The 57671-nt window shown below is 62.2% G+C and carries 51 protein-coding genes, 1 tRNA gene and 1 pseudogene (1 of these 53 running past the window's edge); 32 read left to right on the top strand and 21 right to left on the bottom strand.

Annotation, left to right across the window (positions count from 1 at the left end):
* Positions 1-837, bottom strand: partial view of a sodium:calcium antiporter gene (locus QHC67_RS10130; protein WP_319293916.1) — the 5' portion only. The gene continues 156 nt to the left of window position 1, outside the view; only the first 837 of its 993 coding nucleotides appear in the window; the start codon lies at positions 835-837; its stop codon lies off the left edge, out of view.
* A gap of 322 nt (positions 838-1159) precedes the next feature.
* Here QHC67_RS10130 and QHC67_RS10125 point away from each other — a divergent pair, with 322 nt between their 5' ends.
* The 8 genes from QHC67_RS10125 to QHC67_RS10090 all read left to right on the top strand — a co-directional run bounded on the left by QHC67_RS10125 (position 1160) and on the right by QHC67_RS10090 (position 8156).
* A complete protein-coding gene (locus QHC67_RS10125) occupies positions 1160-2164 on the top strand; it encodes an SDR family oxidoreductase (protein WP_319293914.1) in 1005 nt (334 codons plus the stop codon).
* Positions 2161-3744, top strand: coding sequence for an alpha-amylase family glycosyl hydrolase (locus tag QHC67_RS10120; RefSeq protein ID WP_319293912.1), 1584 nt, complete (start codon positions 2161-2163; stop codon positions 3742-3744). The genes QHC67_RS10125 and QHC67_RS10120 overlap by 4 nt, the downstream gene beginning before the upstream one ends.
* Complete coding sequence (locus tag QHC67_RS10115; protein WP_319293910.1) at positions 3741-5408, top strand: alpha-amylase family protein; 1668 nt, start codon at positions 3741-3743, stop codon at positions 5406-5408. The genes QHC67_RS10120 and QHC67_RS10115 overlap by 4 nt, the downstream gene beginning before the upstream one ends.
* 72 nt (positions 5409-5480) lie before the next feature.
* Positions 5481-5660, top strand: coding sequence for a hypothetical protein (locus tag QHC67_RS10110; protein ID WP_319293908.1), 180 nt, complete (start codon positions 5481-5483; stop codon positions 5658-5660).
* Positions 5661-5844: 184 nt separating this feature from the next.
* Positions 5845-6822 (top strand): mechanosensitive ion channel family protein, encoded by a 978-nt coding sequence (locus QHC67_RS10105; RefSeq protein ID WP_319293906.1) that lies wholly within the window; start codon positions 5845-5847, stop codon positions 6820-6822.
* The gene (locus QHC67_RS10100; protein ID WP_319293904.1) at positions 6819-7586 is read left to right on the top strand and encodes a DUF2254 family protein; all 768 of its coding nucleotides are present in this window, start codon (positions 6819-6821) and stop codon (positions 7584-7586) included. Before QHC67_RS10105 ends, QHC67_RS10100 begins: the two co-directional genes overlap by 4 nt.
* A complete protein-coding gene (locus tag QHC67_RS10095; protein ID WP_319293902.1) occupies positions 7468-7923 on the top strand; it encodes a DUF2254 family protein in 456 nt (151 codons plus the stop codon). The genes QHC67_RS10100 and QHC67_RS10095 overlap by 119 nt, the downstream gene beginning before the upstream one ends.
* Positions 7920-8156, top strand: a complete 237-nt coding sequence (locus QHC67_RS10090; RefSeq protein ID WP_319293900.1) for a hypothetical protein — start codon at positions 7920-7922, stop codon at positions 8154-8156. Before QHC67_RS10095 ends, QHC67_RS10090 begins: the two co-directional genes overlap by 4 nt.
* A gap of 4 nt (positions 8157-8160) precedes the next feature.
* On the opposite strand, the gene QHC67_RS10085 is transcribed toward QHC67_RS10090, so the two are convergent.
* The gene (locus QHC67_RS10085) at positions 8161-8781 is read right to left on the bottom strand and encodes a TIGR02281 family clan AA aspartic protease (RefSeq protein ID WP_319293898.1); all 621 of its coding nucleotides are present in this window, start codon (positions 8779-8781) and stop codon (positions 8161-8163) included.
* Between the two features lie 193 nt (positions 8782-8974).
* Between QHC67_RS10085 and QHC67_RS10080 the strand changes: the two genes are divergently transcribed.
* The gene (locus QHC67_RS10080) at positions 8975-10774 is read left to right on the top strand and encodes a YbhB/YbcL family Raf kinase inhibitor-like protein (RefSeq protein ID WP_319293896.1); all 1800 of its coding nucleotides are present in this window, start codon (positions 8975-8977) and stop codon (positions 10772-10774) included.
* A gap of 171 nt (positions 10775-10945) precedes the next feature.
* On the opposite strand, the gene QHC67_RS10075 is transcribed toward QHC67_RS10080, so the two are convergent.
* Together QHC67_RS10075 and QHC67_RS10070 are read right to left on the bottom strand one after the other, a co-directional pair.
* A complete protein-coding gene (locus QHC67_RS10075; RefSeq protein ID WP_319293894.1) occupies positions 10946-15082 on the bottom strand; it encodes a PAS domain S-box protein in 4137 nt (1378 codons plus the stop codon).
* Positions 15075-15263 carry a type II toxin-antitoxin system ParD family antitoxin gene (locus tag QHC67_RS10070; protein ID WP_319293892.1) on the bottom strand — a complete coding sequence of 63 codons (189 nt, stop codon included), beginning with the start codon at positions 15261-15263 and terminating at the stop codon, positions 15075-15077. Before QHC67_RS10070 ends, QHC67_RS10075 begins: the two co-directional genes overlap by 8 nt.
* Before the next feature lie 219 nt (positions 15264-15482).
* Between QHC67_RS10070 and QHC67_RS10065 the strand changes: the two genes are divergently transcribed.
* Both QHC67_RS10065 and QHC67_RS10060 read left to right on the top strand, forming a co-directional pair.
* Positions 15483-15620, top strand: coding sequence for a DUF2945 domain-containing protein (locus QHC67_RS10065; RefSeq protein WP_319293890.1), 138 nt, complete (start codon positions 15483-15485; stop codon positions 15618-15620).
* 7 nt (positions 15621-15627) lie between these two features.
* The gene (locus QHC67_RS10060) at positions 15628-17028 is read left to right on the top strand and encodes a dihydrolipoyl dehydrogenase (RefSeq protein ID WP_319293888.1); all 1401 of its coding nucleotides are present in this window, start codon (positions 15628-15630) and stop codon (positions 17026-17028) included.
* Between the two features lie 2 nt (positions 17029-17030).
* Here QHC67_RS10060 and QHC67_RS10055 read toward each other — a convergent pair whose 3' ends face one another.
* Entirely contained in the window at positions 17031-17624 is a 594-nt protein-coding gene (locus QHC67_RS10055; RefSeq protein WP_319293886.1) for a glutathione binding-like protein, read from the bottom strand.
* 12 nt (positions 17625-17636) lie between these two features.
* Complete coding sequence (locus QHC67_RS10050; protein WP_319293884.1) at positions 17637-18086, bottom strand: hypothetical protein; 450 nt, start codon at positions 18084-18086, stop codon at positions 17637-17639.
* 224 nt (positions 18087-18310) lie between these two features.
* On the opposite strand from QHC67_RS10050, the gene QHC67_RS10045 reads away from it, so the two are divergent.
* Positions 18311-18538, top strand: a complete 228-nt coding sequence (locus tag QHC67_RS10045) for a DUF3072 domain-containing protein (protein ID WP_319293882.1) — start codon at positions 18311-18313, stop codon at positions 18536-18538.
* Positions 18539-19016: 478 nt separating this feature from the next.
* Here the strand turns inward: QHC67_RS10045 and QHC67_RS10040 are convergent, their stop codons facing one another.
* Both QHC67_RS10040 and nhaA read right to left on the bottom strand, forming a co-directional pair.
* Complete coding sequence (locus QHC67_RS10040) at positions 19017-20324, bottom strand: mechanosensitive ion channel family protein (RefSeq protein WP_319293879.1); 1308 nt, start codon at positions 20322-20324, stop codon at positions 19017-19019.
* Positions 20325-20782: 458 nt separating this feature from the next.
* Positions 20783-22018, bottom strand: a complete 1236-nt coding sequence (gene nhaA, locus QHC67_RS10035; protein ID WP_319293877.1) for a Na+/H+ antiporter NhaA — start codon at positions 22016-22018, stop codon at positions 20783-20785.
* Between the two features lie 142 nt (positions 22019-22160).
* On the opposite strand from nhaA, the gene QHC67_RS10030 reads away from it, so the two are divergent.
* The 3 genes from QHC67_RS10030 (at position 22161) to QHC67_RS10020 (ending at position 26761) form a co-directional block, all read left to right on the top strand.
* The gene (locus tag QHC67_RS10030) at positions 22161-23723 is read left to right on the top strand and encodes a DUF389 domain-containing protein (RefSeq protein WP_319293875.1); all 1563 of its coding nucleotides are present in this window, start codon (positions 22161-22163) and stop codon (positions 23721-23723) included.
* A complete protein-coding gene (locus QHC67_RS10025) occupies positions 23720-25009 on the top strand; it encodes a sodium:proton antiporter (RefSeq protein WP_319293873.1) in 1290 nt (429 codons plus the stop codon). Before QHC67_RS10030 ends, QHC67_RS10025 begins: the two co-directional genes overlap by 4 nt.
* Before the next feature lie 219 nt (positions 25010-25228).
* Positions 25229-26761 (top strand): hypothetical protein, encoded by a 1533-nt coding sequence (locus tag QHC67_RS10020; RefSeq protein ID WP_319293872.1) that lies wholly within the window; start codon positions 25229-25231, stop codon positions 26759-26761.
* A gap of 106 nt (positions 26762-26867) precedes the next feature.
* Here QHC67_RS10020 and QHC67_RS10015 read toward each other — a convergent pair whose 3' ends face one another.
* Genes QHC67_RS10015 through QHC67_RS10005 form a run of 3 tightly spaced genes read right to left on the bottom strand, consistent with a single transcriptional unit; the run spans position 26868 to position 30274 of the window.
* Positions 26868-28658 (bottom strand): SLC13 family permease, encoded by a 1791-nt coding sequence (locus QHC67_RS10015; RefSeq protein WP_319293871.1) that lies wholly within the window; start codon positions 28656-28658, stop codon positions 26868-26870.
* Positions 28659-28665: 7 nt separating this feature from the next.
* A complete protein-coding gene (locus QHC67_RS10010) occupies positions 28666-29730 on the bottom strand; it encodes a potassium channel family protein (protein WP_319293869.1) in 1065 nt (354 codons plus the stop codon).
* A gap of 43 nt (positions 29731-29773) precedes the next feature.
* On the bottom strand, positions 29774-30274 hold the full coding sequence (locus QHC67_RS10005) for an MgtC/SapB family protein (RefSeq protein ID WP_319293867.1): 501 nt from the start codon (positions 30272-30274) through the stop codon (positions 29774-29776).
* A 557-nt stretch (positions 30275-30831) separates the two neighbouring features.
* On the opposite strand from QHC67_RS10005, the gene QHC67_RS10000 reads away from it, so the two are divergent.
* Both QHC67_RS10000 and QHC67_RS09995 read left to right on the top strand, forming a co-directional pair.
* Positions 30832-31755 carry a mechanosensitive ion channel gene (locus tag QHC67_RS10000; RefSeq protein ID WP_319293865.1) on the top strand — a complete coding sequence of 308 codons (924 nt, stop codon included), beginning with the start codon at positions 30832-30834 and terminating at the stop codon, positions 31753-31755.
* The gene (locus QHC67_RS09995; protein WP_319293863.1) at positions 31742-33013 is read left to right on the top strand and encodes a DUF2254 domain-containing protein; all 1272 of its coding nucleotides are present in this window, start codon (positions 31742-31744) and stop codon (positions 33011-33013) included. The genes QHC67_RS10000 and QHC67_RS09995 overlap by 14 nt, the downstream gene beginning before the upstream one ends.
* Here the strand turns inward: QHC67_RS09995 and tnpB are convergent.
* The gene (gene tnpB / locus QHC67_RS19195) at positions 33010-33183 is read right to left on the bottom strand and encodes an IS66 family insertion sequence element accessory protein TnpB (protein WP_413818522.1); all 174 of its coding nucleotides are present in this window, start codon (positions 33181-33183) and stop codon (positions 33010-33012) included. The two genes, QHC67_RS09995 and tnpB, sit on opposite strands and share 4 nt — an antisense overlap.
* Positions 33184-33803: 620 nt before the next feature.
* Between tnpB and QHC67_RS09990 the strand changes: the two genes are divergently transcribed.
* Together QHC67_RS09990 and QHC67_RS19190 are read left to right on the top strand one after the other, a co-directional pair.
* Positions 33804-35030 (top strand): hypothetical protein, encoded by a 1227-nt coding sequence (locus tag QHC67_RS09990; protein WP_319293861.1) that lies wholly within the window; start codon positions 33804-33806, stop codon positions 35028-35030.
* A 348-nt stretch (positions 35031-35378) separates the two neighbouring features.
* Positions 35379-36461, top strand: a pseudogene (locus tag QHC67_RS19190) (recombinase family protein); the annotation flags it as partial.
* A 519-nt stretch (positions 36462-36980) separates the two neighbouring features.
* Here the strand turns inward: QHC67_RS19190 and QHC67_RS09985 are convergent.
* Positions 36981-37067, bottom strand: a tRNA-Leu gene (locus QHC67_RS09985).
* 155 nt (positions 37068-37222) lie between these two features.
* Here QHC67_RS09985 and QHC67_RS09980 point away from each other — a divergent pair.
* The 5 genes from QHC67_RS09980 to gltB all read left to right on the top strand — a co-directional run bounded on the left by QHC67_RS09980 (position 37223) and on the right by gltB (position 45843).
* Positions 37223-38149 (top strand): complex I NDUFA9 subunit family protein, encoded by a 927-nt coding sequence (locus QHC67_RS09980; RefSeq protein WP_319293859.1) that lies wholly within the window; start codon positions 37223-37225, stop codon positions 38147-38149.
* A gap of 25 nt (positions 38150-38174) precedes the next feature.
* On the top strand, positions 38175-38984 hold the full coding sequence (locus tag QHC67_RS09975) for an undecaprenyl-diphosphate phosphatase (RefSeq protein WP_319293857.1): 810 nt from the start codon (positions 38175-38177) through the stop codon (positions 38982-38984).
* A gap of 171 nt (positions 38985-39155) precedes the next feature.
* The gene (locus QHC67_RS09970) at positions 39156-40607 is read left to right on the top strand and encodes an NAD(P)-dependent oxidoreductase (RefSeq protein ID WP_319293855.1); all 1452 of its coding nucleotides are present in this window, start codon (positions 39156-39158) and stop codon (positions 40605-40607) included.
* Complete coding sequence (locus QHC67_RS09965; RefSeq protein ID WP_319293853.1) at positions 40607-41326, top strand: DUF2059 domain-containing protein; 720 nt, start codon at positions 40607-40609, stop codon at positions 41324-41326. Before QHC67_RS09970 ends, QHC67_RS09965 begins: the two co-directional genes overlap by 1 nt.
* On the top strand, positions 41326-45843 hold the full coding sequence (gene gltB / locus QHC67_RS09960; protein ID WP_319293961.1) for a glutamate synthase large subunit: 4518 nt from the start codon (positions 41326-41328) through the stop codon (positions 45841-45843). Before QHC67_RS09965 ends, gltB begins: the two co-directional genes overlap by 1 nt.
* 128 nt (positions 45844-45971) lie before the next feature.
* Here gltB and QHC67_RS09955 read toward each other — a convergent pair whose 3' ends face one another.
* Positions 45972-47192 carry a phospholipase D-like domain-containing protein gene (locus QHC67_RS09955; protein WP_413818521.1) on the bottom strand — a complete coding sequence of 407 codons (1221 nt, stop codon included), beginning with the start codon at positions 47190-47192 and terminating at the stop codon, positions 45972-45974.
* Positions 47193-47290: 98 nt separating this feature from the next.
* Here QHC67_RS09955 and rpoZ point away from each other — a divergent pair, with 98 nt between their 5' ends.
* A complete protein-coding gene (gene rpoZ, locus QHC67_RS09950; RefSeq protein ID WP_319293849.1) occupies positions 47291-47635 on the top strand; it encodes a DNA-directed RNA polymerase subunit omega in 345 nt (114 codons plus the stop codon).
* 121 nt (positions 47636-47756) lie between these two features.
* Here rpoZ and QHC67_RS09945 read toward each other — a convergent pair whose 3' ends face one another.
* Positions 47757-48074: a 2Fe-2S iron-sulfur cluster-binding protein gene (locus QHC67_RS09945; RefSeq protein WP_319293847.1), complete on the bottom strand. Its 318-nt coding sequence runs from the start codon at positions 48072-48074 to the stop codon at positions 47757-47759.
* 101 nt (positions 48075-48175) lie between these two features.
* Here QHC67_RS09945 and QHC67_RS09940 point away from each other — a divergent pair, with 101 nt between their 5' ends.
* Both QHC67_RS09940 and QHC67_RS09935 read left to right on the top strand, forming a co-directional pair.
* Positions 48176-48802 carry a DNA-3-methyladenine glycosylase 2 family protein gene (locus QHC67_RS09940; RefSeq protein ID WP_319293845.1) on the top strand — a complete coding sequence of 209 codons (627 nt, stop codon included), beginning with the start codon at positions 48176-48178 and terminating at the stop codon, positions 48800-48802.
* A gap of 66 nt (positions 48803-48868) precedes the next feature.
* Complete coding sequence (locus QHC67_RS09935) at positions 48869-49108, top strand: DUF2188 domain-containing protein (RefSeq protein ID WP_319293843.1); 240 nt, start codon at positions 48869-48871, stop codon at positions 49106-49108.
* Here QHC67_RS09935 and QHC67_RS09930 read toward each other — a convergent pair.
* Positions 49105-49395 (bottom strand): 4a-hydroxytetrahydrobiopterin dehydratase, encoded by a 291-nt coding sequence (locus QHC67_RS09930; protein ID WP_319293841.1) that lies wholly within the window; start codon positions 49393-49395, stop codon positions 49105-49107. The genes QHC67_RS09935 and QHC67_RS09930 overlap by 4 nt on opposite strands.
* A gap of 67 nt (positions 49396-49462) precedes the next feature.
* Here QHC67_RS09930 and QHC67_RS09925 point away from each other — a divergent pair, with 67 nt between their 5' ends.
* Genes QHC67_RS09925 through QHC67_RS09915 form a run of 3 tightly spaced genes read left to right on the top strand, consistent with a single transcriptional unit; the run spans position 49463 to position 51116 of the window.
* The gene (locus QHC67_RS09925) at positions 49463-49870 is read left to right on the top strand and encodes a metallopeptidase family protein (RefSeq protein ID WP_319293839.1); all 408 of its coding nucleotides are present in this window, start codon (positions 49463-49465) and stop codon (positions 49868-49870) included.
* The gene (gene ccmA, locus QHC67_RS09920; protein ID WP_319293837.1) at positions 49867-50472 is read left to right on the top strand and encodes a heme ABC exporter ATP-binding protein CcmA; all 606 of its coding nucleotides are present in this window, start codon (positions 49867-49869) and stop codon (positions 50470-50472) included. The genes QHC67_RS09925 and ccmA overlap by 4 nt, the downstream gene beginning before the upstream one ends.
* Positions 50469-51116, top strand: a complete 648-nt coding sequence (locus tag QHC67_RS09915) for a heme exporter protein CcmB (protein ID WP_319293835.1) — start codon at positions 50469-50471, stop codon at positions 51114-51116. Before ccmA ends, QHC67_RS09915 begins: the two co-directional genes overlap by 4 nt.
* A 662-nt stretch (positions 51117-51778) precedes the next feature.
* On the opposite strand, the gene QHC67_RS09910 is transcribed toward QHC67_RS09915, so the two are convergent.
* The 4 genes from QHC67_RS09910 to QHC67_RS09895 form a co-directional block, all read right to left on the bottom strand.
* Positions 51779-53584, bottom strand: a complete 1806-nt coding sequence (locus QHC67_RS09910; protein WP_319293833.1) for an acyl-CoA dehydrogenase C-terminal domain-containing protein — start codon at positions 53582-53584, stop codon at positions 51779-51781.
* 68 nt (positions 53585-53652) lie between these two features.
* Positions 53653-54078, bottom strand: coding sequence for a MerR family DNA-binding transcriptional regulator (locus QHC67_RS09905; RefSeq protein ID WP_319293959.1), 426 nt, complete (start codon positions 54076-54078; stop codon positions 53653-53655).
* A 45-nt stretch (positions 54079-54123) separates the two neighbouring features.
* A complete protein-coding gene (locus tag QHC67_RS09900) occupies positions 54124-54462 on the bottom strand; it encodes a VOC family protein (RefSeq protein ID WP_319293831.1) in 339 nt (112 codons plus the stop codon).
* A 65-nt stretch (positions 54463-54527) separates the two neighbouring features.
* Positions 54528-54923 carry a DUF6456 domain-containing protein gene (locus QHC67_RS09895; protein WP_319293957.1) on the bottom strand — a complete coding sequence of 132 codons (396 nt, stop codon included), beginning with the start codon at positions 54921-54923 and terminating at the stop codon, positions 54528-54530.
* Between the two features lie 169 nt (positions 54924-55092).
* Between QHC67_RS09895 and QHC67_RS09890 the strand changes: the two genes are divergently transcribed.
* Together QHC67_RS09890 and QHC67_RS09885 are read left to right on the top strand one after the other, a co-directional pair.
* Complete coding sequence (locus tag QHC67_RS09890; RefSeq protein ID WP_319293829.1) at positions 55093-55656, top strand: helix-turn-helix transcriptional regulator; 564 nt, start codon at positions 55093-55095, stop codon at positions 55654-55656.
* A gap of 45 nt (positions 55657-55701) precedes the next feature.
* Positions 55702-56874 carry a glycosyltransferase gene (locus QHC67_RS09885; protein WP_319293827.1) on the top strand — a complete coding sequence of 391 codons (1173 nt, stop codon included), beginning with the start codon at positions 55702-55704 and terminating at the stop codon, positions 56872-56874.
* A 531-nt stretch (positions 56875-57405) separates the two neighbouring features.
* Here QHC67_RS09885 and QHC67_RS09880 read toward each other — a convergent pair.
* On the bottom strand, positions 57406-57671 hold a 266-nt coding region (locus tag QHC67_RS09880), incomplete at its 5' end, for a hypothetical protein (protein ID WP_319293826.1).

Below are 57671 nucleotides of genomic sequence, written 5' to 3'. Positions count from 1 at the left end.
AGCCTCGAAGGTACCGGCGCTGCCAAGCACCGGCCCGCCTGATGCCACCGCATCGGCCACCAAAAGCAGGATGAGATTAAAGAGATTGGTTCCGAAGATGTCGCCCACCGCCAGTTCATATCGTTTTTCGCGAACGGCTGTGATGATTGAGCTGAGTTCAGGCAGCGAGGTCGCGAAGGAGACCAGAACGAAACCGACCATTCCTGACGAAATGCCCGTCTTGGTGGCGATCGCATCAGCCGATTGCGACAGTGCGATACCCGCAACAAGGATGAGAAGGCCCAGTCCGGAAGTGATAAGCACGAGACGACGTAAAGAGCGTGGATCCTTTCTTTCCTCGCCCTCGCCGTCACTCTGCCCTTCGGCATCCTCGGCGGGCTGCCAGACTTCACGCTGCTCAAAGCTGGCAGCGATGCGGATCGCCAGTAATGCGCCCACCGCAACGATGATGCTCCCCACGCCGACGCCGAAAAGCGGGTAATCGCCGCTTATGATGATCATTGACACCATGCCAAGCAGCATCATGCCCAGCACGCCCTGCATCAGCGTCGCAGGCTTGGCGACAACACTGGTCAGCGCACCCCGGCCAAAAACAATGTCTGCGGCCGCGAGCAACAGGACATTGACCGCCACGCTGCCAAGCAGATTGTTGATCGCGAGCGACGCATTGCCGGTGATCGATGATGTCGTGACGGTCGCCAGTTCAGGCAGGGAGGTGATGCCACCGAGCAGCAGCATCCCGGCAAAGGCCGGGCCGATTCGCAACTTTCGGGCGATCGCATCGACACTCATGGCCAAGCGGCTTCCGGCTGCCCAGACGGCAGCCGCGGCGCACATAAAAATCGCTCCGACAGTCCACAGCGGCATTTGGGACAGGTCAAAAGGCATGTTGGAAAATGCTCCAAAGCGCGCCGATGTTCCTTGCGCTCGCTGTTAGGCGGAACCGATAAGAGTTTCGGGCGCTAGCAAGGCAGGCATGCCCCACACCAGCGAAAATGGCGTTCGCCCGTTGACGGGCGCGCGACGCTTTACCGACCCAATTGAACCGGGCGCCCGAATCGCGCGGGCTATGCCGGTATTCGCTGCCCGACGGCGAAGCCAACGAGTCTGCAACGGTTCTATGCTTTAACGGTGTAGCCAAGTGCGAGAGAAGAGAGAGATGAACCACAAGAAGGCACTTGTCATAGTCGTCACGGGCGCCTCCGCCGGAGTCGGACGCGCCGTCGTGCGCCGCTTCGCTCGCGATGGCGCCCGCATCGCCCTTATCGCCCGTGGCATGGACGGGCTGGAAGCCGCCGCGCGCGAAGTGGAGCAAGCTGGCGGCGAGGCGCTGGTGCTCCCTCTCGACGTAGCGGACGCGGCCGCCGTCGAGGCCGCCGCCGAAGCGACGGAGGCGCATTTCGGCCCGATCGACATCTGGATCAACGTGGCCTTTGCCGGTGTGATGTCCCAATTTCTTGACATGAATCTGGACGACTATCGCCGTGTCACCGACGTGACCTATCATGGGCAGGTGCATGGCACGATGGCCGCGCTCAAGCGCATGGTGCCCCGCGACCGGGGCAGCATTGTGCTGGTCGGCTCGGCGCTGGCCTATCGCGGGATCCCGCTTCAATCAGCCTATTGCGGCGCCAAACATGCCGTTCAGGGATTTCAGGACTCCATCCGCGCCGAGTTGCTGCATGCCAAGAGCCATGTTCATGTCTCCATGGTGCAATTGCCGGGCGTCAACACGCCGCAGTTCGACTGGATGCGAACCACGCTGCCGAAAAAGGCCCGGCCCGCAAGCCCGCCTTACCAGCCGGAAGTGGCGGCCGATGCCATCCATTTCGCCGCGCATCACAGGCGCAAGCAGGTCATCGTCGGCTTTCCGGCGCTCGAAGCCATATGGGGTGACCGTTTCGCCTCGTCCGCGCTCGATCACTATCTCGGTGCGACAGGCGTCGACAGCCAGCAGGATAAGGAGTTGATCGAACCCGGCTATCGCGACAATCTCTACGAGCCCGTGCCCGGCGATCATGGCGCTCACGGACGTTTCGACGCGATCGCCCGCGCGCGCAGTCCGCAATGGTGGATGTCCAAGCATCGGATGGCGCTGGGAACTGCGGGCGCATTGCTTGCGGCTGTGGGAGGCGCGCTATTATTCGGAAGGAAATCGCGATGAGCAGCTGGTGGCGCGAGGCCGCTCTTTATCAAATCTATCCCCGATCCTTTCAGGACAGCGAGGGTGACGGCGTGGGAGATATCGAGGGCATAGGCAGTCGGCTCGATTATATCTCCGACCTGGGCGTCGGCGCGGTCTGGCTGTCGCCCATCTTCCGCTCACCGATGGCCGACTTCGGCTATGACGTATCGGACTATTGCGACATCGATCCGCTGTTCGGCGACATGGCGGCCTTTGACAGGCTGCTTGAGGAAACGCACAGCCGAGGGCTCAAGCTCCTGCTCGACTTCGTGCCCAATCACAGTTCCGATCAGCACCCCTGGTTCAAGGAGAGCCGGTCGAGCCGCGATAATCCACGGCGCGACTGGTATATCTGGCGCGATCCGGCACCGGATGGCGGCCCCCCCAACAACTGGATGAGCAATTTCGGCGGAAGTGCGTGGACGTGGGACGAGGCGACTGGACAATATTATTATCATGCCTTTCTCGCCGCGCAGCCCGACCTCAACTGGCGCAACTCCGCCGTGCGGGAGGCGATGCAGGACGTACTGCGTTTCTGGCTCGACAAAGGAGTGGACGGGTTTCGGGTCGATGTAATCTGGCACCTGATCAAGGACGACCGGTTCCGCGACAACCCGCCCAACCCCGGCTATGCGCCGGACCGACCCGAAATCGACCGATATCTCCAGGTCCATTCCGCCGACCAGCCGGAAGTGCATGATGTCATCACGGAACTGCGCGCGGTAATCGAAAGCTATCCCGACCGCCTGCTGATCGGAGAGATCTACCTGCCGATCGATCGGCTGATGACCTATTATGGCAAGGACAACCAAGGCGTCCATCTGCCCTTCAATTTCCAGCTTATCCATTGCCCTTGGCATGCAGAAGCGATCGGTGGGCTGATTGATGAGTATGAAGCCGCGCTGCCGCGAGGCGGCTGGCCCAATTGGGTGCTTAGCAACCACGATCAGCCGCGCATCGCGGCGCGGGTCGGCGATACGCAGGCGCGAATTGCCGCGATGCTGTTGCTGACATTGCGCGGCACCCCGACGCTCTATTATGGCGATGAGATCGGCATAGGCGATGTCGATATGACGGGTGTAACGGTGCTTGACCCCGCAGCGATCAACGAGCCGGGAATCAGCTTCAATCGCGATCGTTCACGGTCTCCCATGCAATGGTCGGACATTGATTTCGCGGGCTTTTCGGACGTCAAGCCCTGGCTGCCGCTGACGAACGACTGGCCGGAGCGCAATAGGGCGATGCAGAGCGCTCAGCCGACATCCATGCTCAACCTCTATCGCGCGCTCCTGCGTCTGCGGTCGATTGAAGCTGACTTGTTGAACGGCGCTTATCGGCGGGTGGCAACGGACGCCCCGATCCTCGCCTATCAACGTGGACAAGGCGTCGGCGTCGTCCTCAATCTGTCGGCGGACGATGTACCGCTCGCGCTTCCACCCGAATGGCGCGCGGCGCACGTCATGCTTTCCGCACGTGAAGCCCGGTCACTGCCCAACCTGCCCGGGACGCTCGCCGCCGGCGAAGGGCTGATCCTGCGCATCAGCGGAGGCCCGGCATGATACCCGACCTGTGGTACAAGAATGCAATCATCTATAGCCTGTCGCTCGATGCCTTCCTCGACACCGACGGCGACGGAATAGGCGACTTTCGGGGCGCCATGCGGCGGCTCGACTATCTCCAGGGCCTGGGCGTCACCGCAGTTTGGCTCGCGCCATTCCAGCCCTCGCCTCACCGCGATCACGGCTACGACATCGCCGATTATTATGGCGTCGATCCGCGCTACGGTTCTCCGGGCGATTTCGCGGAGTTCGTCAATGCCTGCCATCAGCGCGGCATGCGCGTCATCATGGATCTTGTGGTCAACCACTGTTCCGATCAGCATCCATGGTTCCAGTCAGCACTGTCAAATCCCAAATGCCGCTATCGTGACTATTTCATCTGGGCGGACAAGAAGCCCAATAATGCCGACAAGGGTGTCGTCTTCCCCGGCGTTCAGAAATCGACATGGACTTACAGCCGGACCGCGAAAGCCTGGTATTTCCACCGCTTCTTCAAGTTTCAGCCCGACCTCAACATCGCCAATCCCGATGTGCAGGCCGAAATCATGAAGATCGTCGGATTCTGGTTGCAACTGGGCGTCTCTGGCTTCCGCATGGATGCGGTGCCTTTCCTGATCGCGTCCGACGGCATCAATGTGGAAGACCCTGAACCCGCTTATGCCCTGCTGCGGGACATTCGCGCAATGGCGCAATGGCGCAAGGGCGACGCCGTGCTGCTGGCCGAAGCGAACATTCCCGCCGACGAGGCGATGGAGTATTTCGGAGAGGATGGCGACCGGATCCACATGATCTTCAACTTTCCCGTCAATCAGGCGCTATTTCACGCGCTCGCGACCGCGGATACCACTCTCCTCAAGCAGGCAATCGCACAATCTGGGGAACTGCCCGAGACGGCTCAATGGGCAAATTTTTTGCGCAATCACGACGAACTGGATCTGGGCCGCCTGACCGAGGAGCAGCGCTCGTCCGTCTTCGCGGCTTTCGGGCCGGAACCGGAGATGCAGCTTTATGACCGCGGCATCCGCCGTCGGCTTGCGCCGATGCTGGGCGGCGACCGCGCACGCCTCGAACTGGCGTATAGCCTTATGCTCACGCTGCCCGGCACGCCAGTACTGCGCTACGGCGACGAGATCGGGATGGGCGACGACCTGAACCTGCCCGAGCGCGACGCGGCCCGCACACCGATGCAATGGTCAGGCGCTACCAATGGCGGCTTCACCACGTCGGATTCATCGGTGCGACCACCCATCGATACCGGGCCCTATGGTTTTAGCGAGATCAATGTATCGAGCCAGCGCAGCGATCATGCTTCGCTCCTCAACTGGACCGAGCGATCCATTCGCCTGCGCAAGGAACTGCCTGAACTTGGCCGAGGCCTATGCATCGTCCTCGATAGCCCCACCAGCGTTCTTGCCCTTCGCTACGATTGGCAAGGCGAGGCGTCGATCTACGTCCACAATTTCGCTGGGCAGGCGACCGAACTCGAGCTTGATAGCCTTGAAGATGACACCGAACGCCGGGCCCTGATCTGCCTGCAGACTGCACATCGCAGCAAAGCCGACGAGAATGGGCGGCACCACATCATGATCGAGCCTCACGGTTATCGCTGGTTCCGTTTTGGTGGACTGGACGAGCTGACGCAGTCGCACGGCGCTCAGCACTGAGCCCGGCTTTAGCTGGAACGACCTTCAGATCCGTGAGTTAATAATGAGAAATCCAAATCAAAGGAGAACCTCATGAGCATCGAAGGTAAAGCCAAGGAAGCTGCTGGCTACGTGAAGGAAGAGATGAACGAGCACGGCAAGTCGCCCGAGAGCCAGAAGAAGGCGGAGGAAGGCCGCGATCTTCGCAATGAAGGTCGGGTCGAAGACGGTAAGGCACGCAAGACCACCGAACCGGGTGTCGGCGCCAAGTAACGACTCGGCCTTGGCAAAGGGCGTCGCTCTGCGAGCGGCGCCTTTTTGCTGTGCGCATCCTCTCGTCTGAAAAGTTCGCCCTTCATGAAGGGCATTCCAAAAACGCCGCCCACCTGCCGCTCGACGGTATCAGGCCAGCAAGGGATGAAAGGGAACCGGGCGGTGCGGCCCTTGTTCGAAAAAGATGCAGCCCGTCACGCCACCGCCGGTGAAAAACCCGCTCGATCTGATCCTCGCCAAGCTGCACACCGCCAGCAACGACTTTTTCCTGCAGCTTCCAAATATCGTCGGCGGGATCCTCTTCGTTCTCCTGATGTGGTTCGTAGGCAAGCTCGTCGCCCGCGGGATAAGAAAAGGCTTTCACCACAAAGGGCTGATCGATCTTGGCGGCGTAATCGCTTCGCTCGCCTTTGGGCTGATCATTGCGGCCGCGATCCTGATTGCCTCGGTCATTATCTTCCCGAGCGTCAAACCCGCTACGATCATCTCTTCCCTCGGCATCGGCTCGGTCGCGATCGGCTTTGCCTTCAAGGACATTCTGCAGAATTTGCTGGCGGGCATTCTCCTGCTCATCAATCGTCCATTCCGCCGTGGCGACCAGATCGTCGTAAAGGATTTCGAAGGGACGGTCGAACATATCCAGAGCCGCGCAACGCTGATCAAAACCTATGACGGGCGGCGGGTGATCATTCCCAATTCCGATATCTATACCTCTCCCGTAACCGTCAATACCGCCTTCCCTGTACGCCGCTCCCAGTTCGACGTTGGCATCGGCTATGGCGATGATCCCGCCAAGGCCTGCCGACTGTTTGCGGCGGCCTCCGCAGCCGTCGAAGGTGTCGAGCAGGAGCCGGCAGCAGAGGCGCTGCAATGGGGGCTCGACGACAGCTATGTGACCGTTCGCGTTCGCTGGTGGACCGACTCCAAGCGCACGAACGTCGTCCATGTTCAGGCCAGGGTGATCCAGGCCATCTACGAAGCGGCCAAGGCCAATGCGATCGATCTCCCCTTCCCTACCACGGTCATGCTGTTCCACGACCAGACCGAGGAGATCGACGGCGACCGTTCCAAACAGCGCGAAGGCTGGCCCTCTGGTGCCAATACGCCCGGCAAGCGCCGGATCGCGCGCCGCGACACCGGAACAGCGAGCCAGGAGGCGTGAAGGCGCGCTTCGTTCGCTTCGTCGACAACCTGCGCGAGAGCTACTGGTTCGTGCCGTCGCTGATGACCGGCGCTGCGCTGCTGCTCGCGCTCGCGATGGTGTTCATCGACAGTCATTTCGGCTCGACCTGGATGGATCGCTTGCCCTGGCTCTATGCCGCGCGCCCCGACGGGGCCCGAAGTCTGCTCTCCTCCGTCGGCGGGTCGATGATCGGTGTCGCCGGCACGACATTCTCCGTCACCATTGCCGCTGTCGTCTTTGCCTCGGGACAATATGGGCAGCGCCTGCTCAGCAACTTCATGGCCGATCGCGGCAATCAGGTGACGCTTGGCACCTTCATCGCCACCTTCCTCTATTCGATGGTGGTACTGCGCACGATCCGCTCGCCGGGCGAAAGCGGCGCAGGCGCGGCCGCATTCGTGCCGCAGCGGATCCATATCAACAGCGTGATCAAGGAAGTCGGCGAGCGGCTGTTGGCAGAGATCGACAATCGCTTTCCAACCTTCGTCGGGCAGCCGCTCGACACAGAAGCGGCTGACGAGGAGACCCAGGTGCCGGCTGCATTACGCGACAGCGATGAGATAGACCTCGCCCAGCAACGCGTAGCGATCCGCGCGAAGACCACCGGCTATATCCAAGTGGTCGATGATGGATATCGCCCGGCGCGACGATCTCGTCGTGCGACTGCGCTATCAGCCTGGAGACTTCGCGCATTGCGGCAGCGTGCTGGCCGAGGTCTGGCCAGCAGAGCGCTGCAGCGATGAGGCGACCAGGTGCCTGCGCGCCGCTTACGCGATGGGATCACGGCGCACGCCGCTGCAGGACCTGCGCTTCCTGATCGACGAACTTGTCGAGATCGCAGCGCGGGCGCTTTCCCCTGGCGTCAACGACCCCTTCACTGCCAATTCTTGCCTCGACTGGCTGGCCGCAGCCTTCTCCGATCTTGTCCAGCGCGAACTTCCCTCTCGCCTGCGCGCCGACGACAAGGACACTCTAAGTGTCACGGCGAGTCTGACGTCGCCCCCTGCCTTGCTGAGCCTTCTCGACAGCGCCATGGGTGGTCGCTCCGGCGTTGAACCGGCCGGCCGCGACAGATCGTGATCGCCGAACAGGAGACTGTCATTCCGATATTCATCGTAAACGATGAAGCTGAACTGCGGGTTCGATTACAGAACCGGTCGGGCCACTTCATGCCCGCGAGCATGCTGGACAGCCAGCTTGCAGCAATGGAACCGCCGACTGTCTCGGAGCACGCGATTGCCGTCGATGGAATGCTCGATGTAGGTGATCAGTTACGGATGGTGTTGGGGAAGCTAGGCTCCAGGCGGCTGTGAGCGCTTAGCTTTGTTGTCCGAGCGGCTGCGGCACCAGGATGAGTGTGCGCCCCTCGACGCGCCAGGATGCCAACTGCGACAGAAAATTCATGCCGAGCACGTCGATCCCCCGCAACGCTGGTGAGACCACCACCTTGAGATCGCGCGCCTCGATGTCGCCAACCGTCAGTCGCGCGATGGTCCCGGTTTGCGCCGGCACCGCCCCGTTCGCGGTTTGCATGACGACCGGCAGGAGGCTGCTTCCGCGCTCCACCGATGCTGCGGTCGCGGTTTGCTCGGACAACGCCGTGATGGTGGCACCGCTGTCGATCAACATCCGGCGTTCATAGCCATTGAGGCTGACCTGGGCCCAGAAGTGCCCGTCGCGCGCCATGCGGATCCGCACCTCTCCGCCAGAGACCGTCTGGCTATCGAGACCGATATGGGCGGCGATCCGCCCCAAGGTGGGATCGAACGGCGCCTGCTGAAGAAGCAGGAACAGGCATAGGCCGAGCAAGGCAAGCGAGAAGAGCGCGCGCAGTATCCGGCCAACAAAGGGAATGTTGAACAAGATCGCAAGTAGGATAGCCCCACCTGCTGCGTACATCGTCAATTGCTGCCACTGCGGATTCGCGCTGATTTCCATGTAACGCTCAATCGCGACGGCTCGAAATCGATCCCTCGCTGCCGACCTGACCGGGCCATCTTATTCGCCACCCTTCGATCCGGTGATCACAATGCGGATGTGAACGAAGATGATCGTTTAAGTACCTTCCCGCCAAACATGAGGGAGCAGAAACCGGATTCAAACATTTCCTGCAAGACCAGGAGACCTGTTTATGAAAATCGCACTGCTTTTGTTCGCCCTGTTGGTGACGGTGTCCCCCGCGTTTGGACAGAGCAGCCCGGAGGATAACGACAAGCGTCCGGCGAATGCGCATTTCTTCGAGTTGACGCCCCGCAAGCCGGGTCCCGATTTCGTAGGCCAGCTTAAACTGCCACGGGGCTATCGGGTGTCGGTCTGGGCCAGCGATCTGGGCAATACGCGCATGATCGCCGTCGCGGCCAACGGTGACGTCTTCGTCAGCCGGCGCTCGGAAGCCGACATCATCCGCCTGGTCGATCGCAATGGCGATGGGCGCGCCGATGGACCGCCACAGGTGGTCGTCAACCGGCCAGGCCTTCACGGTCTCACCATCCACGACAGCACGCTCTATTTCATGACCGCACGCGAGGTGTTCAGCGCCCCGATCCGGCCCGACGGCGGACTCGGCGAAATCAAGACGCTGATCGACGATCTTCCCGATGCCGGTCAGCATCTCAACCGGACCTTGTCGGTCGGACCCGACAACATGCTCTACATCAGTTCTGGCTCGACCTGTAATGCGTGCGATGAGTCCAGCCAGGAGAATGCAACGATCCAGCGCGCCAGCCTCGACGGCAAGAAGCGCGAAATCTGGGCTTCGGGCCTTCGGAACACGATCGGCTTTGGCTGGCACCCGCGCACGGGCGAACTGTGGGGTTGGGATCAGGGGATCGACTGGCTCGGCAACGATCTGCAGAAAGAAGAGCTAAACCGCATCGAGCGCGGCAAGCGCTACGGCTGGCCCTATGTCTTCGAGAACGGCCAGCGCAATCCCCAGGACGAGCCGCCCGGCGGACTGAGTGCGGCCCAATGGGCGGCCGCATCGACAAACCCGGCGCTGATGCATGTCGCACACAGCGCCGGCATGCAACTGGCCTTCCATCCGGGCGGTGGTTTTGGACGGGATGCGGCCGGAGATGCCTTCGTTGCGCTGCATGGAAGCTGGAATCGCAAGCCGGCCTCCGGATACGAGCTCGCCCGAATTCGCTTCGACGCGCGAGGACAACCCGTTCGCATCGAGACGTTCCTTTCGGGCTTCATGGCGAGCGACGGTGGCAGCCAGTTCGGCCGCCCGTGCGGCGTAGCGGTGATGCGCGACGGATCGCTGCTTTTATCGGACGATGCCAATGGGGTTCTCTACCGCATCACCTATGATGGCGCGCCAGCGGGCGTTGCACCCTATGCGCCGCCCGCCGAACCGATGATGGAGCAAGCGGGCCGCGGTTCGAATGTGCCGCTCGCGCTTCAGCGCCCAGAGACACGCACGTTCACGAACACGCGGCTACAGGTGAGCGCGACGGGATTTGGGCACAATGGCGCAATCCCGCGCGAACATAGCGAATATGGTCTTGGCATATCGCCCGCCCTGAGCTGGACCGCCGTGCCGCACGCGCAATCCTATGCGATCATCATGGAAGACCCTGACGCAGCAAGTCCCAACCCAGTCGTGCATTGGGTCGCCTGGAATATTCCACCGGCCACGATGCGCCTCCCCGCCGGGCTGCAGGAACGCGATCGGCTTACGGGACAGATGCTGGAAGGCCTCCTGCAAGGGTCGACGTCGCACGGATCGATTGGCTGGTATGGTCCCCGCCCACCGAAGGGCGACCGTTCACATCACTATCATTTCCAGATGCTAGCGCTCGATCGGATGCTCGATCTGCCGCTCGGCGCCACCCGCGACCAGTTGCTCAGCGCCGCACAAGGCCATGTTCTGGCCACCGGCGAACTCATCGGGACCTATGCCGAACCGGCAAGCGCGCCTGAAAAATGACAATTTGCCCGCGACCCCACCCGTTCGGGCTCAGGGCCGCTAATTCGATTTCCGCGAGCAGCGTAGCTTCGTCGCTGACATAGCGCGGCAAGTGGACGGGCTCGATACGGAGCGCGCCGACCTCCCGCGCGATCTCAGCTGTGGCGCGGAAGGGAATTCGTTCGCCTTCGACTATTGGCCCCCATCTTTGTTCAGAATGACCAACTGCAATGCTCGGGAGAGATCGGTGACTGAGTAGGGCTTATGCAGCAGACTGAACCCATGGGCACCTTCCTCCGCGAGGACGCTGCTATATCCGCTGGTCAGCAGGATTGGGATACCAGGATAAAGGCGCGCTACCTCTCGAGCGAAATCCACTCCATTCATGCCGGGCATGACAACGTCAGAAAATATCGCGTCGAACGACGATGCGCCAGCCGAGAGTTTCGCCAAAGCCTCCTCGGCGCCGCTTGCCAGCACGGTAAAATGACCCAGTTCCGCGAGGGCCGTCGTTGCAAATGTTCCAACATCGGCATTGTCTTCAACGACAAGAATGCAGGCACCGGTGGTGGCTACCGGGCCCGCGTCGCGCGTTGCTGACACATCATGTTTGCTGGCGTCGGCCCGCGGCAGATAGAGAGTGAATGTCGAGCCTTCGCCCAGCTTGCTTGCAACCAGGACCTCGCCGCCCGATTGCTTGGCAAAGCCGAACACCTGCGAAAGCCCAAGGCCCGTGCCTTCGCCAACCGCCTTTGACGTGAAGAAGGGCTCGAAGATCTGGTCAATCTTGTCGGGCGCGATGCCCGATCCCTCATCAGCGATAGACACGGCCACGAACTCGCCGATCAATTTCTCATGAACACGCGATGCGGGAATGGTGTCCACCACGCGCACCGCTATGTTGATCCGGCCCTGCCGGTCCATGGCGTCTCGCGCATTGACAGCCATGTTCACCATGGCTGTTTCGAACTGGCTCCGATCCGCCTTGATGAAGAGTGCTTCTTCCGGAAGATCAATCGCTACGTCGATCATCGAACCCGTCAGCGTTCCCATCATGTCGTGAAGCCCGCGAACCGCACTGCCGGCATCGAAAACCTCTGGCTTCAAGGACGACCGCCGGGCGAAGGCGAGGAGTTGGCTCGTGAGTTTGGTCGCGCGGTCGGCGGTGACCGCTATTGCCTCCACGTAGCGCTTGCGCTTCTCATCGGAGACATTGTCGCGCGCCAGCAGGTCCGCCGATCCTCTGATGACGGTCAGGAGATTGTTGAAGTCGTGCGCGACGCCGCCAGTCAATTGGCCAATCGCCTCCACCTTCTGCGCCTGCCGGAGCTGGTCTTCAGCTGCGCGCAGGGCGGCCTCAGCCTCCTTCTCAGCTGTGACGTGACGCCCAGTCGCGTAAATGGCATGCTCCGTTGGCGCAGCTACCCACGACATCCAGCGGATCGAGCCATCCTTGTGGAAATAGCGGTTCTCGACAGTTGGCAGCGGCCCCCCTGCAGCGTCAGCCAGTGCCTGCTCGGTGATGCTGACATCGTCTGGACAGACAAAGTCGTTGATATAGTGACCGAGCAACTCTTCCGGCGAATAACCCAGCACCGTCGACCAGGCAGGATTGACGCGCTGTACGGCCCCCTCGAAATCCAGCACGACGAGCAAATCCGGCGAGCTTTCCCACAGGCGGTTGAGTTCCTCGGTTCGTTCGTTGACGTCGATCTCGAGCGTGGCGTTGAGAGCCTGAAGGTTTCGCTCGATCGTCTTGCGGTCGGTCTGATCGAGCAGCGCGCCCAGCATGCGGATCGCATTGCCGTCGCTATCCCGGATGACATAACCACGATCGCGCACATCCGCGTAGCTGCCGTCCGCTCGTTGGAAGCGGTATTCGTCAGCCCAATCTGAATCCGCGCCATTGATGACGGCGTGAATGCTATTGCTCACGCGCTCCCGGTCATCGGCGTGAATGTGATCCAGCCACCAGGCGCCAACTGGCGCAACACTGCTAAGCCCATGCCCATAACTGCGCTCAAGCGCGTCGTTCCACTGGACATGATCGCGGCGTAGATCCCAATCCCAGATCGCATCATTGGTTGCCCGGATAGCCAGCCTGAACCGTTCCTCCGTCTCGGCCAGCAGGGCTCGCGACCGGTGGTCGGCGGTTACGTCCTGCACTGTCCCGAGCAGACGGATCGGCACACCTTCGGCGAACACGGCCAGGCCCTTGGCGAGGATGAAACGCTCCTTGCCGTCCTTTATCCCAATGGTTCGATAGTTGATGTCGAATCGGCCAGATCCGGCCGGATCCAACGCCTTGCGGACCGCTGCGTCCGCCCTGTCGCGATCCTCCGGGTGAAGACCGGCAAGATAGCTTCCCTCGTACGATATCGGCGCGCCGGGCGAGATCCCGAACAAAGCCCGACAGCGATTGTCCCAGTGCAGCAAGTCTTGCTGCGGCAGATAGTCAAAGCTGCCCAGTTCGGCCGCGCGTGTCGCGAGCTCCAATCTTTCCCGGCTGAGCTGCAGGTGCTCTTCCGCTTCGCGCTGCTCGGTGACATCGACGGATGTGCCCACATATCGGAGTGGACGACCATTTTCCTGTTCAACACACCGTCCCCGAACCAGCATCCAGCGGGTGCCACCGTCATCGCGAAGGACGCGGTAGCTGTGCGAATAATCCACGCAGGATGCAAAAATTTTCGGCAGTTCCGCTTCGAGCGCGGGCAGGTCCGCTGGAAAGATACGGCCGAATGCAGCTCGCATCGGCATGCCTTCCGCTAATCGATCCGCATCTAGACCATAAAACTCCGCGAAACGGGAATCGCCGCGCACGCGATCGTTTTGAATGTCCCAATTGAAAAAGCCGATGAGACCGGTTTCCAAAGCGGTGTCGAGCTGAAGACGGCTCGCGTCGAGTTCCGTCCGCGTTGCATGCTCCTCGGTGACGTCGCGCAAGCTTTTCACATAGCCTTTTCCCGAACCCAGCAGCGGGGTGACCGCGCCATGGGCATAGAAAAGGCTGCCATCCTTGCGGATATGCCAGCGCTCATCGGAAGCGCGCCCATCGCGCGCCGCGCGCTCCAACTCTCTTGTCGGACGGTTCGACGCAAGATCTTCGGGCGTGAAGATGACGCCGAGATGCTTGCCCAGCACCTCCTCCTCTGCCCACCCCATGATGGTTTCGGCGCCCTTGCTCCAGCTTGTGATCAGCCCGTCTTCGTCCGTGCTGATGATAGCGCTGTCGATCGCGGAATCGACGATGTGCCGATAGCTCTCCGACGCTTCGGTCACCGACCGCAGCGCGGCGATCTCGGCGCTTTCCGTGAAGCTGGTGGAAATGAGGCCTGCGAGCATCTGGCAGATGAGGATGTCCCGTGACCGAAAAGCGTCGCGTTGGGCCGAACGCAGCTTTAGAACGCCAAAAGGCTCGCCATGGCGGGTGAGCGGCACCACGACCATCGAACCAATGTTCAGGCGAGCCGCCATTTCCCTGTCCACCCGATCATCATCGGCGGCGTTGGCCGTGACGAGAGTCACCTCTTCGGTCAGGCAGCGGCCAGAAAAAGAGTCCGCGATCGACAAGGTTGTGCCGACCTCCTCCAACGAGCCGAAATTGGTCGCGCGATAGACCAGGCACTCGCCATCACGGACTGCGACCACGACGCCATCGGCGGGTTCTACGGCATTCAGGGCGGCGTCTACCAGTGCCTGAAGGCTCGCGTCGAAGTCGCCCCCAACGTTCAAAACCTCTTGCTGCGCACGAAGCATCGTCCGCAGGACGGCTGAATCCCGCGCCGCTTGCGCCTGCCGGCGCTCCTGCGTGACGATGGTTCGATCCCGCGTGCTGATCGCGCCGCGCATTTCGATTTGGGCTACAACCTGCCGCGCAAGGGCCTTGAGCGCCTGTTCCTGCTCGTCATTTAGCCCCTCAGGTCTCGGCTCGATGTCGATTGCGCAGAGACTGCCTAACGAAAATCCCTGAGATGTTGTCAAAGGCATGCCGGCGTAAAAACGAATTTCCGGGTCGCCAGTGACCAACGACATATGCGCGGTTCGAGGATCGCTCGAGAGATCCTCGATGACAAACAGCTCGTCCTGCCGGATCGCGAGCGCACAAACCGAGGTGTCGAGGTCGGTTTGCTCGGCATCGACACCAGCCTTGGCCTTAAACCATTGTCGGCAGTCATCGACGAGGCTGACTAGGGCGATAGGCGTTCCGCAAATTGTTCTGACCAACGCTACAGCGTCGTCGAACTCCGGCTCTGCCGGCGTATCCAAAATGTCATATTTGCGAAGCGCTGCGAGGCGCTCGTCTTCCGACCAGTGCGGCTCAGTCATCTATCGCATCGATCTTTGGAAAAGGGGCCACCGGTCGTTCGGTGGCGGCTTTCGCATGAAGCTCGATCGCCGCCCGCACGACCTGGCTGGCATTGGAGTATTGGCCGTCCAACACTTGGCTGCGAACATATTCGACAAGCGGACGTGTCAGGACAACGTGAAGCGTATGGTGAGCAGGCATTATAGCTATCTATGTTAGGATCGAACGGGTGTCACCCTCGATGCGTTCATCTTGCCGCGTTTGAACAACGGGCAACTCGGTCAAGCCCTTCTGTATTTCCGGGAGAACTGATTGCGCCATCGTGAGTTGTCTTGAGCGCAGGAGAGACACGATGACGAAGGCACTACGAAAGGGCGAAGAGGTTAGCTGGAAAGCCACGGCGGCGAAGCGCATGGAGAAGTGCTGAGGAAGCTCACCAGCTCGACCACCATCAAGGGCCACAAGGTTGCCGCCTCCAAGGACAATCCCGAATATCTGGTCGAAACCGAAGAAGGCAAACGCGCCGCGCACAAGCCCGGCGCGCTGTCGAAGGACTGACGCATAGATGTCGAAATTCAGCTGTGATGTCGCCATCATCGGCGCGGGCACCGCAGGCCTCGGAGCCGAGCGCGCTGCGCGCGCCAAGGGCGCAAAGACCCTTTTAATTGACGAGGCTTTCGCCGGCACGACCTGCACGACGGTCGGTTGCATGCCCTCCAAATTGCTGATCGCCGCCGGCAATGCCGCCCATGATGCGCGCGGTGCAGAGATATTCGGGGTCAAAGGCACGGCCGAGATCGATGGTGCCGCAGTGATGACAAGGCTGCGCGGCGTGCGCGACGGGTTTGTCTCAGGGGTCAAGGACCAGTTCGCCAAATTGCTCGATGGCTCGAAGCACAAGGCACGCGCGCGTTTCGATGGCCCGAACCGCCTAATCCTCGATGATGGCAACGCGGTGATGGCCAAGGCAATCGTCATCGCGACTGGTGCCCGGCCGTCGATCCCCGACTTTCTTGCCAACGTCAGCCATGCCGTGCTGACGAACGAAACGCTATTTGAACTTGATGATCTGCCCCAATCGGTGGGCGTGATCGGCGCGGGGCCCCTCGGGCTCGAGCTCGCGCAGGCGCTCGCCCGCCTTGGCGTCGATGTGGCGGTGTTTGACAAAGGCGGCGGCCTCGCCGGCCTCGAAGACGATGAGATTGCAGAGCCGCTGCGCCAATGCCTGGAAGCCGAGTTTCTCATCCATCTGGGCGTGAAGCTGACCGCAGCCACCGACGGCAAAGCCGTCGCCTTCGCATGGACCGGTAAGAGCAAGGGCAAAGCGACATTCAGTTATATTCTTGCTGCCGCCGGCCGGCCGGCCCAGCTCGACATCGGTCTTGAAACCACCGGTCTCAGGCTCGACAAGCATGGCGCGCCGGAAGTCGATCCGGCTACAATGCAATGCGAGGACGCGCCGATCTTCATGGCCGGCGACGCCGACCATAGTCGACCGGTACTGCACGAGGCGCAGGCTGAAGGCGCGATCGCCGGGCATAACGCTGCCTGTTATCCGAACGTGAAGCCAGGCGAACGGATGACGCCGATGGCGATCATGTTCACCTCGCCGGCGATGGCGCAGGTCGGCGAGGTCCCGAAAGGCGCGAAGACTGTGTCTGGCTCGGCCTCCTATTCCGATCAGGGCCGTGCGAAGGTATTTGCGACGAACGCGGGCTGTGTGAAGATCGTGGCCGATGCCGAAAAGGGCAAGCTGCTTGCGGCGCACATGGTCGGACCGGCGGTCGAGCACAGTGCGCATCTTCTGGCATGGGCGATCCAGCAGGGCCTGACCGCCGACGCGCTGCTCAAGATGCCCTTCTATCATCCAACTTATGAGGAAGGCCTTCAGCCGGCGCTCCGCGCGATCTGCGTTGCGGTTGGTACCGATTACGCCGACCGCGACGGATTTGTCCCAGGCAGCTGATCTCAGCCAATCTCCTCGTCCGCCAATGCCTTGCGTATACTGTCTCTGGCGTTCAGCCGCTCATAATAGGCCGTGAGACGCGGCGGCACGGGGACATCGGCCTTCGTCTTCGACCAGAAGAGCATGACAAAGAGGTAGCAGTCGGCGACGGTGAAGCTGTCGCCCAGAACAAATTGCTGGTCGGCGAGCTGTCCCTCGAACAGGGAGAAGCGCTTGCCGAGTGTCTCCTTCGCCTGTTCCTTCTCGGCATCGGACGACCCGGGCGAGAAAAATGGCTTGAAACCCTTGTGCAGCTCGGTCGAAATGTAGGCGAGAGCCTCCAGACCTCGGAAGCGGCCGAGATCACCGCCCGGCATCAGCTTGCCCGCCTTTGCGGCGATGTAGCTCAGGATTGCGATATTCTCGGTAAGCACGCCGCCTTCGTCGAGGCCTAGGGCCGGCACATAGGCCTTGGGATTGATCGCGGTATAGTCTTCGCCACTGACGGTGGCTTTGGCCTTCAGGTCGACCTTCACCGCCTCGAATGGCAAGTTGGCTTCGATGAGCGCTATATGGTCGGCGAGGCTGCACGCGCCCGGTGAATAATACAGCTTCAAGGGTTTTCTCCTTCAGTTATCGAGGCTCTTGGCCTTGCGGTCAGCCCAGACCTTGCCGGCGTCCCCGCCCCACAGCAGCCAGGCGATGAAACCGGCGGACGGGTCGCTGTCGGAGTTCCACTTGTGGGTCTTCGTATCCTTATCAACCGCGTGTCGCGCGAAGAAGCTGTGCATCGATTTCACATCGGCTTCCGAAAGGTCGCGGCCCTCCGTGAGCTGATGCGCCCGATCCATGCCGACCTGCGTCCCGCCGCGATCGAACTTTTCCCGCAAATGCAGACCGCGCCGCGCGGCCGACGCCATCTTTTGGGTGGGTTTGAAGCTCCGGGCAGCCATCATGTCGATCCTCTCGCGCAATTCCCAAGAAACCCGTCCCCGGACGCTGCGTTCCCATAGCGAGATGACCAGGCATGCCAGACAGGCGAAGCGCGCGGCGCTTACGACCGACGACGGACGTGTCATTGTGATGCGTGGCCAGCTGTGGCGCGTCGAATCCCGCGCTCCGCGAATAGGAGCGACAGCGTCTGGTTGACGTGCTGGTGAACCGACGGCGCGCCGGACCTCACCCGCCATATGGCCCCCACCACGCATTACACCGAATGGTTTGCCAGGCAGCACTGACGAGCGGGAACCGCTGACCTGCGCGCCGTTATGAAAGGAACATTGCAAGAACAAGGAGCGCGGCCATGGCCGACCAGATGCATAACCCCAAGCTTGATGAACATCCTGGCTCCAATACCGAGAAGGCGCCCGACAACTGGATCTCCGGCGACGATCCCATGACCGGCGCGCAGGCCTCTTATCTTGCGACGCTGTGCGAAGAGGCGGGCGAAGCGCTCCCGCCCGAGCACCTCAGCAAGGCCGATGCTTCCAAGCGGATCGATACGCTAAAGGCCAAGCTCAAGCTCGATTAGCCGGAGTGGACCATTTCATCGGCTTTCCCGTGACTGGATCATGGGGTGGCACCGCAAGGCTGGCCATTTGCTCGCGCATCGTGGCGGAAGGTCGTCTGTGCAGATGTCCCAGCGTTGACCATCGGGATAGGCGCCGACCACGAGGAAATCGCCGCTCGCCCTGACGCGCCGATGGCCGGCACCGACCGGAAGGATCAGCGCGTCTCCAGCTTCCACGAGGACCTCGCGGTTGGGCCCGCCAAGCATCATGAGCGGCAAAGCCTCGGACCTAACCGCAGCAAGCGACCAACTTCCGGCGTCCGACCTACAGCCTACGAGCGTCAGCTCCAGACAGAAGCAGTCGTCGGGACGGCAAAGTTCACTTATTGGCACTCGACCATAACTTGATGCAGATTGGACAACGTCAGCGCAAGAAGAGGATTTCCAATGATGCGCGCATGCTCGTCCGCGTGCGCCGCGTTGCATAATCTCCACCGAGCTATCGGGTCGGTCCCGGGACATCAGCCTGCTGCGGCTTTGATGTCGTCACCTGCTCCACAAGCGGCGGGCGAAAGCGTAGATCACGCTGAGGCACGGGCATGGTGACGCCATGTTCTTTGAACAGATCCCAGATGCGAAAGAACACGTCGCTTGTGACGTTACCCACCCCTGACTCGGGACTGTCGATCCAGATCCGCAGATCGAATTCGACCCCGTTGTCGCCGAACGCCTTTATCCAGCATACGGGTGCCGGCTCTTTAAGCACGCGTGGCGAAATGGACGCCGCGTCGACCGCGAGCCGCTGCGCGAGCCGTAGATCGCAGTCGAACGAGACATGAAAACCGACATGAACCCTGACGTCTCGGCTTGAGAACGACCAGTTCTCGACCTCCTCGGTCATCAGCAGTTCGTTCGGGATCAGGTGCTCCTTGCCGTCACGGGTCAGGACCGAGACGGCCCGGACCCCAATCTTGTTGACCCACCCGAAAGTGTCTCCAACTGCGATGACGTCACCTGGTTTAATCGATCGATCAAGCAGCAGGATGAGGCCAGCAATGAGATTACCCAGCGTCTTCTGCAGCCCGAAGCCGACAGCGAGACCGAACGCACCCGAGAACACCGCCAGCGCCGTCAGGTCGATGCCGAGAAGGTCAATGCCGAGGAAAATGGCGAGCGTGACAACCGCGATCTGAGCGACCTTCTGGAACAGCACGCGTTGCGCGGCATCTAGTAGACTGACCTGTCCGATCCAGCGCAGGACCCAGCGCAGGAGTGCGCGTGCTGCCACGAACAGCAAGAGAGACAACCCCACGGTATTGACGATGTCGAGCAGCGAGATACGCCGCGCGCCGATCCCGATGCTGGCTCCGTCCAATCCCTCAATGAGCGGAGCCAGACCACCCAGTCGGCTCGCCAGCACGATGAACAGCGCTGTAGTGGCAATCAGGATGCCAGGTCCGCTTCGCACTCCCAACAACCGGAAAATTCCGTACGCCAGCGCGGCAACTGCAATCCCAAGGCCAGCGGCAAGCAGAAGATCGGCACCCGGTCCCATCCCACCGATGCCGAGGAAAGCCGTCAGAACAAGCGCGGCGACCCCGGCTCGCGTCAGCGCTGCCAGCCGAGCTGAGATGCCTGACGCATGCTTGGGAGTAAGGGCTGGGAGGACATATTGGCAAGCAAGGCGGGCTGCGATTAATCCCAGCAACAGCGCGGTGCCAAGGATCGCTGCCGCAGCTATCAGATCATGGAACGGCATTGCCGACCATCGATCCATGTAGGTTTGCCACCACTCGCTATGATCCAACACAATCTCCAATGGATGTAATGCACCGCCGTTCGCCGGAACGCGAACACTGGGTACCTTGCCTTCGAGCGCCGGTCAGCCCTCAAATTTGAAGCGCCCGCAGGTTGGACAAGGAAATGATCTAACGCGGTTCGCGCTGAATATTGGAACGCATAGGTGTGGACATGTGATCGGCCCAGACTTGCTCCTTCCCCGGCTACAACTCGTCGCCGCGCGAACGGTCACTTCATTGGACACCGGTCATTCGCTATCGTTCTCCTGAATGACGGGTTTATCCCAAGCGCCGCAAAGTCGGCCCCTCGCCTTCGGCGAGGAGCCAATTGGTAAAATTTCAGTGTTCTCGGCGAGGGCAAGCGCATCTAACTCGGCGGCGTGCTCGCAAACGGGCGCCGCCCTGACGGCGGTTCATGTTTCAAGGTGGCGTTTTAAACTCAACAAGAAGGTCTCGTTCGCCTTGATTATTGTACAGGCGAAGCTCCGATAGACTCGGACGGCGGTTGAGCATGACGGAGAGGGGCCAGCCTCAGCACGAGAAAACCAGCCACGGCAGAAACAACCGATCCGCCCAAGACGCCGATCTTGGCCTCCTCGACAAGCGCCGGATTGCCGGGAAATGCCAGCGCGCCGATGAAAAGGCTCATAGTGAAGCCGATCCCGCACAACAGCGCGACACCATAAATTTGCAGCCACGTCGAGCCACTTGGGCGGTTCGCCCAACCAATGCGCACGGCGAGCCAGACGCTGGCGAAGATGCCAAGTTGCTTGCCGATGAAAAGCCCCGCGGCGATGCCGAGCGGAAGCGGAGCGAAGATCTGTGCGGCACCCATTTCCGCAAACGATACGCCGGCATTAGCGAACCCGAACAGTGGCACGATCATATATGCCACCCAAGGATGCAGTCCATGCTCGAGCCGGTGCAGTGGCGACGTCGCTAGGTCGGGGGCGCCCGGCGAGCGCATGATCGGGATCAGCATCGCGGCGAGCACGCCAGCAACCGTCGCATGCACCCCAGACAGCAACACGGCGTACCAAAGCAGCACGAAAGCGAGCAGATAGGGCCACAGCGCCCGCACGCCTGCTCGGTTCATGACGAACATCGCGCCCATCACCGCGGTGGCGGCGAACAGCGCGGCACAATTGATGCTCGCTGTGTACGCGACCGCAATCACGGCGACCGCGCCCATATCGTCGACGATTGCGACGGTAGTCAGGAAGAGTTTGAGCGACGTCGGGGCACGGCTACCGAGCAGCGCTAAGACACCGATCGCGAATGCGATATCCGTGGCCGCAGGGATCGCCCATCCGGCGGAGAGCTCCGTACGGCCGCCGGTGACGACCAGATAAAGGATTGCCGGCACGACCATCCCCGCGCCCGCAGCGATGAAGGGAAGCCGCCGCTGCCTCCAGTTCGACAGCCGACCATCGACGAGTTCACGCTTTATCTCCAATCCAACGAGAAGAAAGAAGATCGCCATCAGGCCGTCGTTGATCCAGAGATGCGCATTCATTGGCCCAAGTTTCTGCGTCAAAACGGGGCCGGTCGTGGTGTGCAGCACGCCTTCATACATTGCGCGTAACGGGCAGTTGGCGACGATCATCGCCGCCGCCGCCGCCGCGATCAGGATGATCCCACCGGACGCTTCGCTTTGAAGGAAATCCCGTAATGCAGAATGATGTCCGCTCCGCTTTCGCATTCTGACTCCAAGGTTTGCAGGTCGGACGCGCTCGCGATGCCGCGACTGGCTGTGCGACGCGTGCCGTGTCTGAAGCGGGACTATAGTGTTCAGCGTTTCCCGGCTAGGGTAACGCCACTATGCAAAAACGAACAGCAATCAGGTGAACGAGGATAAGCTTCAAAGCGCGCGTCCGCATAGCAATCCGGGTTGGGACCATGTCCCGCTCTATCGCTGGTGGCGCACGTCGATCGTCGGCAGCGTCAGTCACGAACAAGTCGTCGCACGGATCGTGGAGGACAGCAGATGGTCGCCGCGCTACGCGTTCATGACCATGATGTCGGCGGGCATCGCCATACTCGGTTTGCTGCTGTCATCGCCGGCCGTGGTGATTGGCGCGATGCTAATCTCGCCGTTGATGAGTCCGATACTCGGCTTCGGTTTTTCGCTCGCGCTGTTCGACTTCGTCGAGATGCGGCGGTCGCTCACCGCGCTGGCGATCGGGACGCTAGCGGCGGTGGCGTTCACAGTGGTCATCGTCATGGCCTCGCCGCTGAAAGCGACGACCACAGAGATCCTGGCCCGCACCCGCCCCAGCCTGTTTGACCTACTGGTGGCCTTGTTCGCGGCCCTGGCGGGCACGTTCGCGGTCATTCGCGGCCGCGGCGAGACGATCGTCGGCGTCGCCATCGCGACCGCGCTGATGCCGCCGCTCGCGGTGGTCGGCTATGCGATCGCAACCTGGAACATGCCGGTTTTGGCCGGGTCGACCGCGCTATTCGTCACAAACTTCGTCACGATCGCGCTGACAGCCATGATCCTCGCGCGCTTTTATGGATTTGGCCATTCTCTTTCGCACCGCCAAAGCTGGGCGCAAACGGTCCTGCTGCTCGCCGTGTTCGTCGCAATGGCAGTGCCACTGGCGATCTCGCTCGAGCAGATCGCGCGCGAATCGCTCGTTACCAATCAAGTCCGCAATACGCTCTCGCAGAGGTTCGGGACGAATGCCCGCGTTACCCAGCTCGAAATCGACTTTGACGCCAATCCGCTGCTGGTTCGATCCGTCATCATCGCCCCGCGTGCGGCACCGAAGAGCCGTGACGATCTTCGCGCGCAGCTGCAAAAGACGCTGGGTCGGCCCGTCCAGCTTCAGCTCGACCAGGTGCTATTGACCCCAGGAGCTGGAGCAATCGACGCGCAGCGCGCCGAACTCCGCCAGTCGAGCGAAGCCAGCGCCGCCGCGCGGGCGGCTGATCGCGCGGTTGCGCGGATCGTGTCGATGGCCGCGGGCGTCGATACGGAGCGGATCACGCTCGATCACGACCAGCGGCGAGTCATGGCGACAGCGGCCGTGCTTCCGGGCGCTAGCCTTGAGACATATCAAGTTCTCGAGCGCCGCGCCTCCGCTGCTGCGGAAGGCTGGAACGTAGCTTTGGTGCCGCCTCTGGGGCCGATGCCATTGGTGCGTTTCGGCAATGGCTCCGACTCACTTGACGAAGCGGCACGCCGCACCGTTCTCCTGTCGGCCTGGGCGGCCGGGCGGTGGAACATCCCGGCTCTGGCCGTGCCGGGGCTGCCACCATCGGTTGACAACACCCCCTCCCTGGCCGGGCGGCGCGGACTGGCCATCGCCGCCCTGTTGCGCGAGCGGGGCGTAAGGTCCGTACCTGCGCCCTCTGCTGGCCCCGCTTTTCGCCTCGTCGCCGCCGTCCCGGAACAGAAATGAACCACGGCATCGCCATCACTCCGCTCGACGCGGCCGCCATCCTGATCGTGCTGGCCGCCGCGCTCGGCTACTTCAACCATCGTTTCCTTGGCCTGCCGCAGTCGGTCGGGCTAACCTTGATGGGAGCGGTCGCGTCGCTGATCGTTGTCGGCATCGATCGGTTGCTCCCCGGCAGCACCGTCGGCGAGGACGTTCTGGCGTTCATTACGGGGATCGACTTCCAGGCCACGCTGATGGACGGAATGCTGTCGTTTCTGCTGTTCGCGGGCGCGCTGCACGTCGACTGGAACGAGATGCGGCGCGGGCGCTGGCCGATCCTCGTGCTGAGCACGATCGGCGTTCTGATCTCGACGATGATCGTCGGCGGCGGCTTCTTCGTGTTGTCGCAAGCGCTCAGCCTGGAAGTGCCGTTGGTCTGGTGCCTGGTGTTCGGCGCGCTTATCAGCCCGACGGATCCGGTCGCGGTAATGAGCGTACTCAAGCGCGCCAACGTCGGGCCGACCCTGGAGGCGACGGTCGCGGGCGAGAGCCTGTTCAACGACGGCGTCGGCGTGGTCGTCTTCTCGATCATCCTCGCCACCGCGATCAGCGGCGACGCCTTCTCGGTGACGCAGGGGCTCGAATTATTCTTCATCGAGGCAGGCGGCGGGGTGGCGCTCGGCCTGGTCACCGGATGGGTCGCGTTTCGCGCAATGCGCTCGATCGACGAATACAATGTCGAGGTCCTGATCAGCCTCGCGATCGTCATGGGCGGCTACGCGCTCGCTCGCCAACTCCACATCAGCGGGCCGGTGGCGATGGCGGTGGCGGGATTGCTGATCGGCAATCACGGCGTCGCTCACGCGATGAGCGATACGACGCGCGACTATCTGATCAAATTCTGGTCGCTGATCGACGAAATCCTCAACGCGGTTCTGTTCCTGCTGATCGGCCTCGTGGTCGTCACTATCCCTTTCGACGTCCGCCTGATCGTCGTCGGGCTGTCGGCGATCCCGCTTGTGCTCGCCGCGCGCGCGGTCGCGGTCATGCTGCCGCTCGCCGCGATGCGGCCATTCCTCAACCTGGGCCCGCTGGCGCCGCCGATCCTGATCTGGGGCGGGCTTCGCGGCGGCATTTCGGTGGCGCTAGCGCTCAGCCTGCCCGACGGCCTCTCGCGCTCGGTCGAGCTGACCGCGACCTACATCGTTGTGCTGTTCGCGGTGATCGCTCAGGGCGGGACGATCGCGCGGCTGATCGACCGGTGGCGGGCGCGATACGAGGGCATCACTGAGGGCCCAGATGCGTAACGATATCGCTAGCCTGCGACACCTAACAGATGCGCTGTTTAGCAGCAGGCGGATAATCGAATAATGCTTACGGTTCTCCGCATTGTGGTGAGGAGGGCCGGGTGGTTGCTGACTTCGTTTATCGTCATCGTTGCGGTACTGGCATCGGCGCATGACCTGCCGGTCAAGCTGCGCGAGTGGCGGGCTGAGGCCGAACGGGCGGAGCAGGTCGCGGCTAGCTTGAATGCGAACGCCCCGGCGTTTCAGCGCGCCGCGCAAGCTAACGTCGGTCGAGCCGACAGCGAGATCGTCGCCTTACTGCGCGCCGGCGATGCAGAACTCACGGCTGCGGAACGCGACGTAGCGGAACGGCATGCGCACGCGCGGGAGATTGCACGTCCCGGCATTACCATGGACCCTGGAAAGGTAGTCGCCAGCTATCAGGCGCGCTTTGTCGAGATTCCGTTGCTGGAGCGAACCGCAGCACTCATTGCACTGCGCCGCGCGAACTTTCGCGTGATCGCGACCCGCCAGTTGCAGGTCCGATCAATTGAAGCGGATCGTGCACGACACCGCGGGAAGGTGGCCGCGTTCAACGATCAGGTACGGCAAAGGAACGTCTGGCAAGATCGGGCGGGAAATCAACGGCGGAATCCGCTTTGCCAACGTGCACCGCAGTTGCCGGGGTGCGGCCTCGTTCGGGACATTCGTAGGCGCGATGCACAACTTCAGCAGGATCGGCGGACCTTGCAGGTCGAAGCGGCAGCCCTGAAAGCCCGCAGTTCCGCAGTCACAGAACTGGCGCTTCGCCGGGAGCAGGTGGAAGACGGTGCGGAAATCTTCGAGCGTGCCTCCAAAGCTTACCAAGCTGAATTGAATCAGCAATCCGAGCGAGCTAGCGGCTATGTGTGGAATCAGGCCACGGCCGCGCTGCGGCGCCACGGTCGCACAGCTTTTCTGATCCTGCTCGGCGTGGTGCTGTTACCGGTTTTGCATAAGCTGCTCGCCTTCTTCGTTATCGCCCCGCTCGCCGCGCGGACACGACCGGTGCGGCTGCTCGATGATGGTCCACCGATGGCGGCAGGTTCGTCGGGCATCAGCATTGAAGTGCAGATTGACCGCGATAGCGAACTGCTGCTGCGATCAGGGCTACAGAGCAGCGCCACAGACATCAGAGGTAGCGACGCTTATGTGCTCGATTGGCGCATGCCATTTAGCTGCCTCGCCGCTGGTTTGATAAATTTACAGCGTCTCCGCAGCGACCAGCGCGAACACCTCGTTGTAACGGGGATCGACGCTAATCATCGTGTTGCAGCCATCACCGTTCCGACCGGTGGAGCCGTCGTGGTTCAACCTCGTGCGCTCCTGGGTGTGGTAAAGCAGCGAAGCCAGAGGCTCGTCATCACCCGACCGTGGCGCATCTTCTGGCTAATCTCATGGATCACCGCGCAATTTCGCTATATTATCTTTCACGGCCCCTGCACACTGATCGTTCAGGGCTGCAACGGCGTCATAATCGAGGAGGCGACGCGCAATCGCAAGATCGACAGGCGGCTGACACTTGGCTTCGATGCGGGCGTCTCGTACGGCGCGGCGCGTTCGACCTCGTTTCAACCGTATCTGCGAGGGCAAGCGAGCCTGTTCAACGACCGCTTCGACGGTACTGGTCGCTACTTCTATGAGCAACGCGCGGCGGGGGCAGGAAAGAGCGGCCTGTGGGGACGTGGCCTCAAAGGGCTCGGAGATGCTTTGCTCGGCGCTTTGGGGATCTAATTCAGAAAGCCGATGCGGCTTACGAAATTCGCAAATTGGAACCCACAGCTTAGCTGTGAGGAGCACTTTGCGCGGTCTCGAAGCGCTTATTCGCGACGAGCGGCATTCAGTATAAACCGTAACGAAAGACCAACAGTCCCGATAGCGTGACGATCATCAGTGCCACCAACGGAAGCCCGGTTTTCGTATAGTCGCCGAACTTGTAGTCGCCGGCCGACATGATCAGCATATTTGTCTGGTAAGCGACCGGCGTTGCGTAGCACAAATTGCACCCGAACAGGACCGCGAGCACCAGCGGCTCGACGGGAATTCCGAGTTTTTGGGCGAGGCTGAAGGCAATCGGCGTGCCGACCGCAGCGGCTGTAGTGTTCGACGCGAAGTTGGTGAGCACAGTCACGAACAGCATCACCGCCGCGAGAACGCCGGCGGCGGGAAGAAATTGCAGCCCGATGGCGATGAGCCCGCTTAGCCATTCGGCTGCCCCGCTATCGAGAATGATGCGTCCGATCGCGATACTTGCCGCCACCAGCACGATCACCTTGGCCGACAAGGCGCGCCCGATCCGGTCGAAGCGGACGCAACCGGTGACGAACATCGCGATCGCGCCAGCCAGCGCGGAAATGGCGATCGGCACGATTCCGATGCTCGCCGGCACAACTGCGCCAGCCATGATCGCGAGTGCGAGCGGCGCCTTGGCGGTGCGCGGCAGTTCTTTGGCGCCTTCGAGGACGAGCAGATTCTCCGAGCGGGCCAGCTTCTGCAGGTCGGACATCGCGCCGGTGGCGAGGATGATGTCGCCCTCGCCGAACATGGGTTCGGCCTGCGGTTCGGCGTTGACGGGCCGGTCGCCGTGCCACATGCGCCGCGCGTCATGAACGCCGAGGATCGCAACATTGTAGAGTTCAGCAAGGTTGGCGTTGGTGACGCCCTTGCCGATCAGGCCAGAATCTCTCGGGATCGACAGCTCGACCACGGTCAAATCCTCGCCGGTCTTGCCATAGCCACTCTTAAGCCGCTCCATCAGCCAAGCGGGCGCGGCGGTCGCGCCCAGCACACGTATCGCTTCCTCCAGCGCCGCATGTGTTGCGCTGACCGCCAGTCGTCCGCCCGCAACCGGACCGCGAACCTCGACTAGTTCCGGCAGGCGGCTCTTGAGCTGGTCTATGTCCATGTCGCGCGCGGGCGAGGTGCCGCTGAGCCGCAGCGTCGCGGCGAAGCGGCGCGGCTCATGCCCGGCGGCGAGCGAATTGTCGGGCAGCAGGCGCGGCATCACCAGCCATATGAACGGCAGCGCGACCACCGCCGCCATCAGCACGATCGGCGTGAAGTGGAACACGCCGATCGGCGGCAGCCCCATGTCGCCCGCGATCGACACAACCAGCAGATTGGTTGACGTGCCGATTGTCGTCGCCATGCCGCCAATCAGCACAGCGCTGTTGACTGGAATTAATGTCTTGGACGCGGCCATTCCGCCATTGGCGGCGATCGCGGCCATGACGGGCAGCAGCAACACGAGCACCGGCGTGTCGTTGACCATCATGCTCATGCCCATCGCCAGCAATAGGGTGATGAGCAGGCCGAGCTGGTGGTTGACCCGCCACACCCGTGTCAGCAGCCGCGACGCCGGTTCGAGCGCGCCCGTGGTCACGAGCCCGCGGCCTAGCACCATCAGCGCGCAGATCGTGATCAGCGCGTAATGGCCGAAGCCTTCGAACGCGAGTTTGAGCCCGTCGGTCGGCGCCTGCCCCGGGAGCGGAAAGGAGTAGAGTCCGAGCGCAATGGCGCTGATGGTCAGCAGCGAGATGATCTCGACCCGCGCCCGGCCCGACACGAAGCCGTAGAACATGGCGACGGTGAGCAGAATCGCGCCAATCGCATGGGGGGATGGGACCGTCACAATGCCATCACGATGCCGAGGCTGAAGGCGCGGCTTCTGTCAGCGCGACGATTTCGATGATAGCGTCGCCCGCTTCGATGGTTTCGGCCGCTTCTTCCCAAAAGCCGATCGCCCGCCCAGCCCGTAGGAGGCGGACGGCAAGGCCTGGACCGATTGAGCGCAGCGACCTGCCAACCTCCGAGGCAGTGGCCAAACGCTCGTGCAGTGCGACCCGACCGTCGGCCGCGGCCAGATCGCGGATGTAATCGACAGCACCGCGATGGGTGGACGATCGCGCCAAAAGATGTCCGCCAAGGCTCACCGGATTGATGATGGAGGCCGCACCAGCCTGGCTCAACAGGTCTTCGTTCTCAACCGCGCGGACGCTCGCGCTGATTGGGATTGTCGGATTGAGCTGGCGCGCGCTCAGCACGATGAGGGCCGCGGTATCGTCCCGGCCTGGCGCGACAAGCAAGGCCTTGGCGCAATCCACGCAGGCGGCGTCGAGCGTCGCGTTATGCGTGGCGTCGCCAGTCAGCGCTGTAACGCCGAGTTCGACCGCAATAGCCACCCGTTCCGGATCGCAATCAATGACGACGATCGCCTTGGGATCGATGCCTTGGCGGATCAGCTCGGTCACCGCCGCTTCGCCCCCGGCGCCAAAGCCACAGACGATGTGATGGTCGTATAGCGTCTTCTCGATCATTCGCGTGCGTATCCGATCCCATGTCCGCTGGAACACGAACGTATAGGCGGTGCCAAGAAAGATTAGCCACACGAAAAGCCGGATCGGCGTCACCACGAACGTGTCGAACAGGCGCGCCTGGGGTGTTACCGGCACGATGTCGCCATAACCGACGGTCGTTATCGTCACCGCTGTAAAATAGAGGATATCGACGAACGACACCGCGCCATCGACGTTGTCGCGCAAGCCGTCGCGATCGAACCAATGGCCCGCTAGCGCGACGGCCATCAGCGACAAGGCCAGCCCGGCTCGGAGCAGGAGAGACTGACCGACCGTCAGCGAGCCCCGACGCATGAGCGAGAGTGTAACATCGGGCGAGCTTATGGCCCGTGCCCGTTTATTGGCCATGTTCCGGCGTCGGTTTCGAGCCGGAGCAGCGTATGAGCTGGCTCTAGGTATCTGCCTTGTCCTCATCTTCGCCGGCGAGGCTGGCAGTGTAAGGGTCGGTCTCGACGAAGCGACGGCTGACTAAGAACAGGACCACAATGCCAAGCGCGATCAATCCAGCCAGCCAGAGAAAGCCCATGCCGCAGATCAAGCCAATCGCGCCCGCCGACCAGATCGACGCCGCCGAGCCCGCTCCCTTGACGATGTCGCCCTCGCGAAACAATGCGCCCGCGCCAAGAAAGCCGATGCCGCTCATCACACCGCTGATGACCTTGGCCGGATCGATCGACAGATTGGCGTCGGCGGAGGTGAACGGCAGCTCGACGACAAGCAGCCCCAGTCCGCACGAACTGAGCGAGATAATCACGAAGGGCCGAAAATCGACAGGCTTCTTGTGGACGAAACGCTCGACGCCGATCGAAAGCGCGAACAAGATCGCAAGGCCGATACGGGCGAGTGCATCGATCCAGCCGATGTGAACAGGGAGAAAGGTGCCGGGCTCCATCTGCTCTTGATTGGACGCCCGACGCGCGCGATGCAATGCAAGTTGGACCAGACCCGCTTGAGCCGCTGGCAGGGGTCATGGATTCTCGATGCTCTGATCGGCCCGGTCAACGAGATGTAGCCGGCTTCGTCAGGGTGCTGCCACAGCTTGGCTTTGCGCTGTTCGTCGTTGTTCTCATTTGGTTCGGATCCGGAAGCTATCGATGAAAGCGCTGTGCAGGGTCAGCTATGCCTGTATCGAGGCTGCGATGGATGGTGAAACGTGGGGCGAATACGTTTGGCGCAAGGCCCCTATGATATGGCCGTGCTTGACAATGATCTTCCGAATTGGACCAGCCAACTATTCTGGAGCGACGACTGCATCAGGATTGTCGCAAAACCATTTTCAGCAGCGACGCTGCTCGAAGCTATCTTTACGCTTCGCGGCAAATCCATAGCCGTGCATCAGTCTCGGTAATTAATTGCTGGCGCCGCAATATCGCTCAAGGCATGCTGCTGTCTCCGCTCGCCCCACTCAGATAAGGAGGACAGATAATCAAGGAGCCTGCCTCCCTTATAATGGCCAAGCTGCAAAGCTTCGCCAACGGCTTCTTTTTGCAGCTGCCCAACCTACTCGTGGCCGCCGTGTTCCTTGCCATCGCCTGGCTAGTGGCCGGTCTGGTTGCCACCGCCATCGCGCGGCTTGCCGCACATCGCGCGCGGCCCGATTTGGGATCTCTGCTGGGCTCATTGGCGCGCGGAGCGGTGCTGGTCGCGGCATTTCTGTTCGCGGCGGCGATCGTCTTTGCTAGCGTGCATCCGGGCGACATCCTCGCGACGCTGGGAATAGGATCGGTGGCGATTGGCTTCGCTTTCAAGGATATCCTGCAAAACCTGCTCGCCGGTATATTGCTGCTGATCAACCGGCCCTATCGGCGTGGCGACCAGATCGTCGTCAAAGATTTCGAGGGCACGGTCGAACACATCGAAAGCCGCGCGACGCTGATCAAGACCTATGACGGGCGCCGGGTGATCATACCCAACAGCGACATTTACACCTCGCCGGTGGTGGTCAACACGGCCTATGCGCAGCGCCGCGACGACTTCATCGTCGGAATCGGCTATGGCGACGATCCAGTCGCAGCGATCGATGCGTTCATCGCCGCAATTGCGGCGGTCGAGGGCGTGCTCGCCGATCCGGCGCCCGAGGTACTCCCTTGGGCGCTCAACGATTCGACGGTCGATCTCAAGGCCCGCTGGTGGGCGGATTCGGCGCGAGCCGAGCAGGTCCACGTCCGTGCCCGGGTTGTGCTCGCCATTTTCAGAGCCGCCAGAGAGCACGGCATTGATCTGCCGTTCCCAACGCAGGTCCTGCTATTCCACGACCAGTCCGAAGCTACCGATGGCGACCGACGCCATCAGCGCGAGGGCTGGCCGGCGGGCAGTAATCCTCCGGCGCCAAGGGCCGTAGCAAAGACCGAGGCGGACCATGGGCAAGGATAAGGGTGCGTCCCTGCTCGGTCAAACGGCATGGCTGCTCCGCCAGTTCAGGAAGAAAATCTGGGTACGTGCCTCGCTGTTCAGCGGTGCGGCCGTCATTGTCGCGTTGCTCGCAGCGTTTGTCGGCCCCTACCTCCCTTATGATCCCAGCCTCACGCTCGCAGCCGGGTCGGTCGACCATATCCTCAACATTCTCGCCACGAGCATGCTCGCGGTGACGACCTTCTCGCTTTCGATCATGGTTGCGGCCTATTCCGCCGCCACCTCGAACGTCACACCACGCTCGACCAAGCTGCTGCTGACCGATTCGGTTGCCCAAAATACGCTCGCGACCTTCGTCGGCTCCTTCCTGTTCAGCATTGTAGGTGTGATCGGTCTCGCAGCAGGTATCTATGGCGGCAAGGGCCGCATCATCCTGTTCTTCGCGACGCTCGTCGTCCTGTTCGTGATCGTTGCGACCTTGCTGCGCTGGATCGAGCAACTGGGGAAGTTCGGTCGTGTTGGTGATACGATCCGCCGTGTGGAGGAGGCGACCTTGCCGGCCTTCCGTCAGGCAGGAAGGCTGCCTCGGCTCGGTGCCCAGCCTCAGGTGCCAATATCCAATCAGGCACAAGCGATCAACGCCGCGCGCTGCGGCATTGTTGTTCATATCGATGTGGCTAGGCTGGACGAGATCGCCAAGGAAAACGATCTCACTGTCCATCTTGGTGCCATGCCGGGATCCCTGGTGCATCCGAGCCGACCCGTCATACATGTACAACCGTCGGCCGCCGACGGCGTGGTCGAAGATCTGCGCGCCTGCGTGACCGTCGAGGACGATCGCGAATTCGAGCAAGATCCGCGCTTCGGCGTCATCGTGCTCTCCGAGATTGCCTCTCGTGCGTTGTCGCCTGCCGTCAATGACCCCGGGACTGCAATTGAGGTTCTTGGCGCTGGGCTGCGTGTGTTTCTCGCTTTTGCTGCCGCTGCCGACGAGCGAGAGGATGGTCCGTTCAACCATGTGCATGCCCCTGACCTGAACATTGACGACCTGTTCCTAAGCTTTTTCAATCCGATCACACGTGACGGCGCTGCCTTGGCGGAGGTGCAATTGCGGGTGCTCGTCGTTCTCCAAGCGCTAGGAGGACGAAGTCCAGCGATGTTCGGCGCGGCTGTAGCACGGCATGCAGCGTTCGTCGCAGAGCAGGCCAAACGATCGCTCGTTATGGATCATGACCGGTGCCTGATTGTTGCGACATCGAAAGAGTTGATGGCTCGCTAGTAGTTGAAATGTTTGGTGGCAATCTGCGGAGCGATCGGGCGGCGACCGCCATGCACCCGGCGCCAGTCCAAGCCTTCCAAAAGTCCGCCGAGCTGGGCTACGGTCACACGTCTCACATCGTCGTGGATTCGCGGCCACTTGAAGCTGCCGGACTCGAGGTTCTTGGCCATCCCGCACAGGTCGATGCCGTCCTAACAGACCAGCTTGATCCGGTCCGCACCATTGGCCATGACATGTAGATCACGCCTGATTCGGTATCGCCACCAACTCGCCCCGACCAGTGCGGCCAAAGCGTCCGGTCCTTTACGAAAGTCCGCCCGGCGCGTTCTAATCATCACGTGCGCGCCTGCAGTGGTTCCGATTGTCGTTCGGCCTTTGGAATGGTAATCGCTGGCACAACCATCTCGACAGCGGTGCCGTGCGCGATCTTCACCGAGACCGGGACGATATCCAATTCGACGGCGCTAGCGAGTCAACGCCGGCGCTGGCGCCACGCAGTTGTGGCGCATAAAGGTCCGCTTCTGCCGCAAGCCGACGACGTAGGGTTCTGGCCGGAACGACCGGTTTGTCCCACACCCAGTCAAAGGCAGAGATTGAGAGAATGCGGGCTAACGTCAGCTTCCAAGAGCATGCAAATGCTTTCGAACGACGAAAGGGCGCAAATCCGCACCGATGTAGGCTACATTGGAGTATCTCTGGCACTCAAAGGGTATCGCTAATCAACATCGATTTGTGCCTGTAATTGGATCTTCGCCTGCCGACATTCTGCTCCGCAGGCGGGAGCCAGGACATGACCACGCCAGAGAATTTCCAGGTCTTCAATGAAAAGTCCAGTGAGACCCTAGATAGCGCTTCCGAGCGTACACCCCTATCGGAAGCCGGCAACACCGTCGGAATTGCAGACGATGCTGCCATGGACGGTGCCGTTCAGGACAACGCTGAGACCATCGTCACCGAGGTCGATGACGCCGGGCGCTATGCAGGCGATTTCGACATCGGCTCCGTCACCAGCACCTCCCGGCAACTTGAAATAGAACTTGTAGGCAACGCAAAGAATGCGCCACCGGCAGCCGCAGTAGGCACGTTCCCCGCTGCCCCAAAGCTGGATAATGAGTTCATGCTTCGACTGGATCAACTCCAGATCGGCACCTACACGTTGCAGAACGACTACGACTTCTCCAGCGGACGGGGGAAGGCCATCCTTCACGCTGTTCTTGAGCCTGAAAAGCTTGCCCCGATCCAGGTCAAGAAGATCGGTAGCAACTGGGTCGTCGTCGACGGCTGGGCCCGCGTCATGGCGATGCGATTTCATTTCGGTAACACCGCAAACATGATGGTGCGCGTCGTGGTGTGGGACGGGTCGGAGAAGGACGCGATCTACCAGCGCTTTGCCTCAGAATTCCTGACGCTGGTCACCAGGAAGATCGACAAGGCACGCCTTCTCCTCAAATTCCACAACCTCTGGAACGTCCCTCAAATCGTCCTGGCGGCACGGATCGGCCTACAGGCCACCAGGGTCACCAAGGACCTTAAGGCCGCCGTCGCCTATGAAGAAGCGCCCCGCTTCATCCAACTCCTCGATCGGTCTAGCGATCCGGCAATAGATTATCTTTATCAGGTCCAGTGTGCACGCGAAGCGGCAATGAAGGAAGACGCCAACAACAAGCATCGTGCCACCGCGCAGGGCGCTGTTGCAGCGCTCGGCAAACGCCTTGAAGATCTTCTCTCCAAGCCTGAGCGGTTTAACACGGCAGGAGCGCTAATTGCTCTCGGCATCAAGGAATCGAAGGGTTTGGACAAACCGTCACAGGATATCGATCCTGGGATGGAAGACCTGTGGAGCCTCCTCGATTTCATCCCCGGGCCTGAGGACGACGAGCCGGCGATCAAAATCTACGCATCTCCCGACAAGCGCCTGCGCTTCGATTTCCTCATCGATCCATCGTCTTTGGATGCGACGGACAAGGCCGAGCTGAAGGCCCGGTTGCTGAAAGTCATAGAGGAAACCATAGGCTAAAACCCAGCATTGACGCCCCGGCAGACCGGCAATGGCCGCCTCCCTCCTCCCATGCCCCCACTGCGGCAGCAAGCACACAGACGAGTGTGCGGGCGATGATCATGCTTGCCGTAGGCCGAATGGTTCGTCGGCGGAAAAACTAAACGGTTCATCCCCGTCGGCCAGATCGAGCGTCGTCAACGCAAAGGTTCCCGCTAATCGAAAACCCAGGAAAACCAATCGCGGCGGCATGCGTCCGATACCGATATATAGCCAGCTGCCTTTGAACTTGCCTATTTCCTGCGAAGAGATTCAAATCGTGCTGGCGGTGCTCGGCCCTGACCTCGCCGCCCTATTTTCGGAGGATGGATGATGAAGCGCAGCCGCAAGCCCAAGTTAAGCTCCAACATGCGTGCCTATGTCTATTTGCGGCTGAGCGTCGACAAGGAAGATGGGAAACCGCAGAGCATCGACGCCCAGCGCCATGCCGTCGAAGCGTATGCGCGCAAGAATGGCATCGAGATCATAGAGGAGTTTGTCGACAGCGGCATGAGCGGCCAGTCCGACAAGCGACCCGCCTTCAACCGGATGATCGCGCAGGCGACGGACGGCACCTACCCTGTCGGCATTGTGCTGCTATATCGCCTATCGCGCATGGCACGCAACATGCGCATTTTCTTCAACGCGCTGGATGGACTAGCCGACGAGGGCGTTGAAGTCGTCTCCATTACCGAGAACTTCGGCCAGGGACGCGCCAAGCGCTTAGGCCAGACCTTCACGGCTTTCGCCGCCGAACAGGGTGCAATCGATGCTTCGGTCTTCACATGCAAGAGCCGCCGGGAGAATGCGTCGAAGGGTTTCTACAATGGCGGTCCGGTGGCTTTCGGTTACGAATCCTACGTCGCACGAAAGGACGGTGACAAGGAGCGGATGAAACTGCGCACCGTGCCCGCCGAAGCAGCGGTGGTCGACCAGATTTTCGACTGGGCCGACGCGGGGCGCGGCGGGCGCTGGATTGTTGCAGAGCTAAATACGCGTGGCACGACACTGCGCGGGGCCAAGTTCTCAAACGGCAATATAGCCGACATCCTTGGCCGCATCGCCTATACCGGAGTTTATTATGACAAAACCGCCGACGATGACGGCAATATGCCCGAACCGGAGGACTGGATCGCCGTTCCATGCCCAGCCATCGTCGACCAGGCCAGATACGACAGGGTCAACGCGCTGCGCGCATCGCGCAATCCACGTCGTACCCCTCCTCATATTGCTGCCGGCACCACAATGCTCACCGGGATTGCGACATGCGGCGCGGCGGGATGCGCTTGCGCTATGACGATCCGCACCGGCAAGGGCGGGCGATACAGCTATTATGTTTGTGCCAATCGTGTGAACAAGGGCGGAGCTTGCGCCACGCCAAGCATGCGGCGGGAAGTGCTGGACAATCTCGTATTGGAAACGGTGGAGGAGCAGTTGCTGGCACCTGAGCGGCTGCAAATCCTCCTTGCTGACGTGCTGAACCTTTCCGACAAGAAGCGCGTCCAGCGCGAACAGGAATTGTCTCACGCGCGGGCCGAGCAAACCCGCCTGAGGACCAGTGTCGAACGCCTGCTCATTCTGGTGGAAACCGGGCAGATGGGACCCCGCGATCCCATCTTTGCGAAACGCATGGGTGAAAATCGGTCCGCACTGGCTGCTACATCGTCGCGCATTGATACACTCGAGACACAGCTTGCGAGGGGATCACGCAGGATCACGCCTTCCACGATCAGCCGATTTGGCGAGCTGCTGTCCGCCAGACTGCGGGACGATGACTCGACGCTGCGTAAGGCCTATCTGCGGATGCTGGTGTCAAAGGTCACCGTTTCCAAAGATGAAATCCTCATCTCCGGCCCGAGGTCAGTGCTGGAAAATGGCGTCTGCAACGGCGCCCCGCGCCTACAAGGAACGGTGCCCATCTTTGACCGGGAATGGTGCCCAGAAGAGGACTCGAACCTCCACGACCTTGCGATCGCCAGCACCTGAAGCTGGTGCGTCTACCAATTCCGCCATCTGGGCACGGGGTAGGCAGCGGCGGATAGTCGTCGCGTTAATTTCTGTCAATCGCCGGCCCCTATATTTTTCCTGAACAGCGCGCCGCTGGTTGTCTCGCGTGGTCTGCTGGGGCAAGGGACGCAGGAGATACTTTTTAGCTTTGGGTCACGAGGTCTGTGATGAAAAACGAGCTGGTTACGGTTTTCGGTGGCGGAGGGTTCCTGGGCCGCTACGTGGCGCAGGAGCTTCTGTCGCGTGGCGCGCGGGTGCGTATCGCGGAGCGCAATCCTGCCAATGCGGTGCGCATAAAGCCCCTGGGAGGCCTGGGTCAGACGCAACTCCTCTCCGCGGATCTCACGAAACCCAGGAGCGTAGCGCAGGCTGTGGAAGGCGCGGCGGCCGTGGTGAACCTCGTCGGCGTCCTCAAAGGCGCCTTCGATGCCGTGCACCGCGCTGGAGCCGAAATGGTCGCCAAGGCAGCAGCGGCGGCCGGCGCAAAGGCATTGGTGCAGGTGTCCGCCATAGGCGCCGATCCGGAGAGCGCCTCGGCCTATGCACGGAGCAAGGGCCAAGGCGAAGCGGCCGTCAGGGCGGCTTTTCCCCAGGCCACCATCGTGCGGCCGTCGATCATTTTCGGGCGTGAAGATCAGTTCACCAACCGCTTTGCGCAGATGATCCGCACCGCGCCCATCGTGCCCCTGATCAGCGGCAACACGAAATTTCAGCCGGTGCATGTGGTCGATGTCGCGCGGGCGATCGCCATTGCAGCTCTCGATTCCGCTAACCATGGGGGCAAGACCTATGAGCTGGGCGGGCCGGAAGTTCTCTCGATGGAGGCGATCAACCGCTGGCTGGCGGCAGCGATCTGCCGGGACCGGTTGTTCGTCCATGTGCCTAAGCCCGCAGCCTCGCTGCTGTCGCGCCTGCCGGGCGGACCGATCACCTCGGACCAGCTTCTCATGCTGGCGCGCGACAATGTCGTGGCACCGGACGCGGCAGGGTTCGCGGCCTTCGGCATCGTGCCCACGCCCATGGCGGCAGTCGCGGATGCGTGGTTGGTAAAATATCGAAAGCACGGACGCTTTTCCGGTCGCGCCGAGGCATGACATTTGAAAAAGGGGCGGCGCGCCTGTGACTACTGACATCCTGACGGCCATCCTCCTCGGCATCGTGGAGGGGCTGACCGAGTTCCTGCCGGTGTCCTCCACCGGCCATCTGATTCTCGCCAGCGAATTGCTCGGCTACGATGCGCAGCAATGGGCCATGTTCAACGTGGTCATACAGCTTGGCGCGATCCTGGCGGTGGTCGTCCTGTACTGGCGCACTTTCTGGGCCGTAGCGATGGGATTGCTGCAGCGTAATCCAACCTCTTGGCGCTTTCTGCGCAATCTGGTGCTGGCCTTCATTCCGGCGGCAGTGATCGGACTGCTGCTCCACGATCAGATCGAGATCATGCTGGGATCGCCGATGATCGTCGCCATTGCCCTAGTCCTTGGCGGCGTCGTGATATTGATTCTAGAGCGGGCGATCAAAAGCGCGAACATCGTCGGGATAGCCGATATTCCTGTTGCTCGGGTCATAGGGATCGGCTTCATCCAGTGCATCTCGATGATTCCGGGTGTCAGCCGGTCAGGTGCGACGATCCTGGGCGCTCTGGCGCTGGGCGTGGAGCGCCGCACGGCGGCGGAGTTCAGCTTCTTTCTGGCGATACCCACGATGTTGGGTGCGACCCTGCTGGAACTCGTCGACAAGCGAGAATTGCTGTTCAACGGCGGCATCAACTGGACCAACATCGCTGTCGGCTTTGCAGTGGCCTTCCTGGTTGCCGTGGTCGTGATCCGGTGGTTTGTCGGCATCGTATCGAAGCATGGGTTCGCGCCGTTTGCCTGGTATCGCATCTTGGCTGGGACGGGGGCCATGGCGTGGCTTCTACTCAGATAGATCCAGATCGGCCCTAAATCGCCTTTATTTCATGACTTCCATTCCATCCCACCAGCTAAATACCCTAATTAGGACAGTATGACTGCCCCACCCAGTGAAAAGCACGTGACTCCCGCGTCATCTTGAGCTATGTCGCCTCCGCCCCCTTATTTTGGCAGCGGAGTAAACAGGATGGCGGACACGCCGATGCTCAAGTTCGTGACCATGGGTCAGGCGTATCCCGCCAAACGCCCGGCCGACGCGCGTGCTGCGGATTTCGCGGAAATCAGCCAGAGCTTTCCCATTCCCGATGCAGAAGAACAGGCCTCGCGCTGCTCGCAATGCGGCGTGCCCTATTGTTCCACGCACTGCCCGCTGCATAACCACATTCCTGACTGGTTGCGCCTGACTGCCGAGGGGCGGCTGCGCGAAGCATATGAATTGTCGAACGCGACATCGACGATGCCGGAGATTTGCGGACGCATCTGTCCGCAGGATCGGCTTTGCGAAGGCAATTGCGTGATCGAGTTTTCCGGTCACGGCGCCGTCACGATCGGCAGCGTGGAAAAGTTCATCACCGATACTGCATGGAAGGAAGGCTGGGTGGAGCCGCTCGTTCCCGGCAATCCTCGCGGTCAGTCGGTGGGCGTCATCGGCGCGGGGCCCGCGGGACTGACGACGGCGGAATATCTGCGTGCTGCGGGATATGACGTGCATGTCTATGACCGGCATGATCGCGCTGGCGGCCTGCTGACCTACGGCATCCCCGGATTCAAGCTGGAGAAAGACGTGGTGATGCGCCGCGTCGATCGGCTGAAGGACGGCGGCATCGTTTTTCACGAGGGCTTTGAAGTCGGGCGCGACGCGACGATGGAGGAGTTGCGTCAGCGTCACGATGCGGTCCTGATCGCGACCGGCGTGTACAAGGCGCGGGACATCCGCGCTCCCGGCATAGGCGCAAAGGGCGTTATCAAGGCGCTCGACTTCCTCACCGCTTCCAACCGCGCCAGCTTCGGCGACAAGGTGCCGGAGCATGAGGACGGCACATTGCATGCTGCGGGCAAGCATGTTGTCGTCATCGGCGGCGGCGACACGGCGATGGACTGCGTGCGCACTGCCATTCGCCAGGGCGCCAAGTCAGTGAAGTGCCTGTATCGCCGCGACCGCGAGAACATGCCGGGATCGCAGCGCGAAGTCGCCAACGCCGAAGAGGAAGGCGTCGAGTTCGTCTGGCTCTCCGCACCGATCGCGTTTGAGGGCACCGAGCATGTGACCGGCGTGAAGGTGACGGGCATGCGTCTCGGCCAACCCGACGCATCGGGCCGCCGCGCGCCGGAACCCGATCCGGGCAGCGAATATACGATCGAGGCCGATCTGGTGATCAAGGCGCTGGGTTTCGATCCGGAGGACCTGCCCAAGATGTTCGGAGCCGATGACCTGTCCGTCACGCGCTGGGGCACGTTGCGCGTCGATCATAAGACCATGATGACGTCGATGGACGGCGTGTTCGCGGCCGGAGACATCGTACGCGGCGCATCGCTGGTCGTGTGGGCGATCCGCGATGGGCGTGACGTGACGGATCACATGCATAAATATCTGAAAGCCAAGGCGCGCGCAAAAGCGAGCGAGCGAGTGGCGGCGTGATGCGGCGCCTGGCTCTCGCGCTCCCGCTATTGATGCTGTCGGTGCCGGTCGGTGCGCAGGTTGCGCCTGTCAGTTCCGCGCTTACGACCGTCAATCCCGCGCTGCTGGCGAAGGCACGCCCGGTCGCCACCATCATCCTGCCCGATGGAACGATGGCGAAGATGATGGGACCGATGATGCAGAAGATCATGGGCCCGATGATGGACAGCTTCACCAAAATACCTGTCCATGAACTGCTCAAGGCCGGAGGAATGGATTCGGTGGAAGCCGACAAGCTCAACCCGGCCACGATCGATGAGATCATGGCGATCATGGACCCTAATTTTCGCAAGCGTATGGATATCATGATGAACAGCATGATGCCTGCCATCGGACAGTTAATGGGTCGTTTCGAGCCTGACATGCGCGAAGGCATGGCCGAGGCTTTCGCGAGCCGCTATGACGCGGCCGAACTGGACCAGATCAATGCCTTCATGAAAACGCCAGCCGGCGCCAAGTTCGGCAGCGGCTTCATGGAGCTGGCCACCGACCCGCATTATATAGGGAAGGTCCAGGCGATGATGCCCGCCATGATGCAGGCCATGCCGGAGATCATCAAGAAATCGACGGCTCAGATGGAAGCGCTGCCCAAGCCGCGCACCTACAACGATCTAACCCCAGCCGAACGCAAGCGCCTTGAGGCGCTCATCGGCGCAGACGCAAAGAAGGTCGCACAATGATGGACCACATGGAATCCGAACGCCTCCGCCTTGCCGAAGAAGGCATGTATCGTCCTGAGTTCGAGGGCGATGCCTGTGGCGTGGGCCTTGTCGCGGCGACCGACGGGAAGCCTTCGCGGCGCGTGGTGGCTTCGGCGATCGATGCGCTGAAGGCCGTCTGGCATCGTGGGGCCGTGGACGCCGACGGGAAGACCGGCGATGGCGCGGGCATCCATGTCGACTTGCCGGTGCGCTTCTTCGACGATGCGATAGCCGACAGCGGGCATAAGCCCCTGCCCAACCGGCTGGCGGTCGGCATGGTGTTCCTGCCGCGCACAGACCTGTCGGCGCAGGAGACATGCCGCACGATCGTCGAGAGCGAGATCATCGACGCCGGTTACAAGATCTATGGCTGGCGTCAGGTGCCGGTCGACGTGTCGGTGATCGGCGAGAAGGCGCAGCGCACGCGTCCCGAGATCGAGCAGATCATGATCGCCGGACCAATGCCCGAAGAACGCGACGTCGTGGAGTTCGAGAAGGACCTGTACCTGATCCGCCGCCGGATCGAGAAGAAAGTCGTCGCGGCGCAGATCAACGACTTTTACGTGTGCTCACTGTCGTGCCGATCGATCATCTACAAGGGGCTGTTCCTCGCGGAATCGCTGTCGGTTTTCTATCCCGACTTGCAGGACGAGCGGTTCGAGAGCCGCGTCGCGATCTTCCATCAGCGCTATTCGACCAACACTTTCCCGCAGTGGTGGCTGGCGCAGCCCTTCCGGACCTTGGCGCATAATGGCGAGATCAACACGATCCGCGGCAACAAGAACTGGATGAAGAGCCACGAGATCAAGATGGCCAGCCTCGCGTTCGGCGAGCAGTCCGAGGATATCAAGCCAGTGATCCCGGCGGGCGCTTCCGACACGGCGGCGCTGGACGCAGTGTTCGAGGCGATCTGCCGCGCGGGCCGCGATGCGCCGACCGCGAAGATCATGCTGGTGCCCGAGGCATGGCAGGCAGCCGACACGCCCGAATCGCACCTGAACATGTATAAGTATCTGGCGTCGGTCATGGAGCCGTGGGACGGTCCCGCCGCTCTGGCGATGACCGATGGCCGCTGGGTGGTCGCAGGTGTGGACCGCAATGCGCTGCGGCCGCTGCGCTATACGCTGACGTCGGACAATCTGCTGATCGTCGGCTCCGAAACCGGCATGGTCGTGGTTCCGGAGACCACGGTGCTGCGCAAGGGCCGCATGGGTCCGGGCGAGATGCTGGCCGTCGATCTGGCGGAGGGCGAACTCTATTTCGACCAGCAGATCAAGGACCGGATCGCGTCCGAGCGGCCTTATGCCGACTACGTGAAGGACTTCCTGTTCCCGAAGGATTTGCCCGCCCCTGCCCCCGATGCCTTGCCGGCGTGGGACAAGGCCGAGCTGACCCGGCGGCAGGTCGCGGCGAACATCACACTGGAGGATCTGGAGCTGATCCTTGCGCCGATGGTCGAGGATGCGAAGGAAGCTATCGGTTCCATGGGCGACGATACGCCGCTGGCCGTCATCTCCGACAAGCCGCGCACCGTAAGCCATTTCTTCCGGCAGAACTTCAGCCAGGTTACGAACCCGCCGATCGATCCGCTGCGCGAGCGGCATGTGATGAGCCTGAAGACGCGCTTCTCCAACCTAGCCAACATTCTGGAGGACGATGCCCAGCAGGGGCATGTGCTGGTGCTCGATTCGCCGGTGCTGACCTGTGCGTCGTGGACGCAGTTGAAGGCGCATTTCGGGGCGGCAGTGGCTGAGATCGATTGCACTTTCCCTGCCGAAGGAGGGCAGGAACAGCTGCGCGCCGCGATCACGCGCATCCGCGAGGAAGCCGAGCAGGCCGTGCGCGAAGGCCGCACCGAACTGTTCCTGACGGACGAGAATATCGATGGCACGCGCGTTGGCATCGCCATGGTGCTGGCGGCGGCGGCGGTGCATACGCATCTGGTGCGCCGGGGGCTGCGGTCCTATGCGTCGATCAACGTGCGCTCGGCCGAATGCCTCGACACGCATTATTTCGCGGTGCTGATCGGCGTCGGTGCGACGACCGTGAACGCCTATCTGGCCGAAGCCTGCATCGCGGATCGCCATGCGCGCGGGCTCTTTGGCGAGATCGCGCTGGACGACGCCATCGAGCGCTATCGCGTGGCGATCTGCGAGGGGCTGCTGAAGATCATGTCCAAGATGGGCATTGCGGTCATCAGTTCCTATCGCGGCGGCTATAACTTCGAAGCCGTTGGCCTGTCGCGGGCACTCGTGAACGATCTGTTCCCCGGCATGCCGTCGAAGATTTCCGGCGAAGGCTATGCGTCGCTGCATTACTCCGCAGTCCTGCGGCATGAGGCGGCGTATGACAGCTCGGTCGTGAAGCTACCGATCGGCGGCTTCTATCGTCAGCGCAACGGCGGCGAGAGCCATGCCTATTCCGCGCAGCTGATGCATCTGTTGCAAACGGCAGTCGCGACGGACAGCTATTCGAGCTACCTGCAATTCTCGCGCGGCGTAAAGGACCTGCCGCCCGTTTATCTACGCGACTTGCTGGAGTTCAACTTCGCGCGGGAAGCAGTGCCGATCGACGAGGTCGAGGCGACCACCGAGATCCGCAAGCGCTTCGTGACGCCGGGCATGTCGCTGGGCGCGCTCTCTCCCGAGGCGCATGAGACGCTGGCCATCGCGATGAACCGGATCGGCGCGAAAGCAGTCAGCGGCGAAGGCGGGGAGGACGCGAACCGCTTCAAGCCTTACGCGAACGGCGACAATGCGAACTCGGTGATCAAGCAGATCGCGTCTGGGCGCTTTGGCGTGCATGCCGAATATCTGGGCGCGGCCGAGGAACTGGAGATCAAGGTCGCGCAGGGTGCCAAGCCCGGCGAAGGCGGCCAGCTCCCCGGCTTCAAGGTCACGGAATTCATCGCGAAGCTGCGGCATTCGACGCCCGGCGTGACGCTGATCTCGCCACCGCCGCATCACGACATCTATTCGATCGAGGATCTGGCGCAGCTCATCTACGACCTGAAGCAGATCAATCCGCGCGCGCGGGTGTGCGTCAAGCTGGTGAGCCAGGCCGGGATCGGCACGGTCGCGGCGGGCGTGGCCAAGGCGCATGCCGACGTCATCCTGATCGCGGGGCATGTCGGCGGTACGGGCGCCTCTCCGCAGACCAGCATCAAATATGCTGGGACTCCCTGGGAAATGGGCCTGTCGGAAGCCAATCAGGTGCTGACGCTGAATGGCCTGCGTCATAAGGTGCGGCTGCGTACCGATGGCGGCCTCAAGACCGGGCGCGACATCGTGATCGCGGCGATACTGGGTGCCGAGGAGTTCGGCATCGGCACGCTCAGCCTCGTCGCGATGGGCTGCATCATGGTCCGCCAGTGCCACAGCAACACCTGCCCCGTCGGCGTGTGCGTGCAGGACCAGCGGCTGCGCGACAAATTCACCGGCACGCCGGAGAAGGTCATCAACCTGATGACCTTCATCGCCGAGGAAGTGCGCGAGATATTGGCGCGGCTTGGCTTCCGTAGTCTGGATGAAGTCGTCGGACGGACCGAGCTGCTGAAGCAGGTCAGCCGCGGCGCCGAGCATCTCGACGATCTGGACTTGAACCCGATCCTTGCCAAAGTCGACGCGACCGACGCCGAACGGCGGTTCAGCCTCGCGACGTTCCGCAACGATGTGCCCGACAGCCTCGACGCGCAGATGCTCAAGGACGCCAAGGCCGTGTTCGAGCGGGGCGAGAAGATGCAGCTTACCTACACGGTGCGAAACACGCATCGCGCAGTGGGCACGCGGTTGTCGTCCGAGATCACCCGGAAATACGGGATGACGGCGCTAAACGATGGGCATCTGACGGTGCGTTTGCGCGGGTCGGCGGGGCAATCGCTCGGCGCGTTCCTGTGCAAGGGCATCACGCTTGAGGTCTTCGGCGACGCCAATGACTATGTCGGCAAGGGCCTGTCCGGCGGCATCATCGCGGTGCGGCCGATGGTGAGTTCGCCGCTGGTGACGAAGGACAACACCATCATCGGCAACACGGTGCTGTACGGTGCGACGGCAGGCAAGCTGTTCGCGGCGGGTCAGGCTGGCGAGCGGTTCGCGGTGCGAAACTCCGGCGCGCAGGTCGTGGTCGAAGGCTGCGGCGCGAATGGCTGCGAGTATATGACTGGCGGCACGGCCGTCATTCTGGGCCACACCGGCGCGAACTTCGGCGCGGGCATGACGGGCGGCATGGCCTTCATCCTGGACGAGGACGCCAGCTTTGCGGCCCGCGCCAATCCCGAGAGCATCGTGTGGCAGCGGCTGGACAGCGCGCATTGGGAAGCGGTGCTGAAGGCGCTGATCGCCGAACATGCGATTCGCACCGACAGCCGCTGGGCGCATACGATCCTCGACGACTGGCATCGCTGGCGCGCGCATTTCTGGCAGGTGTGCCCGAAGGAAATGCTGAAGCGCCTGGAGCATCCGCTGAGCGACACCGAAACGGCCGTGGCGGCGGAGTAGCTCCATCCCTTCGCCCTGAGCGAAGTCGAAGGGTGGGACCAAGCATAAGCGAGGCTCCTTCGCTGCTCTCAGGTGAAGGGTTCGACTTCGCTCAGCCCGAACGGTCGAGAGGTCGGAGTCTTCCGCGCCTAGTCGGCGTTGGGATTGCGGAAGTTCAGGCGGCGCGTCACCGTGTAGTCGATCACGCCGACCAGCAGATAGCTGATCCAGCCTTTGAGCAGAGTCAGCGGGCCGCGCCGCGCTGCATAGATTTCAGGCGTGATCTGCTGGCTCTCCTGCTGGCGCCGGTCGATCATGCTGCGGACTTGCGCCGCAAAGGCCGCGTCCTCGATCCGCAACATGAGTTCGAGGTTCAGGAAAAGGCTCCGCATGTCGAAATTGGCCGAGCCGATATAGACTGCGTCGTCGATCACGATCAGCTTCGTATGCAGCTTGCATGGCTGATATTCGTAGATGGTGACGCCACGCTTCAGAAGCGGCCCGTACAGCAGCCGGGCGGCCGCAATCGTGGCGCCATTGTCGGACTTGGCGGGGAGGATGAGGCGCGCGCCTTTCCGCCGGGCGAGCCGCCCGAGGCGCTGCAACATGCCCCGGCCGGGCGAGAAATAGGCTTCGATCATGTCGAGCCGCTGGCCATTGTCTAGATCGTGCTTCACCACCTGCGCCCAGGGAGACAGCCGCCGCGTGGGACCGCCGATCAGCCAGTGAAACGGTCTGGTAGAGGCAGGCTTGCGAGGCGCCCGCCAGCGGCGAACGATGCCGCGCAACATGCGGAAACTCTGCTTGCGGCTGGCCGTCCAGCGCCAAAGCTGGCTGTACCAGCGGACCATCGCCGCGACCTCCGGCCCTTCGAGCAACAGCCCCAGGTCGCGCCAGCAGTTGTCGGCAGGCACGCCGAAATAAGCATCGCCCACATTGAAGCCGCCCATCAGCAGCCGCGCTTCGTCGGCAATGGCGATCTTCTGGTGATTGCGGATCAGGTAGCGCGTCGAGCGCCGCGCACCGAACCAGGCGAAGCGGCCGCCTGCCTGCACGAGTCCGTCGAAAAAGCCCGACTCCGCCGTAGCGCCTCCAAAAGCATCGACCATCAGCGTGACCTGCACGCCGCGGCGCGCCGCCTGGATCAGGTGCGCCAGCACGATCCGCCCGCTCCGGTCGCTCTCGAATATATAGTAGCACAGCTTCAGGCTTGCCTCCGCCCCGTCGATCAGGGCGATCAGCGCCGCGAGCAGGTCCGGCCCATCCTCGATCACCGTAAGTCGATTGCCCGCAAAGCTTCCCGATATCGATGCTGGAACGGACGACGGTGCCATGGGCGTGTCTTGCGCTGTTTTCAGCACGCTGGCCATAGCACGCTCATCGATCCCCCTACCGTTTCGTTGACTCATAGGTCCGTCGCTGCTAGCGGTTCCGCTTTCCATCATACTCAACACATCCAGGAGGCCCTATGGCCCGCGTTACCGTCGAAGATTGCGTCGACAAGGTTACTAACCGTTTCGACCTCGTCCTGCTCGCCGCCCAGCGCGCCCGCGAGATTTCGGGCGGCGCGGAGCTTACCGTGGATCGTGACCGGGACAAGAACCCCGTCGTTGCCCTGCGCGAAATTGCGGAGGAAACCGTCCTCCCGCATGAACTTCATGATTCGGTGATCGGCAGCCTGCAGAAGGTGCAGATCGACGATGACGACACGCCCGATGAAATCGGCTCGCTGGCGCAGTCGGCCGAGGCGCTGCGCCTCACCGCAGCCGCTCCGCCGCGCAACCAGAATATCGGTGGCGATTACGACGGCTGAACCAGTCGCGTAGGCGACAGCATCGGATAGCTTGCGAAAGAGCCCGCCTGCGAGAGATCGCAAGGCGGGCTTTTCATTTTCTGCGGACAGCCTGGCGGGACAGGACGTCCCGCCGCTTCCATCAATCTTCAGCAGCGATCGTGACGCGCAGGCCGTCCAGCGCCTCGGTCATGACCAGCTGGCACGAAAGACGGCTGGTCTCATTGCGGTGATCCGAACTGTCGAGCAGGTCGTTCTCGTCTTCGGTCATCGCGGGCAGCGCGTCGGCGAAAGCCGGGTCGGCGTAGACGTGGCACGTCGCGCAGGAACAGCAGCCGCCACACAGGGCCAGCAACTCGTCAAATCCATTGTCCCGGATGATTTCCATCACGGAAAGCCCGGCATCTCCTTCTACGGTCGACTCTTCGCCCGAACGGTTGACCACAATCAGCTTCGGCATATAGCACTCCCTAAACTCTTGATGCGCCTATCGCGGCTGACGGCCCGGAAATCAAGCGCCGTGCGCAATGTTGTGTCGAGCAAAGTACGGCGGGATCAATCATGGTGACCACTTCCGAAACGCTGCGCAGCAGCCTGGATGCACTGGCGGCCATCGAGCCGGGCTTTGCCGCGGCGTTGGGCCGCGTGGGCTATCCCCCTACCCGGATGCGTTCGCCCGGCTATGAGACCCTGTTGCGGACTATCGTAGGACAGCAAGTCAGCGTGGCAGCGGCGGCGGCGGTATGGGCGAAGCTGGAGGCGGAACTGGGCACGGGCTGCGGCGCGGATGTGCTGCTCAGCCGCGATCATGATGCGCTGCGGGCGTGCGGCCTGTCGCGGCAGAAGCAGGGCTATGCGCGCAGCCTTGCCGAACTTGTCCTGTCGGGCGAGCTGGACCTCCATGCCCTGCCGGACGATGACGAGGAAGCCATCGCCCAGCTGGTGCGCGTGAAAGGCATCGGCCGCTGGTCGGCGGAGATCTATCTCCTGTTTGCCGAGGGCCGCCCGGATATCTGGCCGGCGGGCGACCTGGCCGTGCAGATCGAGATCGGACGGATACTGGGCTGGCCCGAACGGCCGAGCGAAAAGGCGGTGCGCGACATCGCCGAGCGGTGGCGGCCGCACAGGGGCGCTGCCGCGATCATGGCGTGGCACCACTACAACACGAAGATGGACGTGCTGGGCTGATCGGCGAGCCCTTGCCCCGCCGGGGAAAGGCACCATCTTTAATCTATATTATCAACAGGTGCCACAATGTCCGAACAGTCATCCCTGCCCGCCGCCCGCTACATCGTCATCAACCATGATGGCGAGTGGAAGATCAATCTCGACAACCGCTATTATGGCCCGTTCAAGACCAAGGAGATCGCGGTCGACATGGCGATCGATACCGCCAAGAAGGCGGGCGCGGCGGGTTATCCCGCGTCCGCCCTGTTGATGACGGGCACGCGCTTCGAGTCGCTGTGGAAGAGCGATGACAAGGCCGAGAGCTAAGCCAGCAGCGCGTTGATCTGTGCTGCCAGGTCGACGTCGCGCTGCGAGAGGCCGCCCGCATCGTGCGTGGTGAGCATGATATGGACGCGGTTGTAGACGTTGGACCATTCGGGATGATGGTCGGCCTTTTCGGCGAGCAACGCCACGCGCGTCATGAAGCCGAACGCTTCCACGAAGCTGGCGAAGGAAAAGGTCCGGGAGATGCCGTCAGGATCATTGACGGGCGTCCAGTCGGGCAGGTCATTGAGGGCGACGGCGCGCAGGGCATCGTCCAGTTTCTCGATCATATGTGGTCGTCCTGATGGTGAAAGCGCGTCGCTGGCGCTGAAGGAGAGTCTCATCTATGGCGCAGCGATGAGCGATCAAGGTCAACCATTGTGCTTTGCGCCGGATGCGGCACGTATCGAGACGCTTGCCCTTGCCACCTTGTCCCGCCTGCCCGAGCCCTTTGCCGCGCATCTGGCGAATGTCGTGCTGTTCGTGGAGGATTTTGCGGACGAGGAAACGTTGCGGGCGATGGGGATCGACGATCCGTTTGAATTGACCGGGCTGTATTCGGGACGGCCGGTCGGCGACAGCGCGCAGACCGGCGACCTGCCGCCCAGCATCCATCTGTACAGGCGGCCGCTGCTGGACGAGTGGGTGGATACCGGTGTGTCGCTGGAGGCGCTGATCGCGCATGTCGTGATCCATGAGGTCGGACATCATTTCGGCTTTTCCGATGAGGACATGCACGCTCTGGAGGACATGGTCGCACCATGAGCGCTGCGTTCCTGCGGCTGGAGGACGTGGCCTGCATGCGCGGCGGGCGGATGCTGGTGACGGGCGTGACCCTGTCGCTGGCGGCGGGCGAAAGCGCGGTGCTGCGCGGGCCGAACGGGGTCGGCAAATCCAGCCTGATCCGGGCCGTCGCGGGGCTGCTGCCGGTCTTTGCGGGGCGCGTGTCGCATCAGGGCGCAATGGCGCTGTGCGACGAGGCGCTGGCGCTGGAGATGCGGGCGCCGCTGGGCCGGGCTTTGGGCTTCTGGGCGCGAGTCGATGGAGCGAAGGCGGGTGCAGTGGATGCGGCGCTGGAGGCGCTGGACCTGACGAAGCTGGCCGATGTGCCGGTGCGGATGCTCTCGACCGGGCAGCGCAAGCGGGCCGTGCTGGCGCGGGTGGTGGCGAGCGGCGCGCCGATCTGGCTGCTGGACGAGCCGGGCAACGGCCTGGACAGCGCGTCGGTGGCGTTGCTGGGCACAGTGATGAAGCGGCATCTCGCGGACGGCGGCCTTATCCTGGCGGCGTCGCATCAGGCGCTGCCAGCGGCGGAGGCAATGGATTTCGATGTCATGGCCTGGCGTCCGCTGGAGATGGAAGCGTGAGCGCGCTGCCTGCGCTGATCCTGCGCGATGCGGCGCTGGCCTGGCGGTCGGGGGGATTGTGGTTGCCGCTGGCGTTTCTGCTGCTGGTGGCGGCGCTGTTTCCCTTCGCGGTCGGTCCGGATGCGGCAGTGCTGTCGCGGACCGGCGGGGGCATGCTGTGGATCGCGGCGCTGCTGGCGAGCCTGCTGCCGGTAGACCGCCTCGTCGCGCCGGATCAGGACAGTGGCGTGCTCGATCAGCTGGTGCTGCGGGGGATAGGCGATGAGGTGATCGCGGTCGCCAAGCTGATTGCGCACTGGCTGAGCTTCGGCCCGCCGCTGATGGTGGCGGTGCTGCCTGCCGCCGCGCTGCTGAAGTTGAGTGCGAACATGATGATCCGGCTGGAGATCGGGCTGCTGCTGGGCACGCCTGCCTTGGCTGCGCTGGGGCTGATGGTGAGCGCGCTGACGGCGGGGTTGCGGTCGAGCGGGGCGCTGGCGGGGTTGCTGGCCTTGCCGCTGGCGGTGCCGCTGCTGATCTTTGGAGCCGGGTCGCTGGCCGATCAGAGCGGGAGTGCGTTGAAGCTGCTGGCCGCCTGTTCGCTGCTGCTGGTGGGGATCACGCCGTTTGCGGCCGGTGCGGCGATGCGCGCGGGGCGGGAGTAGCGGGCGGAGATTACAGTTGCCTTCGAAGGGGGAGAGGTAGCCTGGCTGCCCAGGCGTAGTGGTGGTGCCGATGAAGTATCATAGCGGCCCTCCCACTCCGTTCGCCCTGAGTTTGTCGAAGGGGCTCTGCTGAGCTTGTCGAAGCACCTTCACTTCGTTCAAGGGAAGGCTTCGACAGGCTCAGCCCGAACGGTTGGGAGAGTTGTGCGCGCGGTGAAGTGTAGCTTCATCCAACTTATCATCCTGGAGAAAGTTGGGCGTGTTGGATCGCGGCGCTTGGGCGCGCGTGTCCGGAAACTCATGAAGAAGGATGACGGTCGGCGCGTCCTTGCCTCGGTCACCCAGGCTCGACGACTTGGTAGTGGTAGTCATGATAAAGCGTCGAGGCTTTATGGTTTGGCATCCCGGCGGGTCTGCTGCTCCCTTTCGGGCATTTGGAGGCAATTACTGGTTAGCCGCTGACGCGACGCCCCTACAGTCCTCGGTACCAGGTATGCCGGCAGTGTTGCGGATATCCGTCTTCATGCTGGATGGTTCCGCGCCGACCGCTCCTGCACGACACCGCCGCGCAGGAACCTTCACTTGCCTTCGCCGTGATCAGGAGCGTTGGAAGTGAGGAAGCATATAACCTATATGGTTCATTGTGTCAAGGCCTGACTATGTCACGCCGCCGTCGCGAACATATCCGGGTCCAATGCCATCAGCGCCTCCGCGCCGCCTTCGATCTTGCGGCGAAGCGCGCCTGCGTCCGGCATGATCCGCTCGGCGAAATAGCGTGCGGTGACGAGCTTGGCTTCTAGGAACCTGGCGTCGCCCTCCCCTGCATCGAGCAGGCGCACTGCCGCGCTCGCCATCCGGAGCCACATCAGACCGACGGACACGATGCCCATGATGTGCATGTAATGATAGGCGCCGGCTCCCGCATTGTTGGGGTTCTGCATCGCATTCTGCATCAGCCACATCGTTGCGGCCTGTAGCTGGCCGTTCGCCTTCTCCAGCGCCTCGGCATAGGATGCAAGGCGCGGCTCGGCCTTGGCAGAGGCGACTTCCTCGGCGACGATCTTGAAGAACGCCTGCAGAGCGCGGCCGCCATTCTGCGCCAGCTTGCGGCCGACGAGATCCATCGCCTGAACCCCGTTGGTTCCCTCATAGATCTGGGCAATGCGGGCATCGCGGACATATTGCTCCATGCCCCATTCCTGGATGTAGCCATGGCCGCCATAGATCTGCTGGCAGGTCACGGCGATGTCGAAGCCCTTGTCGGTGCCATAGCCCTTGATGACCGGGGTCAGCAGCGAGATCAGGTCCTCCGCCGTCTGACGTTCTTCCTCGGTCTGCGCCAGTTTCGCGAGATCGACTTGCAAGGCGCCCCAGAGGCACAGTGCCCGCAGCCCCTCGGTCAGCGCCTTTGCGTCCATCAGCATCCGGCGCACATCCGGGTGGACGAACAGCGTGTCGGCCTTTTCGCCGGGTTCGGCAGGGCCGGTCAGTGCCCGGCCCTGCCGGCGGTCCTTCGCATATTGCACGGCGTTCTGGTAGGCGACTTCACCCTGCGCCAGCCCCTGAAGGCCAACGCCGAGACGCGCGGCATTCATCATGATGAACATCGCCGCGAGCCCCTTGTTCTCCTCGCCGACCAGCCAGCCCGTCGCGCCGTCGTAGTTCATGACGCATGTGGAATTGCCGTGGATGCCCATCTTATGTTCGATCGACCCGCAGGAAACTGCATTGCGATCGCCAGGCGTGCCGTCTTCGTTGACGATGAACTTCGGGACCACGAACAGCGAAATGCCCTTGCTGCTCTCCGGCGCGCCGGGTGTCTTGGCCAGCACCAGATGGATGATGTTCTCCGCCAGATCATGCTCGCCCGAGGAGATGAAGATCTTCGTGCCGGTGATCGCGTAGCTGCCGTCCGGATTGGGCACGGCGCGCGTGCGGATCATGCCGAGGTCCGTCCCCGCATGAGGCTCGGTGAGGTTCATGGTGCCCGTCCACTTTCCGCTCACCATATTGGGGACGTACTTCGCCTTCTGTTCGTCGGAACCCTTGGCGAGCAACGCGGCGGTCGCGCCTGCCGTCAGGCCATGATACATCTCGAACGCCTGGTTGGCGGAGAGCACATATTCGTCGAAGGCTGTAGCCAAGGCCGATGGAAGCCCCTGCCCGCCAAATTCCTCCGGAGCGTGGAGCGTCGTCCAGCCGCCCGCGACATATTGGTCATAGGCGTCCCTGAAACCCGTCGGGGTGGTCACGCTGCCGTCCGGGTGGCGGGTGCAGCCCTCCCGGTCGCCCACCTGATTGAGCGGGAAGAGCACCTCAGCCGCGAACTTCCCGCCTTCCCCCAGCACGGCCTCGACGATGTCCGGGGAGGCATTCTGAAAGCCCGGCAAGTTGGTGTAGCGGTCGATGTTCACGACATGGTCGAGCACGAACTTGGTGTCGCGGACGGGAGCGGTGTACGTGGGCATATGTCTCTCCAGAGAACTCTCTTATCGTTCCGGCCCACCTGAGGCCGGGTAGAACGCGTGTGCCAATCTCAACTGCGACTTCCGGCCCCCGCTTCCATGATCGATACGAACGCGGTCAGTTCCTCGACTGCGGATTCGATATCGGCCTTCTGCCGTTCAAGCAGGGCAATGCGCCCGCGGCATTTCTCCATGGCCACCCGGCGCTGGACTTCGCGGCCGTCATTGAGGTCATAGAGGTCGATCATCTCGCGGATATCGGCGAGGCTGAAGCCTACGCGTTTGCCCCGTAGTATCCAGGCGAGCCGGGCACGATCGCGGCGCGAGTAAATACGGGAGAGGCCCTGCCGCTCGGGCGCGATCAACCCCTCATCCTCGTAAAAGCGCAGGGCCCGCGCCGTCACGCCGAATTCCGTCGACAGATCGGAAATGCTGTACTGATCCCGCTCATCGAGATCAGGCATTTCGATGCCGGCTATCTGAATCATGTGCGTCATACCGGCAGCATAGTTGACGTTTACGTTCACGTCAACTCTGGGCAGCTAGTGGTTGCTCTGATAGACGCCTATTTCATGACCGGCAGGATCGACGATGTGGAAGCGCCTGCCGCCCGGATAGTCGAAGATCGGAATGCGGACCTTGCCGCCTGCAGCAGTAGCAGCTTCGAGGGCGGCCTCCAGGTCCTCCACTTCGATCAGCGGTAGGATGGCCGGTGCGGCGCCGGTTTCGTGCGCGTTGAAAGCGGCAGTCGTGGGGCCACCTTCGACCGCGGCATAGTCGCTGCCATAGTCTGTGAAGGCCCAGCCGAATGCCGCTTCATAGAAGCTGCGGACCGCGGGGAGGTTCGCTACGGAGAATTCGACATAGTTCAGCTTCGGCATGAGTGGGCTCCTCTGTTCCTGATATGTTCATAGAACCGTGGCCGCCGCGATGCAATCAGGACGCGCTAAAGACAATAATATTCCGCCACGCGGTCGAGGGCCAGCGTCAGCACCAGCTTTCCTGCGCGGCTGGGCCATGCAAGCGCTTTCTCTGCCGCGGCGATGCCTTCGCCCGCGCAGGCGACCCGCCACAATATGTCGGAGAGCCCCGGCCCTGCGGCGCGCATCGCAGCGGACACCCGGTCGCGCGCGGCCAGTTGCGACAGGCTGGCGTCCAGCGCGCGGGGAGCCGCTCGCCGCCCCTTGGCGATCGGCGCGGGGTCCCAGCGCATCGTGACCTGAGGGCTGAGCCCGGCGCGCTCCCAGTCCTGCCGCAGCAACTCCGCGGCTGCGAACTGGCGGTCGGTCAGCCTGCCCCGCGCGTGGAGCCAGGAGACGGGCGATTCGCCCAGGTTCACCATGACGATCCGCGGCTCGCCATCGGGGTCTTCTATGGTCCGGACAATGTGCGTCGGCGGCGGAAGGTGGTGGGACAATGGCGGCTCCGATAAAATGCGTTGGCTATTTTCCTTGCCAGAGGCGTCATTCTGTAGGACAGAGGAAAACCAGATGGGTTAAGCAGGTGACAGGATGATCACGCGGATACGCGATGTGCGCAAGGCAAAGGGACTGACGCTGGAGGATGTCGCGATGCGCTGCGATCCCCCGACGACCGCGCAGACCATCGGCAGGCTGGAAACGGGCATGCGGACCGTCTCGGTAGGATGGCTGAACCGGATCGCGAACGCGCTTGGCGTATCCTCCGCCGACCTGGTGGACATGCCGGGACAGGAAAGCGTCGCAATTGCCGCACTGGTCGGCCCGGAAGGCGCACGCGCGCCGACGCATCCGCAGGCGATCGTCGCGCCGGTCGCCAGCGCCGCAATGGTGGGCGTGCGGGTGCTCGCCAGCATCGGCGACTATCGCGGCGGCGACGAAATCTGGTGCGAGAAGATCGAGGCGGAGGATTACGGCAGAGCGCTCAACCGCGATGTGCTGGCCCCTCGGCCCGGCGGGCGGTTCCTGTTCGGGCGCCTGCTCGGGCGCGAAGCCGGGATGCTCCACATTCTGCCGCTGGGCGCGGGATCGCGGCAGCAGGTGCTGGCCGACCCTCCGTGGATCGCGGCCGCGACGCGCCTGATCCGGACGCTGTAAAACGCGACTAACGACCTGTTAAGCAAGCTGCTATAGTCAGGCCGAATGACCATTCGCGTCCTCATGCTGTCCACGCTCTTTCCCGACATCAGCCGCCCGAATTTCGGCGTCTTTGTCGAGCGACAGGCGCGTGAACTGGCAAGCCGCCCCGAAGCCTATGTAACGGTGATTGCACCAGTCGGCATTCCGCCCTGGCCCCTGTCGAATGCGGATCATTATCTGCCGCTCACGCGATTGCCGCAGAAGGAGCGCTGGCGCGATCTCACCGTCTATCGCCCGCGTTTCCCGATTTTGCCGAAGATCGGCGGTCGGTTCAACGTCGCGACGATGACGCGCGCGATCCTGCCGCTGGTACGCCGCCTGCATGGCGAGCGGCCGTTCGACGTGATCGATGCGAGCTTCTTCTATCCGGACGGGCCAGTGGCGGCGCGGCTGGCAAAGGCTCTCGGCATTCCGTTTTCCGTCAAGGCGCGGGGCGCGGACATCCATTATTGGGGGCATCAGCCTGCCACGCGAAAGGCCGTGCTGCGCGCGGGGCAGGAGGCTGCCGGGCTTTTGGCCGTGTCAGGCGCAATGCGCCGGTCGATGATCGCCTTGGGCATGGATGGCGAGAAGATCGGCGTACATTATACCGGCGTCGATCTGGAGCGGTTCGCGCCGCAGGATCGCGCCGCAGCCAAGGCGGAACTGGATCTCTCCGGCCCCGTCGTGCTGAGCGTCGGCGCGCTGATCCCGCGCAAGGGGCAATCGCTGCTGATCTGCGCCCTGCCCGCCTTGCCGGACGCGACGCTGATCCTGATCGGCGAAGGTCCGGAGCGGGCTTCCCTGCAAGCGCTCGCCGAACGGCTGGGCGTAGCGGATCGCGTGGGGATATTGGGCGCGGTGCCGCATGATCGGCTTCCGCAGTTTCTGGCGGCGGCGGACGTAATGGCGCTGCCCTCCGCGTCGGAAGGCCTGGCCAATGCCTGGGTGGAGGCCCTGGCATGCGGAACGCCGATCGTCATCAGCGACGTGGGCGGAGCGCGGGAATTGCTCGATCGCCCGGAAGCAGGGCGTATCGTGGGACGGGAACCGGCGGAACTGACCGCGGCTATGCGGGACCTGATCGACAATCCTCCCGAAAGGGACGCGGTGCGGGAGGCGGCGCTGCGGTTCACCTGGTCCGCGAACGGCGACGCGCTACTGGCGCATCTGCAAGGGGTTGCGGGCAAGGTTTAGGGGAGGATTGTGGGTTGGGGCCCCCGTCTGCCAAGGCAGGAATGGCGGGAAGCGACCATTTTCTGGCCCTCACAGCAGAGATACGGTCACTATGAACCGGACACTCGAACGGGCTGAAAATGCACTTTTCGCCTCATGAAGCAGTCTCGCTTCGCGTCGCAATCGAGGCCTGTCACGCCATCAGGACCAACTGAGGCGCACTTAACCGCTAGCAAATGCCCCTCAAGCCTAAATTCTATCTCTTTGCATTGCTTCGCGGGAACATATTTCCCGAAGTTCCATGTCCCGGTATGTCCGGCGTAACCATCGGGTATGGGGATATCTCCATTGAACCTCCCATCCACAAAAATGCTCATTTCGACTGCGTCAGGAATAGGGGCTATACCTGCGTATCCCCTCCCTCGATATTCACCGACGACATCGCGGGTCGTTATTGTCCGACCGTCACCAGCGGAGCAAGCGGTAGATATGAAGCTGGCGGCGAAGAGTGAAGCAAGCAATCGGCTGCTCAGCATAGAACATACTTCTTGTTCATTGTTTTTTGATTGCTTGCCACAAACGCGGCAATAGTCCTGACAATTCACAAGAAGGCTCAGAGCGCTCTATCCGGTCATCGCCATATTTCCCATTAAACCGGCAGATAACTGCTCTGCAAGGATAGCCCCCAAGTTCGTCGTATCCGTGCAGCGAACCGTAGGATTGCATGGCTTCCCTAATTAGCTGGGCACCTCTATCAACCTCGCGTTCTGACGCCTGTTTGGCAGCGGAGGGCTGATGAAGCGCTGCCTTTGCCAGTT

The organism is Sphingobium sp. (genome assembly GCF_033795625.1).
Taxonomy (GTDB): domain Bacteria; phylum Pseudomonadota; class Alphaproteobacteria; order Sphingomonadales; family Sphingomonadaceae; genus Sphingobium.
The sequence above is the reverse complement of the archived record's forward strand: the minus strand, read 5'-3'. Positions and strand labels throughout refer to the sequence as shown.

Coding starts and splice junctions, on each gene's coding strand:
- QHC67_RS10125 (WP_319293914.1), top strand. CDS start 1,160: ATGAACCACAAGAAGGCACTTGTCATAGTCGTCACGGGCGCCTCCGCC.
- QHC67_RS10120 (WP_319293912.1), top strand. CDS start 2,161: ATGAGCAGCTGGTGGCGCGAGGCCGCTCTTTATCAAATCTATCCCCGA.
- QHC67_RS10115 (WP_319293910.1), top strand. CDS start 3,741: ATGATACCCGACCTGTGGTACAAGAATGCAATCATCTATAGCCTGTCG.
- QHC67_RS10110 (WP_319293908.1), top strand. CDS start 5,481: ATGAGCATCGAAGGTAAAGCCAAGGAAGCTGCTGGCTACGTGAAGGAA.
- QHC67_RS10105 (WP_319293906.1), top strand. CDS start 5,845: ATGCAGCCCGTCACGCCACCGCCGGTGAAAAACCCGCTCGATCTGATC.
- QHC67_RS10095 (WP_319293902.1), top strand. CDS start 7,468: ATGATGGATATCGCCCGGCGCGACGATCTCGTCGTGCGACTGCGCTAT.
- QHC67_RS10085 (WP_319293898.1), bottom strand. CDS start 8,781: ATGGAAATCAGCGCGAATCCGCAGTGGCAGCAATTGACGATGTACGCA.
- QHC67_RS10080 (WP_319293896.1), top strand. CDS start 8,975: ATGAAAATCGCACTGCTTTTGTTCGCCCTGTTGGTGACGGTGTCCCCC.
- QHC67_RS10075 (WP_319293894.1), bottom strand. CDS start 15,082: ATGACTGAGCCGCACTGGTCGGAAGACGAGCGCCTCGCAGCGCTTCGC.
- QHC67_RS10070 (WP_319293892.1), bottom strand. CDS start 15,263: ATGCCTGCTCACCATACGCTTCACGTTGTCCTGACACGTCCGCTTGTC.
- QHC67_RS10060 (WP_319293888.1), top strand. CDS start 15,628: ATGTCGAAATTCAGCTGTGATGTCGCCATCATCGGCGCGGGCACCGCA.
- QHC67_RS10050 (WP_319293884.1), bottom strand. CDS start 18,086: ATGACACGTCCGTCGTCGGTCGTAAGCGCCGCGCGCTTCGCCTGTCTG.
- QHC67_RS10045 (WP_319293882.1), top strand. CDS start 18,311: ATGGCCGACCAGATGCATAACCCCAAGCTTGATGAACATCCTGGCTCC.
- nhaA (WP_319293877.1), bottom strand. CDS start 22,018: ATGCGAAAGCGGAGCGGACATCATTCTGCATTACGGGATTTCCTTCAA.
- QHC67_RS10025 (WP_319293873.1), top strand. CDS start 23,720: ATGAACCACGGCATCGCCATCACTCCGCTCGACGCGGCCGCCATCCTG.
- QHC67_RS10010 (WP_319293869.1), bottom strand. CDS start 29,730: ATGGCCAATAAACGGGCACGGGCCATAAGCTCGCCCGATGTTACACTC.
- QHC67_RS10005 (WP_319293867.1), bottom strand. CDS start 30,274: ATGGAGCCCGGCACCTTTCTCCCTGTTCACATCGGCTGGATCGATGCA.
- QHC67_RS10000 (WP_319293865.1), top strand. CDS start 30,832: ATGGCCAAGCTGCAAAGCTTCGCCAACGGCTTCTTTTTGCAGCTGCCC.
- QHC67_RS09995 (WP_319293863.1), top strand. CDS start 31,742: ATGGGCAAGGATAAGGGTGCGTCCCTGCTCGGTCAAACGGCATGGCTG.
- tnpB (WP_413818522.1), bottom strand. CDS start 33,183: ATGGCCAAGAACCTCGAGTCCGGCAGCTTCAAGTGGCCGCGAATCCAC.
- QHC67_RS09990 (WP_319293861.1), top strand. CDS start 33,804: ATGACCACGCCAGAGAATTTCCAGGTCTTCAATGAAAAGTCCAGTGAG.
- QHC67_RS09980 (WP_319293859.1), top strand. CDS start 37,223: ATGAAAAACGAGCTGGTTACGGTTTTCGGTGGCGGAGGGTTCCTGGGC.
- QHC67_RS09970 (WP_319293855.1), top strand. CDS start 39,156: ATGGCGGACACGCCGATGCTCAAGTTCGTGACCATGGGTCAGGCGTAT.
- QHC67_RS09965 (WP_319293853.1), top strand. CDS start 40,607: ATGCGGCGCCTGGCTCTCGCGCTCCCGCTATTGATGCTGTCGGTGCCG.
- gltB (WP_319293961.1), top strand. CDS start 41,326: ATGGACCACATGGAATCCGAACGCCTCCGCCTTGCCGAAGAAGGCATG.
- QHC67_RS09955 (WP_413818521.1), bottom strand. CDS start 47,192: ATGGCCAGCGTGCTGAAAACAGCGCAAGACACGCCCATGGCACCGTCG.
- rpoZ (WP_319293849.1), top strand. CDS start 47,291: ATGGCCCGCGTTACCGTCGAAGATTGCGTCGACAAGGTTACTAACCGT.
- QHC67_RS09945 (WP_319293847.1), bottom strand. CDS start 48,074: ATGCCGAAGCTGATTGTGGTCAACCGTTCGGGCGAAGAGTCGACCGTA.
- QHC67_RS09940 (WP_319293845.1), top strand. CDS start 48,176: ATGGTGACCACTTCCGAAACGCTGCGCAGCAGCCTGGATGCACTGGCG.
- QHC67_RS09935 (WP_319293843.1), top strand. CDS start 48,869: ATGTCCGAACAGTCATCCCTGCCCGCCGCCCGCTACATCGTCATCAAC.
- QHC67_RS09930 (WP_319293841.1), bottom strand. CDS start 49,395: ATGATCGAGAAACTGGACGATGCCCTGCGCGCCGTCGCCCTCAATGAC.
- QHC67_RS09925 (WP_319293839.1), top strand. CDS start 49,463: ATGAGCGATCAAGGTCAACCATTGTGCTTTGCGCCGGATGCGGCACGT.
- ccmA (WP_319293837.1), top strand. CDS start 49,867: ATGAGCGCTGCGTTCCTGCGGCTGGAGGACGTGGCCTGCATGCGCGGC.
- QHC67_RS09910 (WP_319293833.1), bottom strand. CDS start 53,584: ATGCCCACGTACACCGCTCCCGTCCGCGACACCAAGTTCGTGCTCGAC.
- QHC67_RS09905 (WP_319293959.1), bottom strand. CDS start 54,078: ATGACGCACATGATTCAGATAGCCGGCATCGAAATGCCTGATCTCGAT.
- QHC67_RS09900 (WP_319293831.1), bottom strand. CDS start 54,462: ATGCCGAAGCTGAACTATGTCGAATTCTCCGTAGCGAACCTCCCCGCG.
- QHC67_RS09895 (WP_319293957.1), bottom strand. CDS start 54,923: ATGGTGAACCTGGGCGAATCGCCCGTCTCCTGGCTCCACGCGCGGGGC.
- QHC67_RS09890 (WP_319293829.1), top strand. CDS start 55,093: ATGATCACGCGGATACGCGATGTGCGCAAGGCAAAGGGACTGACGCTG.
- QHC67_RS09885 (WP_319293827.1), top strand. CDS start 55,702: ATGACCATTCGCGTCCTCATGCTGTCCACGCTCTTTCCCGACATCAGC.